Source organism: Actinoplanes sp. NPDC023936 (genome assembly GCF_040639325.1).
Classification (GTDB): domain Bacteria; phylum Actinomycetota; class Actinomycetes; order Mycobacteriales; family Micromonosporaceae; genus Actinoplanes.
Window position 1 is genome coordinate 1 of sequence record NZ_JBEZZR010000036.1, and the last position, 51,111, is coordinate 51,111.

Annotated in this window: 38 protein-coding genes; 21 read left to right on the forward strand and 17 right to left on the reverse strand. The window is 72.2% G+C overall.

Annotation, left to right across the window (positions count from 1 at the left end):
• Window positions 1-462 precede the first annotated feature (462 nt).
• On the reverse strand, window positions 463-1,086 hold the full coding sequence (locus AB0F72_RS33125) for a maleylpyruvate isomerase N-terminal domain-containing protein (protein ID WP_360439751.1): 624 nt from the start codon (window positions 1,084-1,086) through the stop codon (window positions 463-465).
• Between the two features lie 58 nt (window positions 1,087-1,144).
• Between AB0F72_RS33125 and AB0F72_RS33130 the strand changes: the two genes are divergently transcribed.
• On the forward strand, window positions 1,145-1,735 hold the full coding sequence (locus tag AB0F72_RS33130; RefSeq protein ID WP_360439754.1) for an HAD family phosphatase: 591 nt from the start codon (window positions 1,145-1,147) through the stop codon (window positions 1,733-1,735).
• Between the two features lie 29 nt (window positions 1,736-1,764).
• Window positions 1,765-2,217 carry a hypothetical protein gene (locus AB0F72_RS33135; protein WP_360439757.1) on the forward strand — a complete coding sequence of 151 codons (453 nt, stop codon included), beginning with the start codon at window positions 1,765-1,767 and terminating at the stop codon, window positions 2,215-2,217.
• 90 nt (window positions 2,218-2,307) lie between these two features.
• Here AB0F72_RS33135 and AB0F72_RS33140 read toward each other — a convergent pair whose 3' ends face one another.
• Window positions 2,308-3,774, reverse strand: coding sequence for an aldehyde dehydrogenase family protein (locus AB0F72_RS33140; protein ID WP_360439760.1), 1,467 nt, complete (start codon window positions 3,772-3,774; stop codon window positions 2,308-2,310).
• Between the two features lie 66 nt (window positions 3,775-3,840).
• Here AB0F72_RS33140 and AB0F72_RS33145 point away from each other — a divergent pair, with 66 nt between their 5' ends.
• The 4 genes from AB0F72_RS33145 (at window position 3,841) to AB0F72_RS33160 (ending at window position 8,277) form a co-directional block, all read left to right on the forward strand.
• Window positions 3,841-4,638 carry an IclR family transcriptional regulator gene (locus tag AB0F72_RS33145; protein WP_360439763.1) on the forward strand — a complete coding sequence of 266 codons (798 nt, stop codon included), beginning with the start codon at window positions 3,841-3,843 and terminating at the stop codon, window positions 4,636-4,638.
• A 93-nt stretch (window positions 4,639-4,731) separates the two neighbouring features.
• Window positions 4,732-6,192: a benzaldehyde dehydrogenase gene (locus AB0F72_RS33150; RefSeq protein WP_360439766.1), complete on the forward strand. Its 1,461-nt coding sequence runs from the start codon at window positions 4,732-4,734 to the stop codon at window positions 6,190-6,192.
• Between the two features lie 901 nt (window positions 6,193-7,093).
• A complete protein-coding gene (locus tag AB0F72_RS33155; RefSeq protein ID WP_360439769.1) occupies window positions 7,094-7,918 on the forward strand; it encodes an aldo/keto reductase in 825 nt (274 codons plus the stop codon).
• A gap of 89 nt (window positions 7,919-8,007) precedes the next feature.
• Complete coding sequence (locus tag AB0F72_RS33160; RefSeq protein ID WP_360439772.1) at window positions 8,008-8,277, forward strand: YggT family protein; 270 nt, start codon at window positions 8,008-8,010, stop codon at window positions 8,275-8,277.
• Between the two features lie 104 nt (window positions 8,278-8,381).
• Here AB0F72_RS33160 and AB0F72_RS33165 read toward each other — a convergent pair whose 3' ends face one another.
• Window positions 8,382-9,356: an alpha/beta fold hydrolase gene (locus AB0F72_RS33165; RefSeq protein ID WP_360439775.1), complete on the reverse strand. Its 975-nt coding sequence runs from the start codon at window positions 9,354-9,356 to the stop codon at window positions 8,382-8,384.
• 59 nt (window positions 9,357-9,415) lie between these two features.
• Between AB0F72_RS33165 and AB0F72_RS33170 the strand changes: the two genes are divergently transcribed.
• Window positions 9,416-11,599 (forward strand): ATP-dependent RecD-like DNA helicase, encoded by a 2,184-nt coding sequence (locus AB0F72_RS33170; protein ID WP_360439778.1) that lies wholly within the window; start codon window positions 9,416-9,418, stop codon window positions 11,597-11,599.
• A 204-nt stretch (window positions 11,600-11,803) separates the two neighbouring features.
• Complete coding sequence (locus AB0F72_RS33175; protein ID WP_360439781.1) at window positions 11,804-12,436, forward strand: DUF4360 domain-containing protein; 633 nt, start codon at window positions 11,804-11,806, stop codon at window positions 12,434-12,436.
• A gap of 18 nt (window positions 12,437-12,454) precedes the next feature.
• Here the strand turns inward: AB0F72_RS33175 and AB0F72_RS33180 are convergent, their stop codons facing one another.
• The 5 genes from AB0F72_RS33180 to dhaK form a co-directional block, all read right to left on the reverse strand.
• On the reverse strand, window positions 12,455-13,738 hold the full coding sequence (locus AB0F72_RS33180; RefSeq protein WP_360439784.1) for a YibE/F family protein: 1,284 nt from the start codon (window positions 13,736-13,738) through the stop codon (window positions 12,455-12,457).
• A 63-nt stretch (window positions 13,739-13,801) separates the two neighbouring features.
• Window positions 13,802-14,506: an acetoacetate decarboxylase family protein gene (locus AB0F72_RS33185; RefSeq protein WP_360439787.1), complete on the reverse strand. Its 705-nt coding sequence runs from the start codon at window positions 14,504-14,506 to the stop codon at window positions 13,802-13,804.
• Window positions 14,507-14,529: 23 nt separating this feature from the next.
• Window positions 14,530-16,098: a methyl-accepting chemotaxis protein gene (locus AB0F72_RS33190; protein WP_360439790.1), complete on the reverse strand. Its 1,569-nt coding sequence runs from the start codon at window positions 16,096-16,098 to the stop codon at window positions 14,530-14,532.
• A 130-nt stretch (window positions 16,099-16,228) separates the two neighbouring features.
• A complete protein-coding gene (dhaL, locus tag AB0F72_RS33195) occupies window positions 16,229-16,861 on the reverse strand; it encodes a dihydroxyacetone kinase subunit DhaL (RefSeq protein WP_360439793.1) in 633 nt (210 codons plus the stop codon).
• 1 nt (window position 16,862) lies between these two features.
• On the reverse strand, window positions 16,863-17,861 hold the full coding sequence (gene dhaK / locus AB0F72_RS33200; RefSeq protein WP_360439796.1) for a dihydroxyacetone kinase subunit DhaK: 999 nt from the start codon (window positions 17,859-17,861) through the stop codon (window positions 16,863-16,865).
• A 97-nt stretch (window positions 17,862-17,958) separates the two neighbouring features.
• On the opposite strand from dhaK, the gene dhaM reads away from it, so the two are divergent.
• From dhaM to AB0F72_RS33215, 3 genes are all read left to right on the forward strand, one after another.
• Window positions 17,959-18,345 (forward strand): dihydroxyacetone kinase phosphoryl donor subunit DhaM, encoded by a 387-nt coding sequence (gene dhaM, locus AB0F72_RS33205; RefSeq protein ID WP_360439799.1) that lies wholly within the window; start codon window positions 17,959-17,961, stop codon window positions 18,343-18,345.
• Entirely contained in the window at window positions 18,329-18,589 is a 261-nt protein-coding gene (locus tag AB0F72_RS33210; protein ID WP_360439802.1) for an HPr family phosphocarrier protein, read from the forward strand. The genes dhaM and AB0F72_RS33210 overlap by 17 nt, the downstream gene beginning before the upstream one ends.
• Window positions 18,590-18,706: 117 nt before the next feature.
• Window positions 18,707-20,062, forward strand: a complete 1,356-nt coding sequence (locus tag AB0F72_RS33215; RefSeq protein WP_360439805.1) for an endo-1,4-beta-xylanase — start codon at window positions 18,707-18,709, stop codon at window positions 20,060-20,062.
• A gap of 602 nt (window positions 20,063-20,664) precedes the next feature.
• Here the strand turns inward: AB0F72_RS33215 and AB0F72_RS33220 are convergent.
• Window positions 20,665-21,942, reverse strand: a complete 1,278-nt coding sequence (locus AB0F72_RS33220; RefSeq protein ID WP_360439808.1) for an acetyl-CoA C-acetyltransferase — start codon at window positions 21,940-21,942, stop codon at window positions 20,665-20,667.
• 83 nt (window positions 21,943-22,025) lie between these two features.
• Between AB0F72_RS33220 and AB0F72_RS33225 the strand changes: the two genes are divergently transcribed.
• The 6 genes from AB0F72_RS33225 to AB0F72_RS33250 all read left to right on the forward strand — a co-directional run bounded on the left by AB0F72_RS33225 (window position 22,026) and on the right by AB0F72_RS33250 (window position 28,601).
• On the forward strand, window positions 22,026-23,366 hold the full coding sequence (locus AB0F72_RS33225; protein ID WP_360439811.1) for a 3-oxoacyl-ACP reductase: 1,341 nt from the start codon (window positions 22,026-22,028) through the stop codon (window positions 23,364-23,366).
• Window position 23,367: 1 nt separating this feature from the next.
• Window positions 23,368-24,228, forward strand: a complete 861-nt coding sequence (locus AB0F72_RS33230; protein WP_360439814.1) for a MaoC/PaaZ C-terminal domain-containing protein — start codon at window positions 23,368-23,370, stop codon at window positions 24,226-24,228.
• An 82-nt stretch (window positions 24,229-24,310) separates the two neighbouring features.
• On the forward strand, window positions 24,311-25,549 hold the full coding sequence (locus AB0F72_RS33235; RefSeq protein ID WP_360439817.1) for an acyl-CoA dehydrogenase family protein: 1,239 nt from the start codon (window positions 24,311-24,313) through the stop codon (window positions 25,547-25,549).
• Between the two features lie 11 nt (window positions 25,550-25,560).
• Complete coding sequence (locus AB0F72_RS33240) at window positions 25,561-27,189, forward strand: AMP-binding protein (protein WP_360439820.1); 1,629 nt, start codon at window positions 25,561-25,563, stop codon at window positions 27,187-27,189.
• A 10-nt stretch (window positions 27,190-27,199) separates the two neighbouring features.
• Window positions 27,200-28,006, forward strand: a complete 807-nt coding sequence (locus AB0F72_RS33245; RefSeq protein ID WP_360439823.1) for an SDR family oxidoreductase — start codon at window positions 27,200-27,202, stop codon at window positions 28,004-28,006.
• A 76-nt stretch (window positions 28,007-28,082) separates the two neighbouring features.
• Window positions 28,083-28,601 carry a DUF6879 family protein gene (locus tag AB0F72_RS33250; protein WP_360439826.1) on the forward strand — a complete coding sequence of 173 codons (519 nt, stop codon included), beginning with the start codon at window positions 28,083-28,085 and terminating at the stop codon, window positions 28,599-28,601.
• On the opposite strand, the gene AB0F72_RS33255 is transcribed toward AB0F72_RS33250, so the two are convergent.
• Entirely contained in the window at window positions 28,591-33,864 is a 5,274-nt protein-coding gene (locus tag AB0F72_RS33255) for a DUF3320 domain-containing protein (protein WP_360439829.1), read from the reverse strand. The two genes, AB0F72_RS33250 and AB0F72_RS33255, sit on opposite strands and share 11 nt — an antisense overlap.
• A gap of 696 nt (window positions 33,865-34,560) precedes the next feature.
• Window positions 34,561-36,138, reverse strand: coding sequence for a bifunctional NAD(P)/FAD-dependent oxidoreductase/class I SAM-dependent methyltransferase (locus AB0F72_RS33260; protein WP_360439832.1), 1,578 nt, complete (start codon window positions 36,136-36,138; stop codon window positions 34,561-34,563).
• A 79-nt stretch (window positions 36,139-36,217) separates the two neighbouring features.
• Between AB0F72_RS33260 and AB0F72_RS33265 the strand changes: the two genes are divergently transcribed.
• Window positions 36,218-36,784: a helix-turn-helix domain-containing protein gene (locus AB0F72_RS33265; RefSeq protein ID WP_360439835.1), complete on the forward strand. Its 567-nt coding sequence runs from the start codon at window positions 36,218-36,220 to the stop codon at window positions 36,782-36,784.
• Here the strand turns inward: AB0F72_RS33265 and AB0F72_RS33270 are convergent.
• From AB0F72_RS33270 to AB0F72_RS33285, 4 genes are all read right to left on the reverse strand, one after another.
• A complete protein-coding gene (locus AB0F72_RS33270; RefSeq protein ID WP_360439838.1) occupies window positions 36,776-37,705 on the reverse strand; it encodes a phosphoglycerate dehydrogenase in 930 nt (309 codons plus the stop codon). The genes AB0F72_RS33265 and AB0F72_RS33270 overlap by 9 nt on opposite strands.
• A 15-nt stretch (window positions 37,706-37,720) precedes the next feature.
• Window positions 37,721-39,211: a glycosyltransferase family 39 protein gene (locus tag AB0F72_RS33275; RefSeq protein ID WP_360439841.1), complete on the reverse strand. Its 1,491-nt coding sequence runs from the start codon at window positions 39,209-39,211 to the stop codon at window positions 37,721-37,723.
• A gap of 163 nt (window positions 39,212-39,374) precedes the next feature.
• Window positions 39,375-41,486: a PhoX family phosphatase gene (locus AB0F72_RS33280; RefSeq protein ID WP_360439843.1), complete on the reverse strand. Its 2,112-nt coding sequence runs from the start codon at window positions 41,484-41,486 to the stop codon at window positions 39,375-39,377.
• 196 nt (window positions 41,487-41,682) lie between these two features.
• Window positions 41,683-42,672, reverse strand: a complete 990-nt coding sequence (locus AB0F72_RS33285) for an EamA family transporter (RefSeq protein ID WP_360439846.1) — start codon at window positions 42,670-42,672, stop codon at window positions 41,683-41,685.
• A gap of 307 nt (window positions 42,673-42,979) precedes the next feature.
• Here AB0F72_RS33285 and AB0F72_RS33290 point away from each other — a divergent pair, with 307 nt between their 5' ends.
• Together AB0F72_RS33290 and AB0F72_RS33295 are read left to right on the forward strand one after the other, a co-directional pair.
• Window positions 42,980-45,481, forward strand: coding sequence for an alpha-L-arabinofuranosidase C-terminal domain-containing protein (locus tag AB0F72_RS33290; protein WP_360439849.1), 2,502 nt, complete (start codon window positions 42,980-42,982; stop codon window positions 45,479-45,481).
• A gap of 11 nt (window positions 45,482-45,492) precedes the next feature.
• Window positions 45,493-46,914 carry a glycoside hydrolase family 43 protein gene (locus AB0F72_RS33295; RefSeq protein WP_360439852.1) on the forward strand — a complete coding sequence of 474 codons (1,422 nt, stop codon included), beginning with the start codon at window positions 45,493-45,495 and terminating at the stop codon, window positions 46,912-46,914.
• Window positions 46,915-46,976: 62 nt separating this feature from the next.
• On the opposite strand, the gene AB0F72_RS33300 is transcribed toward AB0F72_RS33295, so the two are convergent.
• A complete protein-coding gene (locus AB0F72_RS33300; RefSeq protein WP_360439855.1) occupies window positions 46,977-48,404 on the reverse strand; it encodes an NAD(P)/FAD-dependent oxidoreductase in 1,428 nt (475 codons plus the stop codon).
• Window positions 48,401-50,071: a GMC family oxidoreductase gene (locus AB0F72_RS33305; RefSeq protein WP_360439858.1), complete on the reverse strand. Its 1,671-nt coding sequence runs from the start codon at window positions 50,069-50,071 to the stop codon at window positions 48,401-48,403. The genes AB0F72_RS33300 and AB0F72_RS33305 overlap by 4 nt, the downstream gene beginning before the upstream one ends.
• A gap of 120 nt (window positions 50,072-50,191) precedes the next feature.
• Between AB0F72_RS33305 and AB0F72_RS33310 the strand changes: the two genes are divergently transcribed.
• Complete coding sequence (locus tag AB0F72_RS33310; RefSeq protein WP_360439861.1) at window positions 50,192-51,052, forward strand: alpha/beta fold hydrolase; 861 nt, start codon at window positions 50,192-50,194, stop codon at window positions 51,050-51,052.
• Window positions 51,053-51,111: the final 59 nt, after the last annotated feature.

Genomic DNA, 51,111 nt, shown 5'->3' on the forward strand with positions numbered 1-51,111 from the left:
CGGCATGAGAACTCCCGCTCAAGCCCTCAACGCGCTACTCTCAGCACCGCTACCAGCACAAACAGACTGTGTTGCAACCACCGATTGAATCCGCCAGCTTGATCACATGCCTGAGCTACGGCCGGGCGACGCCAGCCGTAGGCCGGAGCGGCTACCCGAGCTTGATCACATGCCTGAGCTACGGCCCGGCAACGCCAGCCGTAGACCAGAGCGGCTACCCAAGCTTGATCACATGCCTGAGCTACGGCCCGGCAACGCCAGCCGTAGGCGAGAGCGGCTACCCGAGCTTGATCACATGTGTGGGCTACGGCCGGGACGGCGCGTTCCAAGATCGGCGAGGCGGGAGGTGGCTGGTGCGAGATGCCAGCCGCAGGACGCCGGCGCGGGGTCGGCGGGCCTGCGGGGTGAGCCGGGCGTGCGGGGCCGGCGGGGCGCACGGGGCCGAGGCGGCGTACCGGGAAGTCAGAGGACGGTGAAACGGGGCGGGAGCTCGCCTCGCCCGGTCAGCGCCCGCAGCAGCGCCGGGCCGTCGCCCACCGCGACCGCCACCCGCGCCGCCAGGGCCGCCGCCTCGGCGAGCGCCTCCTGCTCCAGGGAGATCGGGACGCCGGCGGCGACCGCCGCGTCCGTCCCGTGCACGACCAGCTCGAACGTGCGGGTCGGCAGCCAGTCCGCCACCCGCATGCCGCCCGCCGGCGTCGCCACGAGATCGTCGTCGCTCGCCGACGCCAGCGCGCCGGTCGCCTGCCCGACGAACCCGCTCACCGCGTCCGCCGGCCGCTCGCCCAGCGCCTTGCCGGTGTCCCGGGCGTCGGCGGACGACGCGGTCCGGGCCGCCGCCACCTCCGCGGCCGGCGCCCGGCGGATCGCCGCGAAGTAGTACTCCGGTCCGGGGACCGCCAGCATCGGCGCCTGCCGGCCGAGCACCTCCGGAACCTGGCGCAGCGCCGAGCTCACGGTGTGCCCGAGCAGATCCCGCAGCGTCCACTCGCCCAGGCCCGGCCCGTCGAGGCGGTCCGGCGGGATCCGGGAGACCAGATCGGCGAAGGCGATGGCGGCGGAACGGTACGTGCGGCGGTAGTCCATGTCACCAACCTGCCATGCGGCGACCGGCCGGGCGAGCCCGCGCCGATACCCTGCGCGGGTGCTGCTACCGGTGCCCGACGGCGAATACCAGGCCTACCTCTTCGACTGCGATGGAACGATCACCGACTCCATGCCGGCGCACTACCTCGCCTGGCAGGCGGCGCTCGCCGAGTGGGGCTGCGATTTCCCGGAGGAGCTGTTCTACGCCTGGGGCGGCCGGCCGATCGCGGACATCGTGGCCGATCTGAACGCGCGGCAGGGCCTCGCCATGCCGGTGCACCAGGTCGCCGAACGCCAGGAGGAGCTGTTCCGGGCCGGACTCCCCGATATCAAGGGCGTTCCGGGGGTGCTGGAGCACATCGAGGACGCGTACCGGAGGCTCCCGATCGGCGTGGTCTCCGGCAGCACCCGGCTCGCCGTCACCGCGTCGCTGGAGGCGCTCGGCCTGCTGGACCGGTTCGAGGTCCTGGTCTGCGCCGGTGAGTACCCGCGGCCGAAGCCGTTCCCCGACGCCTACCTGCGCGGGGCCGAGCTGCTCGGCGTCGACCCGGCGAAATGCCTGGCCTTCGAGGACACCGAGCTCGGCGTCCAGGCCGCCACGGCGGCGGGGATGACAGCGGTACGGGTTCCGCCGCCCTGGGAACGCTGAGGTTTGTGCCGGCGGCTTATCCTGACAGCATGCTGACAGCCGGACGCAAAAGCATGTGGAGGTCGCAGTACCAGCTCGCCCTGGACGGCGCCCAGGTCGCCGAGTGGGACCCGAAGGTGTGGAAGACGGGTGGCCGGTTCACGTTGGACGGTCAGGACTTCGAGGTGCGCGCCCACGGCTGGGGCTCGACGTTCTCGATGACCGACGGTCAGGGCACGGTTCTCGCCGAGGCCCAGCGGGTCGGCCGGAAGAACTGGACGGTCCAGGCCGGCGACGTGGCCTACGAGTTCCAGCGGGTCTCGATCTGGCGCAACGACCAGGACCTGATGCGCGACGGTGTCCCGGTCGGCACGATCCGCCAGACCAGCTCCTGGAGCGGCAGCCTGGAGGCGGACCTGCCCGGCCTGGCCCTCCCGGTGCAGATCTTCATCGTCGGCATCATGATCACGTGGTGGAACTCGCAGGCCGCCGCGGCCGCCTGACGGGGTTCCAGGCGAGCCGGGTGGCAGCGGCGGTGCGACCCGCGCACCTCCTCAGCCATGATCACGTCGCTCTGGCTGCGCACGGAGGGCTCAGAACGGGTACGGCCGGGGTCCGCGCCGCGCCGTCACCCACTGCGTCTCGGTGAACTCCTCGGCCGCGAACCCCATCCCGAACCGGCCCGCCCCGCTGTCCTTCACCCCGCCGAACGGCATCTGCGGCTCGTCGTTGACCGGCTGGTCGTTGACGTGCACGATGCCGGCCTGCAGCCGCCGGGCGAGATCGAGCCCGCGGTACGGGTCCCCCGTGATCACTCCGGCGGTGAGCCCGAAGCTCGACGCGTTCGCCCGGTCCACCGCGTCGTCCGCGGACCCGGCCTCCTCGATCATGACGACCGGGCCGAACGTCTCGTCGAAGGCCAGCTCGGCGGCGGCCGGCACGCCGGTGAGCACGGTCGGCGGGAAGCACCGCCCGACCGGCGCGCCACCGGTGAGCAGCGTGGCGCCGAGCTCGACGGCCTCGCGGACCCGGCGTTCGAGCAGCGACAGCGCCCACTCGTTGATCACCGGCCCGATCACGGTGCCGGGGTGGGACGGGTCGCCGAGCGGCAGGCCGGCGGCCCGTTCGACGAAGCGGGCGGTGAAGTCCGGGGCGATCGCGCGGTCCACGATGATCCGGCGCGCGCACATGCAGGTCTGCCCGGCGTGCACGAAGGCGCCGTAGACGGCCGCGTCGACGGCGTGGTCCAGGTCGGCGTCGGCGAGCACGAGCAGCGGGTTGTGGCCGCCGAGCTGCAGGACGACCCGTTTCAGGTGGCGGCCGGCGAGTTCGGCGAGGCGGCGGCCGGTCACGGTGGAGCCGGTGAAGCTGACCCGGCGCACCCGGCTGTCGGCGATCAGCGTCTCGGCGATCGCGCCGGCCTCGCCGGGCGCGTGGGTGACCACGTTGAGCACGCCGTCCGGGAGCCCGGCCTCGGCGAGTAGTTCCGCCCAGAGGGCGCCACCGGTGTACGGCGCCTCCTCGGACGGCTTGAGCACCACCGTGTTGCCGACCGCGATCGGGGCGACGACGGCCCGGCCGGACAGGACCAGCGACGCGTTCCACGGGGCGATCGCGGCGACCACCCCGGCCGGGCGGCGCATCGCGAGGGCCCGCGTGCCGTCCAGGTCGGACGGGATGATCTGGCCGGTCGGCGCGTACGGGAGACCGGCGGCCTGCCGCAGCATCGTCACGCAGAAGTCGATCTGGATCTCGGCGAACACCGCGGCGCACCCGGTCTCGGCGGCGAGCCGGTGGCGCACCTCCGGGCGGCGGCCGTCGAGCAGCGTGGCGGCCCGCAGGAGGATCTCCTGACGCCGGCCGGGCGGGCTGAGCGCCCACGGGCCGAACGCCTCGGACGCCGCGGTCACCGCCGCCGACGCGTCCTCGGTGTCGCCGGCCGCGACGACCGCGAACACCTCGCCGGTCCAGGGGTCACGTTTCTCGTACACCCGGCCGTTGACGCTGCCGGTCCAGGCACCGCCGATGTGGTGCCGCACGGCACTGAGCTCCCGGTCCATCGCGCTGCCGATGGTAACCGACCGGGACGGCGTTCCACTGGCTCGGACCCGACGTTACGATGCGGCATGGCCGTCGATGACGACAGCACCACGAGCAGGTCTCTCGAGCGCGGGCTGGCGATCCTCTCGGCGTTCAGCGCGTCCCGCCCGGTGCTCGGCGTCGCCGACCTGTCCCGGGCGGTGACCCTGACCAAGAGCACCACCCACCGGTACGTGGCGGCCCTGGCCCGCCTCGGCTATCTGGAGCAGGACCCGGAGACCAGGAAGTACTCGCTCGGGCCGCGCGTCGTCGACCTGGGGTTCGCCGCGATCAACTCGCTGGAGATCAACCGGGTGGCCGCGCCCTACCTGCAGGCGCTCGCCGACGAGACCGGGTACACGGTGAGCATGGCCGTGCTGGACGGCACCGAGATCATCTATGTGGAGCGCCGGCGCAGCCACCGGTCCGCCGCCGGGTTCGCGATGACGCTCGATCTGCACGTCGGGTCGCGGCTGCCGGCGTACTGCACGTCGATGGGGAAGGTGCTGCTCGCCCACCAGGAGCCGGCCGTGCTGCGGGGGCTGCTGGACCGGACCGACTTCGCCCGGCGCGGCCCGCGGACCCTGACCAACCGGGAGCAGCTGACCGCGGCCCTGGCCCGGATCCGGCAGAGCGGGGTGGCGGTCAACGACGAGGAGCTGGCGGCCGGCCTGCGCTCGGTGGCGGCGCCGGTGCGCGACCGGACCGGGCAGGTGGTCGCCGCGATCAACATCGCGGTGCACCTGACCGTCTGGTCGACGACGGCGGACGCGGTGGTGAGCCGCCTGGAACGGCCGCTGCGGCAGGCAGCGACCGAGGTGTCGAACCGTCTCGGGTACCGGTAGCCGGGATCGCGTTCCGATCAGCCGAACACTCCGTTGATCTGCCGGAAACATGGACCTACCGTCAGCGCACCCAGCACGCAGGGAGGCGAGCCCATGCTCCTCGACGAGAAGACCTGGACCGGCAACATCTTCATCGGCGGCTCGTGGCGGCCCGGCCGCGGCGCCGGCTACGACGTCGTGGAGCCGGCGACCGGCGACGTCCTGGGCCGGATCGGTCAGGCCACCCCGGCCGACGTCGACGAGGCGGCTCGCGCGGCCGCCGACGCGCAGAAGGTGTGGGCCGCGATGCCGCACCCGGAACGCGCCGCGGTGCTGCGCCGGGCCGGGCGGCTCTGGGCGGAGCACGCCGACGAGATCGGCGGCTGGAACATCCGGGAGGTCGGCGCGATCCCGCCGATGGCCGGGTTCGCGCTGCACACCGCCGAGCAGGAGTGCTACGAGGCGGCCTCGCTGCCCGGCCGCCCCTACGGTGAGCTGCTGCCCAGCGAGGAGCAGCGGCTGTCGATGGCCCGGCGCTACCCGGCCGGCGTGGTCGCGGTGATCGCCCCCTTCAACGTGCCGATCATCCTGGCGATCCGCTCGGTCGCGCCCGCCCTCGCGCTCGGCAACGCGGTGATCCTCAAGCCGGACCCGCGCACCGCGGTGACCGGCGGCGCCACGCTCGCCCGGATCTTCGAGGAGGCCGGCCTGCCGCCGGGTGTGTTCCAGGTGCTGCCGGGCGGCGCCGACGTCGGCGAGGCCCTGGTCGTCCACCACCTGGTCCGGGTCATCTCGTTCACCGGATCCACAGCGGCCGGCCGCCGGGTCGGCGCGCTCGCCGGCGAGCACCTGAAGCGGGCCCATCTGGAGCTCGGCGGCAACTCCGCACTGATCGTGCTGGACGACGCGGACGTCGAGGCGGCGGTGAACGCGGCCTCCTTCGGCTCCTGGTTCCACCAGGGCCAGATCTGCATGACGACCGGCCGGCACCTGGTCCACGAGCGGCTCTACGACGACTTCGTGGAGCGTCTCGCCGCGAAGGCCGCCGCGCTGCCGGTCGGCGACCCGCACCGGGAGAGCGTGGTGCTCGGCCCGATCATCGACGCCGGGCAGCGCGACAAGATCCATAACGTGGTGACCCGGTCGGCCGGTTACGGCGCCCGGGTGGCGGCCGGCGGCACCTATCGCGATCTCTTCTACGCGGCCACAGTGCTCGCCGACGTCGCCGACGACACCCCGGCGTTCGTCGAGGAGATCTTCGGTCCGGTGGCCCCGGTGCTGCGATTCTCGGACGAATCCGAGGCGGTTCGCCTCGCCACCGCGAGCGAATACGGACTGTCACTGGGCATCATCACCCGGGATGTGATGAAAGGTCTCGCGCTGGCCGACCGGATTCCCACCGGCATCGTGCACATCAACGACCAGACCGTCAGTGACGAGGCGAACAGCCCGTTCGGCGGCGTGGCGGCATCCGGGACGGGGTCGCGGTTCGGCGGTCCGGCCGCCAACATCGAGGCGTTCACCGAGACCCGCTGGGTCACGATGCGTGACAAGCCGCCGGCGTACCCGTTCTAGCCGAACTTGTTTCCGCGCCGTTAAAGGGCGGCCGGGAGGCTTGCATCAGATGCACGTTCATCAATAATGAGCGCCATGAATCGAGCCGAGGCGATACGGGTTGCCGGATCCCGGAGCACGACCCCGTCGCCACCACCAGGACCCCCCTCCGACGGTACGGAGGAAGCAGCGCCCCTGCCGCTTCCGCGTGTCCGGCCGCCGACGCCCGTCATGGCGCCGCAGGGCGCACGACCGATGGCCGCGAGCCCACCGGCCCGCCGCGCGGCGGGCGCCACCCGACGACTGGTCGGGTTGTGAGCCCACCCGCGCGGCGGCCGGACCCCCATCCAGCCGGCCGCGCGCCCACCGCCCTGCTCCCCCGCCCTGCCCTCGCACGTCCCCGCCGAGCCCTCGCTGCCACACACCCCCGCCCAGTTCCCGGCGCCACACACCCCCGCCGCACCCGCCCCGGCAGCACCGCACCCTGCCGGACCAGCCGCGGGTCCCTCTCCCGGACCAGCCCGCACGGGCTCGCCGAACGCCGGGCCGCCCCGCGCAGGCCCGCCGAACGCCGGATCGCGCGCCTCGCCCACGGCAGCGGCCGTCATCCCGGCCCGCAGCCACCGCCCGCACCGCCGCCCGCGTCGCGCGTCGATCGTCCGGCCCCACGCCGCTCCGGGCTCCCGAGTGTCGGCTTTGCCCAGGATGCCTCAGGCGACGCCCCCGGAATCGGACGGGCGCCCGCTATATCCCGTACCGGAAGGGGAATCGGCGGCGCTGCGGCGCCGCATCCACCTCGCCCACCACCCGGGTCGCGGAATCGCTTGTTGATCATCTGCTTTTCGGGGTATGCGTAGAGCGCGCCCCCACCGGCCACCGCCGGTGCGGCCGGCGCGCCCGCACGCAACCCGGAGGCAAACGCATGGCCGGCATCCCCGCCATCACCTTGAACAACGGCGTCACCATGCCGCAGATCGGCTACGGCGTCTTCCAGATCCCCGAGGCGGAGACCGCCGCCGCGGTCACCACCGCGCTGGAGGCCGGTTACCGCAGCATCGACACCGCCGCCGTCTACGGCAACGAGGCCGGGGTCGGCGCCGCGCTGCGCGACGCGGGCATTCCGCGCGACGAGCTGTTCGTGACGACCAAGGTCTGGAACACCGATCAGGGGTACGACGAGACGCTGCGCGCGTTCGACGCCAGCCTCGCCCGGCTCGGGCTGGACCAGCTCGATCTGTACCTGATCCACTGGCCGACGCCGAAGCACGGCAAGTACCTGGACACCTGGCGGGCCCTGGAGTCGCTCTACGAGCAGAAGCGGATCCGGGCGATCGGCGTCTCCAACTTCCTGCCGGAGCACCTGCGGGCGGTGGCGGACCTCGGCGGCACGGTCCCGGCGGTGAACCAGATCGAGGTGCACCCCGCCCTGCAGCAGCGCGACGTGCAGGCGGCCGGCACCGAGCTGGGTGTGGTGACCGAGGCGTGGAGCCCGCTCGCGCAGGCCGGTGTGCTGGACAACCCGGCGATCACCTCGATCGCCACCACGCACGACCGGACGCCGGCGCAGGTGGTGCTGCGGTGGCACGTGCAGCAGGGACGCGTGGTGATCCCGAAGTCGGTGACGCCGTCGCGGATCCGGGAGAACCTGGCCATCTTCGACTTCGAGCTGACCGCGGACGAGCTGGCCGCGATCGACGCCCTCGAATCGGACGGGCGGACCGGGCCGCACCCGGCGCACTTCAACTGAGCTCCGGACCGAGGGCTCAGGAAACGTAAAGGAAGCGCACAGGAAGCCGACTCATAGTTGAAGCACATCCCCCGGAGTTGGAGGTTTCGATGCTCCTCGGTCTCGTCAGTCTGGCACTGTTGCTCTTCCAGTTCCTGCTCATCGCCCGTGCCATCCTCGACTGGAGCGTGACCCTGGCCGGACCTGCCATGCCGGGCTCCTTCCGCTCGCGGGCGCTGGGCGGCGTCTACGCGGTCACCGAGCCGGTCCTCGCGCCGGTGCGCCGCGTCATCCCGCCGCTGCGCGTGGGCGGCGTCGCGATCGACCTGTCGTTCATCCTGGTCTTCCTGGCGATCGGCCTGCTGCGCGCGCTGATCTGACGCGTTACGCGTGACGCGAGACCCGGTCCTTCCGTGGGGAAGGACCGGGCCTGGTCGCGTCAGTTCGGGTCGCGTCGGTTCGGGTCGCGTCGGTTCCGGTCGCGTCAGTTCAGGATGTCGTCGACGAACTCGCAGGCCAGGGTGTCGAAGTGGGTCCGGCCGCCCTCGTGGCCGTCCCACTCGTAGACCTCGATCTGCTTCGAGCCGGGCAGCGTGTTGTACGCCCCGAACACTCCGGACGGCGGGCATACGTCGTCCATCATCCCGACCGAGAGCAGCGCCGGAGCTGTCACCCGCCGGGCGAAGTTCACCACGTCGACGTGGTCGAGCGTCGCCAGCGTCCGCTCCGCGAGGTGCGGGTTGGCCCGCAGGAAACGGACCACCTCGGCGTACGGGTTGACGTCGGTCACCGTGACCGCCCGGCGGATGTCGCAGAGGAACGGCACGGCCGACACCACCGCCGAGACCAGGTCCGGCACCAGTCCCGCCGCGGCGAGGGAGAGCGCGCCACCCTGGCTCTTGCCGGTGACGACGATCCGGGAGGCGTCCACGCCGGGCAGCTCCGCGGCGGTCTCCACGGCCCGCGCCGCATCGGTGATCAGCCGGCGGTAGTAGAACGTCTCCGGCGACTGCACCCCGCGGGTGAGGAAGCCGGGCGCCGACGGCCCGGCGCCGGACTCGTCCGGATCAGGGGTGTCCCCGCCGCGCCAGCTGCCGCCCTGCCCGCGGGTGTCCATGATCAGGTGCGCGTAGCCGGCGCTGGCCCAGATCAGCCAGTCGATCGGCAGGCCCCGGCCGCCGCCGTAACCGATGAACTCGACGACCACCGGCAGCGGCCCGGTCGCGCCGGCCGGACGGTTCAGCCACGCCCGGACCGGCTGGCCGGCGTACCCGCTGAACGTCACGTCGTGAGTGGTGACGCCGCGCAGCGGGGTGCCGTGCTCGGCCACCTTCGGCGGGAGGGCGGCCTGGCGGGCGGCGGCGAGGGTGCCGGACCAGAAGGCGTCGAAGCCGGCCGGTTCCGGGTGAGAGGGACGGTACGTGCGCAATTCGTGGAGTGGAAAGTCAAACAGCGCCATGGTCGATCACGCTATGCCCTGCCGCTGATCGGTTCCAGACCACGAGGCACGATGTCGGGGTGTCTGCGCAGCCCCCGAAGACCCCCCATGTGCTGGAAGCGGTGCTCGAACGGCTCACCTACGTGAACGAGGAGACCGGGTACACGGTGGCCCGGGTCGCGACCGCGAAGAGCGGCGCCGATCTGCTCACCGTGGTCGGATCGCTGCTCGGCGCGCAACCCGGGGAGAGCCTGCGGCTGAGCGGCTGGTGGTCGTCGCACCCGCAGTACGGGCGGCAGTTCGAGGTGATCTCGTACACCACGGTGCTGCCGGCGACGATTCAGGGCATCCGGCGTTATCTGGGGTCGGGGCTGGTCAAGGGCATTGGGCCGGTCTTCGCCGAGCGGATCGTGGACCATTTCGGACTGGACACACTGGAGATCATCGAGGAGTCGCCGGAGCGGCTGGTCGAGGTGCCCGGCCTCGGCCCGAAACGCACCGCGAAGATCACCGCGGCCTGGGCCGAGCAGAAGGCGATCAAGGAGGTGATGGTCTTCCTCCAGGGCGTCGGGGTGTCCACGTCGATCGCCGTGCGGATCTTCAAGAAGTACGGTGACTCGTCCATCGCGGTGGTGAAGAACTCGCCGTACAAGCTCGCCTCGGACGTCTGGGGCATCGGGTTCAAGACGGCGGACACGATCGCGCAGGCCGTCGGGATCCCGCACGACAGTCCCGAGCGGGTGAAAGCCGGCCTCCAGTACACGCTGTCGCAGGCCACCGACAACGGGCACTGCTTCCTGCCGGTCGATCAGCTGACCGAGGAAGCCGCCAAGATCCTCGATGTTCCGGCCGGCCTGATCCCGTCCTGCCTCGCCGAGTTGATCGAGGAGGAGGGTGTGGTCCGGGAGGACGACGAGATCTACCTGGTGCCGTTCCATCGGGCCGAGCAGTCACTGGCTTCGTCACTTCTCAAGCTCTTGTCGGATAAATCAGACAGGCTGCCGGGTTTTGCCGGCGTCGACTGGAGCAAGGCCCTCTCCTGGCTGCACCGGCGCACCGGCACCGACCTCGCCCCCGAGCAGGAACAGGCCGTCCGGCTCGCGCTCACGTCCAAGGTCGCGGTGCTCACCGGCGGACCCGGATGCGGCAAGAGCTTCACCGTACGATCGATCGTCGAGCTCGCCGCCGCGAAACGCGCCAAGATCCTGCTCGTCGCGCCGACCGGCCGGGCCGCGAAACGGCTCGCCGAGCTCACCGGCCACCCGGCCGCCACCGTCCACCGCCTGCTCAAGCTCCAGCCCGGCGGGGACGCCAGTTACGACCGGGACAACCCCCTCGACGCCGACCTGCTCGTCGTCGACGAGGCGAGCATGCTCGACCTGATCCTGGCGAACAAGCTGGTCAAGGCCGTCCCGCCGGGCGCCCACCTGCTACTGGTGGGCGATGTCGACCAGCTTCCCTCGGTCGGGGCCGGCGAGGTGCTGCGCGACCTGCTCGCCGCCGACGCGATCCCACGCGTCCGGCTCACCCAGATCTTCCGGCAGGCCGCGCAGAGTGGCGTCGTCACCAACGCGCACCGGATCAACCAGGGCCGCCCGCCGCTGCTCGACGGCATGCGCGACTTCTTCCTCTTCCCGTGCGACGACACCGAGGCCACCGCGGCGCTCACCGTCGACGTGGTCTGCACCCGGATCGGCCGCAAGTTCGGCCTCGATCCGCGCCGCGACGTGCAGGTCCTCACCCCGATGCACCGCGGGCCGGCCGGCGCGGGCGCGCTCAACGGCCTGCTCCAGCAGCAGCTCACGCCGGGCCGCGAGGGCCTGCCGGAGAAGCGGCTCGGCGGCCGGGTGTTCCGGGTCGGCGACAAGGTCACCCAGATCCGGAACAACTACGACAAGGGCGCGGCCGGCGTCTTCAACGGCACCGTCGGCGTCGTGACCGGGCTGTCGCCCGAGGAGCAGACCCTCACGGTTCGCACGGACGAGGACGAGCTCATCGAGTACGACTTCGACGAGCTGGACGAGCTCGCCCACGCCTACGCCATCACGATCCACCGGTCACAGGGCTCGGAGTACCCGGCCGTGGTGATCCCGCTGACCACCAGCGCCTGGATGATGCTGCAGCGCAACCTGCTCTACACCGCGATCACCCGGGCCAAGCAGCTGGTCGTGCTGGTCGGCTCCCGCCGGGCCCTGGCCGCCGCGGTCCGCACCGTGAGCGCGGGACGCCGGCACACCGCGCTGACCCGCCGCCTGGGCTCGTAGCACACCCCGGGCGCGGACGTGCGGTGATTGGCCAGATCGGGCCGAATGGCCGCCTTTACCGGACTTCCGTTCGACTGTTTCGCGGGGCGGGGATGCTGTTCCGGTAAATCACTATGGTGAGCGTTGGAAACCATTGCTGAATCGTGTTCGGCGAACAATTCTCCGCTTCGCCGAATGGATTCACCAAAGAACGGAGCAATACTCATGTTGCGTACGCTCACCGCCGGGGCGGCAATGCTCGGCGCGCTGGCCGTGGCCGCTCCGGCCGAGGCCGCGCCCACCCCTGACGAAATGATGATCATTGACGTGGTCAACGCCAACGGCTCCGGCTGCCCGGACGAGTCGAAGGCCATCACGGTGGCAAAGGACAACAAGGCCTTCACCGTCACGTACGCGCAATACACCGCCCAGGTCGGCCCGGACGCGACACCGCTGGATTTCCGGAAGAACTGTCAGCTCGCGCTCGACATCAGGGTGCCGTCCGGATTCACGTTCGCGATCGCGACCGCTGACTACCGCGGTTACGCGAACCTGCAGAAGGGCGCCCGGGCCGAGCAACTCGCCAGTTACTACTTCCAGGGATATACCCAGACGACGCGCAGCTCGCACCCGTTGAAGGGCCCGATGGACGGCAACTGGCAGCGCACCGACCACGTGGGAATCGCCTCGATGAACTGGCTGAAGTGCGGCGACCGGCGGTTCCTCAACATCAACACGGAATTGCGCGTCAACCGGGGATGGTCGGACTCGAAGAAGCACACCAGCTTCATCTCGATGGACTCCACCGACGCGTCCATCAACACCGTCTACCGCGTGCAGTGGAAGAAGTGCCAGTGATCGCTGCCCGCTGATCGGTCAGCGGCGCTCGACGAACGCGGCCCAGGGATCCTCCTCCGGCGGACGCCGTCCCCCGCTCCCGGGGGCGGCTTCGCCGGGCCGCTCGCCGGGGCCCGCGTCACCGGCCGGCGCGGGGCGGGCCGTGCGGGCGGCCAGCAGCGCCGCCAGCGCCGTGGTGATCGGGACGGCGGCGACCAGGCCGATCGTGCCGACCGCGCTGCGCACCAGCTCCTGCGAGATGAGCTGGGAGGTGAGCAGCTCGCTCACCGGGGTGTTGCCGGCCGCGAAGAGCAGCATCAGCGGCAGCGAGGCGCCGGCGTACGCCAGCACGATCGTGTTGATCACCGAGGCGATGTGGGCCCGGCCGATCCGGGTCGCGGCGCGGTAGAGCTGCCGGAACCCGTACCGGGGGTTGGCCAGGGCCAGCTCGGAGACGGTGGCGGACTGGGTGACGGTGACGTCGTCGAGAACGCCGAGCGAGCCGATCACGATGCCGGCCAGCAGCAGGCCCTGCATGTTCACGTCGCCCTGGGTGATCGTCAGGTAGTTGGACGTCTCGTCGGCCACACCGGTGAGGTGCACCGCGGCGGTCGCGGCCGCGGCGAGCACCGCCGTGATCGCCAGGCTGGCCAGGGTGCCGGCCACCGCGATCGTGGTGGTCAGCGTGAACCCGTGTGTCAGGTACAGCACGATCAGCATGATCGCGGCTGCGCCGACCACGGCCACCGCGACGGGCGAGCGGCCGTCCAGGATCGCCGGGACGATGAAGAAGAGCAAGATCGCGAACGTGACGGCGAGCCCGCCGAGCGCGGTCAGCCCGCGCCACCTGCCGAACGCGACAACGGCGAGCGCGAACGCCGCCCCGAGGAGCCACAGCTCCCGCGACCGCTGATGGTCGGAGATCGAGTAACTGGCGCTGCCGTCCTCGCCCGCCAGGACCAGCAGCACCACGTCGTCGCCGGCCTCCACCTCGGGCGCGCCCGGACCGGACGGGATGTCCGTGGTGATCACCGTGCCGTCGCCGAGCCGCACCGTGACCGTCCCGCAGCCGGTCAGCGGGGTCTCCCCCTCCGGCACCTCCGGGCAGGCCTCCGGGGCGACCGACACGATCTCGCCGGACGCCCGCTCCGGTCCCTCCCCCTCGGCCGCCACCGGCGCGTCGCGCGGCCAGAGCAGCAGCATCCCCACCACGGTGAGCAGAACCGCGGGCAGCAGCAGCCAGAGGGTGATCCGGCGGGCCCGGGGCGACATCGGCTGTGCCGTGCCGGTGGCGTGGTGGTGCTGGTGGTCGGCCGGGCTCATCTCGCTCCTCGTCACGGTCGGCGGTGGTGATGCCGCAGGAAACCGTACCCGTGGAGCGTCGGCTCACGGGCGGGCGTTCCCCTTCGTGCCGGGACGGCCGGTCCGGGCCCGGTCCGCCGGGGTGCGGCCGAAAACCAGCCAGAAGTCGGTGATCGCGAGGCTCAGCACGGGACGCCGGCCGGCCAGGTAGGCGAGCGGCCCGGCCGGGTCGGCACGCCACGCAGCGTCGGCCGTACGCAATCCGCCGCGGCCTCGCACCGGTGTGCGCCGGACCGCGTCGCCGAGAGCCTGTGCCACCGTGAAGCCCAGCGGGAAACGGCCCGGCAGCCGCCCTTTCAGCCGGACCAGCGCCGAGCCGATCGGGCCGCCCGCGGCCGAGCCGATCGGGCCGCCCGCGGCCGTGGCGGCCGCGTCGACGAGCGGCTCGGTGCCGGCGTCGAGCTGGAACTCGGCCATCTCCTTGGGGATGCCCCAGAGCCGCCGGCCGCCCTCCCGGGAGGCCACGCTGTCCACCCAGATGTCGGTGATGCTGACCCGGGGGCGGCCACGCTCGTGCACGAGCACCGCGCTGAGCAGTTCCCGGTAATGCAGGACGCCGCCCGGCTCGTAGGAGACCCAGGCGGCGCCGACCACGACCCGGCCGCCGACCGTGATCGGCCGGACCGTGTCGCGCAGGACCGGGGGAAGCTGCGAGAGCTTCCCCCGGGGGACGAGGAAGAGCGAGAGGTACATCTGACCGCGCAGGTGCCAGGGCTCGGGCGGGTACATGCCTTCAGATTGGCACCTGTCGGTCAGTACCGGAAGCGGGAGACCACCGACTGCAGCTGCGCGGCCGTGACGTTGAGGTCCTCGGCGGCGGTCCGGGTGTCGCCGACCGTCTCGGTGGTCCGGCGGGTCGCGTCGGAGACCGTCGTGATCGTGACGGCGATGTCGCCGGCGCTGCTGGCCGCCTCGGTGAGGGTCCGGTTCATCTCCTGGGTGGTGGCGGTCTGCTCCTCGACCGCCGAGGCGATCGTCAGCTGCAGGCCGTTGATCCGCTCGATGATCGCCGAGATCTCGCCGATCGCGGTGACCGCGCCGCTGGTGTCGGCCTGGATGGCCGAGACCCGCTGGGAGATGTCCTCGGTCGCCTTCGCGGTCTCCTGGGCCAGGTCCTTGACCTCGCCGGCGACGACCGCGAAGCCCTTGCCGACCTCGCCGGCGCGGGCCGCCTCGATCGTCGCGTTCAGGGCGAGCAGGTTGGTCTGCTCGGCGATGCTGGTGATCACCTTGACCACGGTGGCGATCTCCTCGGAGCTCGCGCCGAGGCGGGCCACGATCGCGTTGGTCTGCGAGGCGACCTGCACGGCCTGGGCCGCGACCTGGGTGGCCTCCGAGGTGGAGACGCTGATGTCGCGGATCGCCGAGCCCATCTCCTGCGAGCCGGCCGAGACGAACTGGAGGTTGTTGGAGACCACGTCGGCGGCCGAGGCGACGGTGCCGGCCTGGGAGGAGGCCTGCTGGGCGGCGGCGTCCACGGCGACCGAGACCGAGCTGAGCTGACCGGCGGCCGTCTGGATCGTGCTGGCGCTGCCGGCGAGCTGGACGACGTCCTCGCGCAGCCGGGCGATGCCCTTGTCCAGGGCGGCGGCCATCCGGCCGATCTCGTCCTGGGTGGTCACCCCGGAGGTACGGGTCAGGTCGCCCTCGGCGAGCCCTTCGGCGATGTTCGAGACGCCGCGGACGGTCTCGCCGACCCGCGCCGCCACCCGGAAGCCGATCAGCAGGCTGAGCAGCACACCGGCCGCGAGCAGGCCGGCGATCAGGTACGCGGCCTTGCGGCCGGAGTCCTCCGCGGTGGCGATCTGCGACTCGGCGAGTGCCACCGCCTGGTTCTGCAGGGCGACCTGGTCCTCGCCCAGCGCCTGGTGCAGCGCGGTGTACTCGGTCAGGGCCTGGGTCAGCTCGGCGGCCGTGGCGCCGCTGCGGTCGGTGCCGACGAACTCGATGAAGTCGGCCCAGTCCTGCTGCGCCTTGGCGACGGTGGCGTCGCCGGGCAGCGCGGTCTCCAGGTCACCGAGCGCGTCGTCGACGGCCTCCTTGTTCGCCTCCATGGCCGCGGTGAGCTGCTCCGCGATGTTCGGGTACAACTGCACGGCGGAGTTGCCGCCCACGTACGCCTCGATGTTCTTGCTGAACGTGCCGACCGCTGTCGAGATCTGGATCGACTGCCGCTGCGCTGCCGCTGCGTCCTCGTTCAGGTCGAACACCGTCTTGATGGCGACGCCACCGACGATCAGACCGCTCAGCGTCGCGACCATCGCGGCCGCGCCGATCTTCGTACGCAGGGAGCGGTTGTCGAACGCACCACTCAAGCCCATCCCAAGCCTCCTCATCTCCGCCCGCTCTGGGCTCTGCCCCGCGCAATCGGCACGCCGGGGCGCGGCTTGAGGAGGTGCGGGTCACTCTTTCCCCCATATTGTGGATTTCGAGTGACCCCGAATGAGGGAACTATCCAGAATTGCCCGCCTGCTCGCTCAGTGCCCGGAACAGCAGCGCCGTCGAGGTGGCGCCCGGATCCTGATGTCCGGCACTGCGCTCACCGAGGTACGACGCCCGTCCCTTGCGCGCCCGCAGATCGGTGGTGGCGCGGGCGCCCTCCCGCGCCGCACGGGCCGCCTCCCCGGCCGCCTCGGGCAGGCCGGCGCCGGCCGCCACCGCCGCCTCGAAGGCGTCCGCCGCAGGCTTCCACGCGTCCACGATCGTCTTGTCCCCGGGTTCCGCGCCGCCCAGCTTCCGCACCGCCTCCAGCCCCGCGTGCAGGCCGGCGGCCAGGTCCGACGCTGTGACCGGCGCCCCGGGCGGCAGCGCCTTGCCGAGCGACCGCAGCGCGCTGCCGTAGAGCGGGCCGGACGCCCCGCCGACCTTGGAGATGAGCGTGCTGCCGGCCGTCACGAACACCTCGCCCACTCCGGCGAAGCTCCCGGCGTCCAGGGCCGCGGCCACGGCCGCGAAGCCACGGGTCAGGTTCACCCCGTGGTCGCCGTCCCCGATCGCGGCGTCCAGCCGGGTCAGCTCCTCGGACGACGCCGCGACCGCGTCCGCCGTGGCGCGCATCCACCCGATGGCGAGATCCACCTCCACGTCAGGCGCCCCACCGCAGGCCCGGCGTGACGACCGGGGCGTCCCAGAGCCGGAGCATCTCGTCGTCCACCCGGGTCACCGTGATCGACAGCCCCGCCATGTCCAGACTTGTCACGTAATTTCCTATCAGCCGGCGTTCGATCGTGAGGTTCTTCGCCGCCAGGATCTTCGCCAGTTCGCCGTAGACCAGGTACAGCTCGATCAGCGGCGTCCCGCCCAGCCCGTTGACCAGCACGATCACCCGGTCACCGCGGCCGCGCGGCTTGGCATCCAGGATCGCGTCCAGAGCGGACTCGACGAGTTGCTTCGCCGGGCGCAGTTTCTCCCGGCGGCGGCCCGGCTCCCCGTGGATGCCGACGCCGACCTCGATCTCGTCCTCCGGCAGGTCGAACCCGGGACGACCGGCGGACGGCGTGGTCCCGGCCGTCAACGCGTACGCGAACGACGCCGAACTCTCGTTGACCTGCCGCCCGATCGCCGCGACCTCGGCCAGCTTGCCGCCCTCCTCGGCTCGCGCCCCGGCGATCTTCTCGACCAGCAGGGTGGCGCCGGTGCCGCGCCGGCCGGCCGTCCACGTCGAGTTCTCCACCGCCACGTCGTCGTCGACCAGCACCGTCTCCACGGTGACCCCCTCGTCGGCGGCCATCTCCGCGGCGAGCTGGAAGTTCATCACGTCGCCGGTGTAGTTCTTGACGACGTGCACGACACCGGCGCCGCCGTCGACCGCCTTGCTGGCGGCGAGGATCTGGTCCGGCACCGGCGAGGTGAAGATCTCGCCGGGACAGGCCGCGTCGAGCATCCCCGGCCCGACGAAACCGCCGTGCAGCGGCTCGTGGCCGGAGCCGCCGCCGGACACCAGCGCGACCTTCCCGGCACGGGGCGCATCGGCGCGCGCCACGTACTGTCCGGCCGCGTCGACGCGCAGCTCGGGATGGGCGGCGGCGAGTCCGGCGAGCGCCTCGGCCACCACGTCGGCGGGATCGTTGATGAACTTCTTCACGGCCGGCTCCTCCCTGTCGGGCGACGGTGCCCTTGGGGATCAGCATCGTCGCGTTGAGCGATTCCGCCAACCCTTTCGGTGACTAACATCCATTCCCATGGCGCTTGTCGGGATCGTGCTCGTGTCGCACAGCGGCACACTGGCGGAAGGGGTTCGCGACCTGCTGCGGCAGGTGGCGACCGAGGAGGTACGGGTGGAGCCGGCCGGCGGCCTGCCCGGGGGCGGGCTGGGCACCGACGCGGAACTGATCGCGGCGGCGATCGGGCGGGCGGAGGCCGGGGCGGGGGTGCTGGTCCTCGCCGATCTGGGCAGCGCGGTGCTGACCACCCGTACCGTCATCGAAGATCTTGATCCTGGCCCCGTGCTGGTCGACGCGCCGTTCGTGGAGGGGGCGGTCGCCGCGGCCGTGCTCGCGTCCACCGGCGCCGACCTGGAGACCGTCGCCGAGGCCGCCCGGGAGGCTCGTGATGTCCCCAAGTTCTGAGATCGAGGTCGTTCTGCCGGCGGCGTTGCACGCCCGGCCGGCGGGTGCGGTGGTCCGGGCCGTCACCCGCTTCCAGGCCTCCGTTCAGGTACGCCGTGACGACCGCGCCGCCGACGCCCGGAGCGCACTGCGCCTGATGTCGCTCGGCGCCGAGGCCGGCAGCTCGGTGATCGTCACCGCGTCCGGCGACGACGCCCCCGAGGCGGCGGCCGCCGTGGCCGAGGTGCTGCGCACGGCCTCGTAAGTTTCGGAGTCGGTTACCAGCAGGATCATGAGCTGAACCGGTTGAGGTTTCCGATACATGTCGGTAGCGTTTCGATGAGTTTCGATCCCCACTTCCTCCGAAGCCATTGGAGTCCCCATGAGACGCACCCTGATCCTGCTGTCGGCCGGCGCCGTGACCGCGGCCGCCGCCGTCGTCGCCCTCTCCCCCAGCGCGAACGCGGCCACCACCCTCGGCGCGGCCGCTGCCGAGAAGGGCCGCTACTTCGGCACCGCCGTGGCCGCCTACAAGCTCTCCGACGCGGTCTACTCCGGAATCCTGGACCGGGAGTTCACCTCGGTCACCCCGGAGAACGAGATGAAGTGGGACGCCACCGAGCCGTCCCAGGGCACGTTCAGCTACGCCGCCGCCGACACCATCGTGAACCGGGCCCTCGCCAACGGGCAGAAGGTCCGCGGGCACGCCCTGGCCTGGCACTCGCAGCAGCCGTCCTGGGCGCAGAACCTGAGCGGCGCCGCCCTGCGCACCGCCATGGTCAACCACGTCACCCAGGTCGCCACCCACTACCGCGGCAAGATCGACTCCTGGGACGTGGTGAACGAGGCGTTCGCCGACGGCTCGACCGGCGCCCGCCGCGACTCCAACCTGCAGCGCACCGGCAACGACTGGATCGAGGTGGCGTTCCGCGCCGCGCGGGCCGCCGACCCCGGCGCCAAGCTCTGCTACAACGACTACAACACCGACGGGCAGAACGCGAAGAGCAACGCGGTCTACGCCATGGTGCAGGACTTCAAGGCGCGCGGCGTGCCGATCGACTGCGTCGGCTTCCAGTCCCACTTCAACGCGCAGTCCCCGCTGCCCGCCGACTACCAGGCCAACCTGCAGCGGTTCGCGAACCTCGGGGTGGACGTGCAGATCACCGAACTGGACATCGAGGGATCCGGCAGCGCGCAGGCCGCCTCGTATGCCGCGGTCGTCCGGGCGTGCCTCGCGGTGACCCGGTGCAACGGGATCACCGTGTGGGGCATCCGGGACAGCGACTCGTGGCGGGCCGGCGGCACCCCGCTGCTGTTCGACGGCAACGGCAACCCGAAGGCGGCGTACACCGCGGTCCTGACCGAGCTGGGCGGCGCGACGCCGTCGCCGTCGGTCTCCGCGTCCGTCTCCGCGTCGGTGTCGCCGTCGGTGTCTCCCAGCGATCCGCAGGCCGGCTCCGGCTGTGCCGCGACCACGTCGGTCAACGCGTGGACCGGCGGTTTCGTGGTGACGGTGAAGGTGACCGCCGGAGCAGCCCGGATCAACGGCTGGACCGTGGCCGTGACGCTGCCGTCCGGTTCCACGATCACCAACACGTGGAACGCCACCGCGAGCGGCTCCGGCGCCTTCACGAACGTCGGCTACAACGGCGGCGTGGCGGCCGGCGGGAGCACGGAGTTCGGCTTCCAGGGCACCGGAACCGCCCTGACCGGCACACCCACCTGTACCGCCCGCTGACCACCGTGTAGTCCGGCGGCACCCGGCCGCCCGTCCGTCCGGCGTGGGACCGGCAATCAGCGCACGCAAAACCCCGATCGCGTGCGCTGATTGCGAGTCCCCAGCCGTAGCCGACGCATCCAAAACGCAGGCAAAACGCCCCGGGAACCTGCGTACGCTACGGCTCACACCCCCGAGCCGTAGCCCACACAGGCAAAACGCCCCGGGAACCTGCCCCCGCTACGGCTCACACCCCCGAGCCGTAGCCCACGCAGGCAAAACGCCCCGGGAACGTGCGTAGGCTACGGCTCGCGTTCCAGACGCGTCCCGGAGCCGTAGCCCACGCGGGCAAAACGCCGGCGAAACCTGCCTCAGCTACGGCTCACGCCCCCGAGCCGTAGCGGACGCAGGGCATACCGCCGCCCGTTGACCTGCACTGGCTACGGCTCGGCGGTGAGGCGCGCCTCGGTCAGCCGGCCGCGGCCCCGTGCGGTGACCGGCGGAGTGACCGGCGGCTGCGGCCGCGGCCCGGCCAGCGTTCAGCGTTCAGCGTTCAGCGTTCAGCGTTCAGCGTTCAGCGTTCAGCGTTCAGCGTTCAGCGTTCAGCGTTCAGCGTTCAGCGTTCAGCGTTCCAGGATCGCCACCACGCCCTGGCCGCCTGCCGCGCAGATGGAGATCAGGCCCCGGCCGGCGCCCTTCTGCGCGAGCAGCTTCGCCAGCGTGGCCACGATCCGCCCGCCTGTCGCCGCGAACGGGTGCCCGGCGGCCAGCGACGAGCCGTTGACGTTCAGCTTCGCGCGGTCGATCGAGCCGAGCGGCGCGTCCAGCCCGAGCCGCTCCTTGCAGAACTCCGGGGACTCCCAGGCTGCCAGCGTGCTGAGCACCTGCGACGCGAACGCCTCGTGGATCTCGTAGAAGTCGAAGTCCTGCAGGGTGAGGCCGTTGCGGGCCAGCATCCGGGGCACCGCGTACGCCGGGGCCATCAGCAGACCCTCGTCGCCGTGCACGTAGTCGACGGCCGCGGTCTCCGAGTCCACGACGTAGGCGAGGGCCGGCAGTGAGTGCGCGGCCGCCCACTGCTCGGAGGCGAGCAGCACGGTCGAGGCGCCGTCGGTGAGCGGCGTCGAGTTGCCCGCCGTCATGGTCGGGTTCTCCCGGCCGTACACCGTCTTCAGCCCGGCGAGCTTCTCCAGCGTGGTGTCGGGGCGCAGGTTCTGATCCCGGGTGAGTCCCAGGTAGGGGGTCAGAAGATCATCGAAGAACCCGCGTTCGTACGCGGCGGCGAGGCGCTGATGCGACGTGAGGGCCAGCTCGTCCTGGGCTTCCCGGCTGATCTGCCAGCGCAGGGCCGTGATCGCCGCGTGCTCGCCCATCGACAGCCCGGTGCGCGGCTCGGAGTTGCGCGGCAGCTCGGGCTGGAACGCCTGCTGCGGACGCAGCCGCCCGACGGCCTTGAGGCGGTCGCCCAGCGTGCGGGCCCGGTTGAGCGACAGCAGCGTGCGGCGCATGTCCTCGTTGAGCTGCAGCGGAGCGTCCGACGTGGTGTCCACGCCACCGGCGACGCCGGCGTCGATCTGACCGAGGGCGATCTTGTTGGCGACCAGGATGGCGGCTTCCAGGCCGGTGCCGCAGGCCTGCTGGATGTCGTAGGCCGGGGTGCGCGGATCGAGGCGGGAGCCGAGCACCACCTCGCGGGTCAGATTGAAGTCACGGGAGTGCTTGAGCACGGCGCCGGCGACCACTTCGCCGAGCTGCTCGCCGGCCAGGCCGAACCGGGCGATCAGCCCGTCCAGCGCCGCGGTCAGCATGTCCTGGTTCGACGCCTCGGCGTACCGGCTGTTGGACCGCGCGAACGGGATCCGGTTGCCGCCGAGCACCGCCACCCGATTGATGTCCGGCACGACTATCCTCCACATCGATTGCCCACACATCGATTGCCCATGCATCGACCACCCAGCAAGCTACCCACGAGTAGGCTACTCGCATGGCTGACAGGTACGCGAACTTCGCCAACTCCGGCCTCGGCCGGACCGTGGTCAAGCGCCTCGGGCTGCCTGATCCGCCGCGTCTGCGCCGGCACCGTCCCGGCGACCCGCTCACCGACGGGCCGGTCCTGCTGGGCGCGGCGCCGGGCGGGCGGCTCTCCGAGCCGATCCGCAAGCTGCTGGGAGACGCGGGCGTCGAGGTCGCGGCCAACCACATCGAGGGTACGGGGCACAGCGCGCTGATCTTCGACGCGACGGGCATCACCGACTCCGGTCAACTCCGCGCTCTCTTCGACTTCTTCCACCCGTACGCACGCAGTGTGAAGGTCTCCGGCCGCGTGATCGTGCTGGGCACCCCGCCGGAAGCGACGCCCGGCCCGAAAGAGGCGACCGCGCAGCGGAGCCTGGAAGGTCTCACCCGGAGCATCGGCAAGGAGTTCGGGCGCGGGGTGACCAGTCAGCTCGTCTACGTGACGCCCGGCGGCGAGGCGGCGCTCGACTCCACCATGCGGTTCCTGCTGAGCGGCAGGTCGGCCTACGTCTCCGGGCAGGTCGTCCGGATCGGCGCCGGCACGCCCCCGTCGCCGGTCGACGCGGAGCGGCCACTCGACGGCAAACTCGCCCTGGTCACCGGCGCGGCCCGGGGCATCGGCGCGGCGATCGCGAAGACGCTGGCCCGGGACGGCGCCGACGTGATCGCGCTGGACGTGCCGGCCGCCGGTGACGCCCTCGCCGACGTGGCGAACTCCTGCTCCGGCCGCGCGCTGCAGCTCGACCTCACCGCGCCGGACGCGCCGGCGCGGCTGGCCGGATACCTTGCGGCCGGGCCGCACGCGGGGGTCGACATCGTGGTGCACAACGCCGGCATCACCCGGGACAAGACGATCGCCCGGATGTCCGAGGACCGCTGGGACGCGGTGATCGGGGTCAACCTGACCGCGCCGGAGCGGGTGAACGACGAGCTGCTCGCTCGCGACCTGCTCACCGAAGGCGGCCGGATCATCGGGGTCGCGTCGATCGCCGGCATCGCCGGGAACCGGGGACAGACCAACTACGCGACGAGCAAGGCCGGCGTGATCGGCATGGTCCAGTCCTACGCGCCGATCCTCCAGGCGCGCGGCATCACGATCAACGCGGTGGCGCCCGGCTTCATCGAGACCGCGATGACAGCGAAGATGCCGGTCGGGCTCCGCGAGGCGGGACGGCGGCTGAACAGCATGTCGCAGGGCGGCCTGCCGATCGACGTGGCCGAGACGATCGCCTGGTTCGCCGCGCCCGGCTCGCAGACGATCACCGGCAACGTGGTCCGGGTCTGCGGCCAGAGCCTGCTGGGCGCCTGACGTGGTGGCCGTCGTCGAGCTCAGCTCGGGTCCGGGCACCGGGGCGGCGTACGCGCGGGCGGCGCTCGGGATGCTCCCCGGCGCCCGGCGCGGCGGCGCCCTGCCGGAGGTCGAGATGGTGCACCGGGGCGTGGTGGTGGACCGGGGGCATCTCGCCGCGTACGACCGGGTGTGCGGGTTCCGCCTCTCCGACACGCTCCCGGCGACGTTTACGCACGTGCTCGCGTTCCCGCTGGCCATGCGGCTGATGACGATGCCGGACTTCCCGCTCCCGCTGATCGGCCTGGTGCACGTCGCGAACCGGGTCACGGTGGCCCGGCCGATCTCCGCCGACTCCCGTCTCGACCTGTCGGTCCGGGCGGCCGACCTGCGGGACCATCCGCGCGGCCGCCGGTTCGACATGATCACCACGGCTTCGGCCGGCGGTGCCGAGGTGTGGCGGGAGGTGTCGACGTACCTGCGCGTCACCAAGCCGGCCGAGCAGCGCCCGAGGAGCGACGTCCCGGAGAGCGACGCCCCGGAGACGCCGGGCGGCGCGGTGTGGCGGGTGCCGGCCCGCGTCGGCGGCGACTACGCGGCCGTCTCCGGCGATCGCAACCCGATCCACACGTCCCGGCTCGGCGCCCGGCTGTTCGGCTTCCCGCGCCCGATCGCCCACGGCATGTGGACCGCGGCGCATGCCCTGGCCGCCCTGGAGGGCCGCCTGCCCGCGTCGTACACCGTGGACATCGCCTTCAAGCAGCCCGTCCTGCTCCCCGCGAAGCCGACCTTCACGGCCACGCCCACCGCCACCGGCTGGGAGTTCGGCCTGTCGTCGAACCGGCCGCACCTGACCGGCTCGGTCACCGCCGGCACGGCCTGATCCATCGATGACGGTTGTCAGGAATCGAGTGCGCTCCTAAAGTTACCGGCGAGTTAACCAGCGCGCGGGAAGGCTGACCGACGTGGAGTTCTGGCTCGACCTCAACGAGGAGCAACAAGACCTGCGGGAATGGGTCCACGGCTTCGCCGAGTCGGTGATCCGGCCGGCCGCCGCCGAGTGGGACGAGCGCGAGGAGACGCCGTGGCCGGTGCTCCAGGAGGCCGCGAAGATCGGTCTCTACGGGTTCGAGTTCCTGGCGAACACGTGGTCGGACACCTCCGGCTTGAGCCTGCCGGTCGCCAACGAGGAGCTCTTCTGGGGTGACGGCGGGATCGGCATGGCGATCTCCGGGACCTCTCTGGCGGTCGCCGCGATCTACGGGTCGGGCACGCCGGAGCAGCTCGTCGAGTGGGTGCCGCAGTGCTTCGGCGACGCCGGCGATCCGAAGGTGGCGGCGTTCTGCAGCACCGAGCCGGAAGCCGGGTCGGACGTCGCCGCGATGCGCAGCCGGGCGGTCTACCACGAGGCGTCCGACGAGTGGGTGCTCAGCGGGCAGAAGGCGTACGCCACGAACGGCGGGATCGCCAACGTGCACGTGGTGACGGCCAGTGTCGATCCGTCGCTGGGCGCCCGCGGGCAGGCCGCCTTCGTGGTGCCGCCGGGCACCAAGGGGCTGGCCGGCACCCGCAAGCTGAAGAAGCTGGGCCTGCGCGCCTCACACACGGCCGACGTCTTCCTGGACGACGTCCGGGTGCCCGGCAGCTGCCTGCTCGGCGGCAAGGAGGTGCTGGACCGCAGGCTCGCCAAGGCCCGGGAGGCGGCGGCGAACACCGGCGCGAAGGCGGGGCCGCGGCGCTCGGGGCAGGCCGCGATGCGGACGTTCGAGCTCTCCCGCCCGGCCGTCGGCGCGCAGGCGCTCGGCATCGCCCGGGCCGCCTACGAGTACGCGCTGGACTACGCCAAGAGCAGGGTGCAGTTCGGCCGCCCGATCATCGAGAACCAGGCCGTGGCGTTCGCCCTCGCCGACATGCGCACCGAGATCGACGCGGCTCGCCTGCTGGTGTGGCGGGCGGCCTGGATGGGGCGCGCCGAGCGCCCGTTCGACGCGGGCGAGGGCTCGATGTCGAAGCTGAAGGCCGGCGAGGTGGCGGTCGCGGTCACCGAGAAGGCGGTGCAGATCCTCGGCGGCGCCGGGTACCTGCGGGACCACCCGGTGGAGCGGATGTACCGCGACGCCAAGATCTACACGATCTTCGAGGGGACCTCGGAGATCCAGCGACTGGTGATCGCCCGAGCCATCTCCGGAGTACAGATCCGCTGACAGGGGGCCGCATGGACCTGCCGTTCATCGCGACGACCCCGTTCATCGTCGCGACCATGGCCCGGCGCGGGCTGCTCACGCCGGGGCATCCGGTCCGGATCGTCCGCCAGTTCGGCGCGCTCGGCCGCTGGGGCTTCGGCCTCGCCGGCGAGCTGCGCCAGGCCGCCGCCCGCAGCCCGCACCGGGTCGCGGTGATCGACGACGAGCGCCGGGTGACCTACGCCGAGCTGCTGGCCGGGGCGGAGCACATCGCCCGGGCCCTGCGCGACGAGGGGGTCGGGAGCCGGGACCGGATCGGGCTGCTCATGCGCAACTCGGCCCGGATGATCGAGACGCTGATCGGGATCACCACGCTCGGCGCCGACCCCGTCCTGATCAATACCGGTCTCTCGGCGAGCCAGCTGACGGCCGTCGCCGGCGACCAGGACCTGCGTGCGGTGATCCACGACGACGAGTTCGCGCCGCAGCTGGCCCGGCTCACGATCCCGAGGCGGGACCAGCGGTGGCCGGCGTCCGTCACCGGCGCGGGTGAGCTCCGGCCGGCCTCCCCGACCGGCGCGGGCGGGCTGCGGCCGGCGCCCGTCACCGGCACGGACCCGCTCCGGCCGCCGGAGCGGCCCGGCCGGACCATCGTGCTCACCTCCGGCACGACCGGGACGCCCAAGGGCGCACGCCGGCCGACTCCCGGCGGCTTCCGCCCGCTCTGCTCGGTGATCGACCGGATCCCGCTGCGCGCCGGCGACCACGTGCTGATCTCCGCGCCGCTCTTCCACACCTGGGGGTTCGCCGGACTGCAGATCGCCCTGGCGCTGCGCGCGACGATCCACCTGCACCGGAGATTCCAGCCGGAGCGGGTCCGGGACACGATCACCGGCGGGGGCGTCGACGCGCTCATCGCCGTACCCGTGATGCTCCAGCAGCTGATGGACCTCCCCGCCCAAGCGGCATCGCCCGGCCTGCGGGTGGCCGCGGTCAGCGGCTCGGCTCTGCCGGGTGGCCTCGCCACCCGGTTCATGGACCGGTACGGCGACGTCCTCTACAACCTGTACGGCTCGACCGAGGCCTCCTGGGTGTCGATCGCCACCCCGGCCGACCTGCGGGCCGCCCCGGACACCGCCGGCCGGCCGCCTGCGGGGACCACCGTGAAGATCCTCGACGAGCAGGACAGTGAGGTGCCGCCCGGAACGGTGGGCCGGATCTTCGTGGCCAACGAGATGATCTTCGAGGGGTACACGAACTCCGCGGCGACCCGGAAACGGGACGGGCTGCTCGGCACCGGCGACCTGGGGCACGTCGACGCGGCCGGCCGGGTCTTCGTCGACGGCCGCGAGGACGACATGATCGTCTCCGGTGGGGAGAACGTCTATCCGGCCGAGGTCGAGGACCTGCTCGCCGGGCTGCCGCAGGTGCGCGAGGTGGCGGTGATCGGGGTGCCGGACGACGAGTACGGCCAGCGCCTCGCCGCCTACCTGGTGCTGCGCGACGACGAGAAGCTCGACCCGGACGTGGTGCGGGAGCACGTGCGCCGGAACCGGGCCCGGTTCTGCGTCCCGCGTGACGTGATCTTCCTGGACGCCCTGCCGCGCAACGCGACCGGCAAGATCCTGGCTCGCGAGTTACCTCGTCCGGCGGCGGGGTAACCGGCAGAGCATGCCGCAGCGTGAGAGCTATGACCGGGTCGCGATCGTCACCGGCTCGGATTCCGGGATCGGTGAGGCCACCGCCGTCGCCCTCGCGAAGGCGGGCTTCGACGTGGGCGTGACGTTCCGGTCCGACGACGAGGGCGCCGAGGAGACCGCCGCACAGGTCCGCGCCGCCGGCCGGCGCGCCGAGGTCCGGCACCTCGACCTGTCCCGGCTGCCCGGCGCGGCGGACGTGATCGACGACCTGGCGGACGCCCTGGGCGGCCTCGGCGTGCTGGTCAACTGCGCCGGCACCGGCATCTCCACGCCGGTGACCGAGACGTCCTTCGAGGACTGGCGGCAGGTGCTCGCCGTCGACCTGGACGGCCCGTTCCTCTGCGCCCAGCGCGCGGCCCGGCGGATGCTCGCCACCGGCCGGGGCGGCCGGATCATCAACATCACCAGCGTGCACGAGCACGCGCCGCGGGTCGGCTCGGGCGCGTACTGCGCGGCGAAGGGCGGTCTCGGCCTGCTCACCAAGGTGATGGCGCAGGAGCTCGCGGCCGACGGGATCACGGTGAACGCGGTGGCGCCGGGCGAGATCGCCACGCCGATGACCGGGAACGAGGACGTCGACCCGCGCACGGTGAGCCGTCCCGGCATCCCGGCGGGCCGGCCGGGTGACGCGAACGAGGTGGCCGCGGTCGTGGCGATGCTGGCCGGCCCGGACGCCGGATATGTCACCGGCGCCTCCTGGGTGGTGGACGGCGGCATGCTGCTGATGGGCCCGCAGGCCGGTTCCCATCTGGATTCCGGGTCCTGGCGCAACGGCTGAGATCACTTTTCCTGCGACCTGCGGTTTTCACGCTGCGCTGTGGACCAGTACACCGTCAGTGACCATCGTGGATCGCATGCAGTTGCTCTTGAACGGCGACTTCGAGGCGGCCTTCCGGACCTTCGAGCGTTCCGCGTTCCATCTCGAGGTCGCGGACGCCTACGACATCGCCGAGGAGTCCGAGCCGATCCGCCGGTACCTCACCGGCGAGCCCGACGACTTCGCCTGGCAGGAACCGTGGCTCGACCTGATCCGCAGCACCACGGCGACCGGGCGCAGCGTGCGGCGGCTCCGCGTGATCACGGTGCCGCACGGGGCGTACACCCGCTGGCTGCTGAGCATCTCGCACCTCAACGTGGACGCCGGCGAGCGGATCCGCTGGCTGCCCCGCGACGATCTGGACGGGCTGCCGGTCACCACCGACGACTTCTGGATCTTCGACGACCGGCGGGTGGTGTTCACCCTGGTGGCGCCGGACGGCTCGTTCACGGCCGGCGCCGCCACCGCGGACCCGGCGATCGTCGGGCACTGCGCACGGGTACGGGACGCGCTCTGGCCGCGAGCGATCCCGCACGAGGACTACGTCAGGCCTTGACGTCCTCCCGGCGGATCGCGTCGGCGCGGTGCGGCAGCGTCGCCACGTCCGGCAGGTCCAGCAGATCCTCCTCGGGCGCGGCGATCAGCCCGCTGCGGTGCGCGATCAGCCGGCCGGCCGAGACCAGGTCGTCGAGCATCGCGGCGAGGCGGGACGCGCCGGCCCGGTTGCCGCTCCAGCCGAACAGCCGGCCGGCGGCCGCCAGCAGGTCGTCCCCCTCGACCAGGCCGGCGTCGAGCACCAGGTACTCGAGGGCGAGCTGCAACTCCGGCTCGGCGACCTGATCCGGTTTGCGGTTCACCCCGTCGGCGGGAACCCGCACGGTCGGGATCGGCGCGTCCGGCGCTGTCACGAACGTGCCGTCGAATCCGGCACTGGACGCCCGGATCGCCGCCTCGATCGCGGTCTTCACGCCCTGGGTGAGCCGGCTGATCCCCCACGCCTCGCGGATCCGACGGGTCAGGATCTGCAGGTGCACCGGCCCCTCCACCTCGGCGATCCGCTCGACCGCCCGGATCAGCAGGGCCCGCGCCTCGTCGTCGTTGGCGCGGGCGCTGGCCGGCAGCGCGCCGACCGTCGCCCGCTCGTAGGGCAGCGCCCACTCCGGCCGCGGCGCGGGGCGGACCGCGAGCTGCTCCTCGTCGGGTTCGGCGAAGACGTCCGGTTCGGCCAGGGCGTGCTCGATGGCGGTCCGCAGCCGGGTCTCCTCGGCGGCCCGGTCCCGGTACCACGGGACGCTCCAGATCCGGTGCACGGTCCAGCCGAGGCTGTGCAGCACCTGGTCGGTGAGGCGGTCCCGGTCCCGGGCGATCGGTGCGGCGTGACCCGGCCCGTCGCAGAGCACGCCCAGGGCATACCCGGCCTCCGCGTCGGCGTCGGTGGCCCGTACCCCCACCGCGACGCGGCCCGGACCCGCGCCGACCTGGCCGCGCGCCGCATAGCCCCAGCCCACAATGGTTTCCAGGACCGACTCTTCGAGCGATGTGGCGGCCTGGGCGTCTTCCTCACCCCGGATGCCTCCCAGGGCCGCTTCCTCCAGGTACGCAGCCAGTTTGCGCTCGCCCTCGGCGGCCGGCTCGGCCCGTGCCGGGATCCCGCTGACCACCTCGACCCGCTGCCGGGCCCGGGTGATCGCGACATTCAGCCGCCGCGCGCCGGTCGATCCGCCCGCCGCGTCCAGGCTCGGCCCGGTGGACAGGATGATCACATCGCGTTCGTCACCCTGCGCGGTCTCGGCGTCCTTCACGAACACGTCGCCGAGGAACCGCTCCAGGTCGGGGTCCCCGGCGAGGGTCGCCTCCACGGTGTCGGCGATCGTGTCGGCCTGCGCGGCGGTCAGCGTGACCACGCCGATCGAGAGGCTGGGCCGGTGGTTGAAGTGGTGGACGACCCGTTCCGCGACGAAGTCGGCCTCGCTGCCGGCCGCGCCGATGCTGAACAGCTCCACGCCGACGTCCGGCCCGGCGGGCAACGCGCCCGGGAACGTGACGAGCCGATGCTGGTAGAAGTTCTGGTTGGCGAAACTGATCAGTCCCTCGTGGCGGCTGCGGTAGTGCCGGGTCAGCCCGATCCGGGTGAACCCGCCGCAGTCGTTCGCCACCACCAGGACCGAGGGCCCGTCGCCGGGCGGCGGGAGCTGCGCCGCGTCGCCCACGATGATCAGTGCGGCGCCGCGCCGGGCGCAGCAGACCGCGGCGGCCGGCGTCATCCGGGACGCCTCGTCGATGATCACCACGTCGAAGCGCGCCTCGTCCGGCAGCAGCCGGCCGGCCACGGCGGGCGGCGCCAGCACGCACGGCTTGAGCGCCGACGCGATCTCCCAGGTCTCGGCGAGCAGCTCGCGGACCGGCAGGTGACCGGTCTGCTTCTGCCCTTCGGAGCGGATCAGCGCGATCCTCGGTGGGATCTTCTTCGGTGTCCGCGGCCGGCGGCTGTCGGTCGTGCTGATCACCGCGCTGGCCGCGTCCTGGAGCAGCGCCGCGTCCAGGCGGCGGAACTCCTCGACGAGGTCGCCCCGCTCGGCGGCGGAGAGCGGTTCGAGCCGCTCGTCCGAGGCGATCACCTCGTCCGCCCACGCCCGGTACGCGGTCCGCTCGATCACGTCCGGCACCCGCCGCACGTCCACCGCGTGGTCGGCGCAGAAGTCCACGACCGCGTCCAGGCCGTGCTCGGCGAGCACCTCCCGGGCGGCCAGGTAGTCGAACCACTCGCGCTGCCCGGTGTCGTCCTCCCGCAGGTCCCGCAGCAGGTCACGGGCCGTCTCGTAACGGTCGAGGGTGGTGGCGAGCCGCACCTGCCGGGCCGGGCCGAACGCGTCCAGGATCCGCTGCCGGGCCTCCTGCCACGCCTCGATCAGCGGGAGCAGGTCGGCCGGTCGCGCACCGCCGGCGGCGAGCGCGTTCACCTGCTCGGTGTTGAGCGCCGCGTCCGTGCCGGTCCGCAGCGTGCGGGCCCGGGCCGCCCAGTCGATCGCCGCGCCGAGCGCGCGCAGGTCGGTCCGCCGTCCCTGGTAGGCGTCGCCGAGCACGGCCCGATACCCGGCCGACGCGGCGTTCAGGGCGTCCTCGGCGTCGAGGACCGCCTGCCGGGCCTGCAGCACCGTCGCGGCCTCGGCCACGTTCAGGTCCCGGCCGACGGCCCGGCCGAGCTGGTCGAGCAGCCGGGCGGTCTCCCGCAACGGGCCGACCTGGGCGCGCAACCAGTTGATGCCGGCCTGCACGCTGCCCTGGCCGAGTTCGGGGCGGGCCGCCGGTTCCGGCTCCGGGAGCAGCGTGGCCCGCCAGTGCCGGAACACGTCCCGGGCCTCGGTGACCGTGCTGAGCAGCTCCTCGCCGGCGGTCGGACCGGCGCCGGCCGCCGGGTCGGCGGTCACGAAGCTGATCACGGATTGCAGGGCTTCGGCCGGGGCCACCCGCAGCACCTCGGCCGCCGTCTCCAGGGCCCGGCCGATCGCCCGGAAGTCGGTGTCGAGCCGCTTCCAGTACCGGCCGAGCAGACCGGCGTGCTGCCGTTCCGCGGCGATCAGGCCCTCATGGGCGCGACGCCAGGCAACCGCGAGGTCGAGGTGGGCGACGGCCTCGTCGACGGTCACCTCGGGCTGGGCGAGCCCGGCCACCGTCTCCTTGTCCCGGCGGTGCGGGGCGAGCAGCTTGCGGGCGCCGCGGTGCACGGTGGCGAAGCGTTCGGCCAGCTCCTCGACGGGTGCGGAGAGCACCGCCTCGGTGAAGTAGGGCGCCGCCTCGGCCCGCGCGGCGGCCACCGCCTCGACGTGCCGGCGCAGCTGGGCGGCGGCGCCGTGCACCGCGCTCTGCGCGCCCGGGGAGAACCAGGCCGGCAGCGGCTTGTCCGGCCGCCCGCCCAGGTCGGCGATGAGGGTCACCAGCTCGACGTCGGTGAACATGACCACGTCCGGCAGCCGCAGCCGGGTGGTGACCCGGTCCAGCCGCTGCTGCTGGTGCTCCAGCTCGTCGGCGTCCGCCGCGAACCGGCCGGCCAGGGATTTCGCCTCGGCGGCGGTGAGCGGTTCGAGGCGTACCGCGGGCGGGTCGAGACGCGGCGGCTCGGGGATGCGGGTGGCGTCCAGCGGCGCGGCCAGGGTCTCCCAGCTCACCCCGGTACGGGCCTCGGCCTGCTCGACCGCACGAGTCACCTCGTCGAGCAGCCGTTCCAGATCCTCGGCGGCCTGCCGGATCGGGCGCAGCGCCATCGCGGTGAGCCAGGAGTCCTCGACGCCGCGCGGGCGGCGGGCGGCGTGCTCGGCGGCCTCGGCCAGCGCCGGGGCGTCCGACGGCAGCCGCAGGTGAAACGCGGTCGCGATGGCCGCGTTCGGGGTGGACGCGCCGGCCAGGTCGTCGAGAGCCATCTGGGCGAGCTCCAGGGCCTCGTCCAGCGGCGCGCGCTCGATCACCTCACGCCACCGGTAGCCGCTGCGCTCGTTCGCCGGACGCCAGGCGTGCTCCAGGCGGGCGGCGGCCCCGCGTACCCGGTCAAGGGTCTCCTCGGTGAGCGCGGCGGCGTGGATGCCGGCGGTCGGCGCGTCCGGCACGTCGCTGAGCCGCGCGAGAGTGCCGATCACGTCGTGCAGGCTGCGTCCGAGCGGTTCCCGGACCTCGTTGACGGCCGCCGCGTACGCGTCCAGCCGCTCCCGGATCCCGGCGAGCCGTTCCCGGTCCTCGCCGGTCATGCCGGGCGCCGGTGCGGCCGGCGCCGCGTCCAGGGCGGCGGCGAGAGCACCCGCCACGTGCCGGCGGGAGCCCTTGGCGCCGTGCAGGTCGAGCAGGTAGTTGCCGAGGCCGGCGGAGGAGAGCCGGTGCTGGACGGTGTCGAGCGCGGCGGCCTTCTCGGAGACGAACAGGACCCGTTTGCCGGCGTGCGCGAGAGCGCCGATCAGGTTCGCGACGGTCTGCGACTTTCCGGTGCCGGGCGGGCCGTCGATCACGAAGCTGCGCACGTCGAGGGCTGCCGCGACGCAGGACCGCTGGTCGGCGTCGGCGTCGAGGGCCAGCGTGGTCTGCTCCGGCGGGGCCACCGTGTCGATCTCGGCGGGCCCGGCCGGGGTGAACGTGAGGCTGTGCGCTGCGGCGAGGGCCCGGACCACCGGGTGCCCGGCGATCGTCTCCTCGTGCCGGATCAGGTCGCGGCGGATCTCCTCGGCGGCGACGTCGAACCGCGCCAGAACCACTGTGCCATCGGTACGCCAACCGGGCCGTCCCGTGGTCACCGCGGCGACGGCGCCCGGATCCGTGCCGGTCAGCTCGATGCCGAGCTGAGCGAGCCGGCTCACCAGGGCCGGGTTGACGATCGGGTCGCCACTGCCCGCGCGGAGGCGGGGGACGTCGTCCGGGCCCAGGGCCACCAGTTCGACCGGAGCCAGCAGGATCGGGCTCGCGTACCCGGTACCCGTGCTGTCCTGCCAATGCAGCAGGCCGATCGCGAGATGCAGGACCTCGACCCCGCGGTCGGCCTGTTCCTGCCGGCTGTGCCGGCGCAGGCGGCGCAGCAGCGGATGCAGCACCTCGTCGGGCACAGCGGCCTGCAACTCGCCCTTCCCGGTGCCGAAAGCGCAGTCCCGGCCGGCGCGCAGCGCGTCCAGGATGCCGGCCGGTTCCGGTGCGCTGATCTCGACCAGGTCGGCGCCGCCCCGCGGCAGGTTGACGAGGCGGTTGGCCGCACCGGGGCCGGCGATCCCGTCCCGCCAGGCCGCGAGCGCCGCCCGGACGTCCTCGCCCGGGCCGGTGTGTCCTTCAGCATCATCCGGCCGCATGTGCTCATTCCAGCAAGGTGACCGGGTCAATGCTGGCAATTCACCCTTTTTGTCGGACGCGACCCGGCCGAGCACGCTGCCGCAAGGCCACCCGGGATCGCGGGCCGGAGCACACGGTGACCCAGACCGGCGCCACGGGCACACGGTGACCCAGCCCGGCGGCACAGGCACAACGTGACCCCGGAGCCGGCGGCACGGGCACAACGTGACCCCGGGCCGGCGGCACGGGCACACGGTGACCCCACCCGGCGGCGGCACGGGCACACGGTGGCCCCACCCGGCGGCGGCACGGGCACACGGTGGCCTTGCCCGGCGGCGGCACGGGCACACGGTGACCCCCGCCGGCGCGGACAGGGGCACACCGTTGCTCTGCGTGTTGCCTGATCACGGCTATGGCGTAGGCCAGGGTCCACGATGACGTTGCGTGTGCCCTCATCGGGTAACCGGGTGCCGAGCTGGCGCTCAGTGCTGCCGGCGACCCCGCTTGCCGACACTGAGAGCCAGCTCGGCTTGCCCAGCTGGTCACCAGTGCTGCGGAGCGTCCGTTTGGCGAACGCTGAGCGCCAGCCGGCACCGACCTTTCCAAGATCCACAAGCGCCACGATCCACCGCCACGCCACCGCCACGCCACCGCCACGATCCACCGCCACGGAGTCAGCGCCACGGACTCAGCGCCACGGAGTCAGCGCCACGGAGTCAGCGGCGCCGCGCCACCAGCACCGCGTCGTGGACGGTGATCTCCCGGCCCTGCGGATCGGTCGCCTGCCGGGGCCGCGCCTCGGCCGCCGCCACCTCCCACACCCGCGGGTCCAGCGTCGCGGCGATCTCCTCGGCCGTGAACAGCATGTCCGGGAAGTGCATCCGCCCGGCAGTGGTGGCGAGATCGGAGGGGTGATGCCCGACGATCAGCAGCGTCCCGCCCGGCGCGACGGCGTCGGCCAGGTGGGCGTAGAGCTCCTGCCGCTCCTGCGGCGGCAGGTGCATGAACTGCGCCGAGACCAGATCGTACGATCCCGCCGCCGGCGCCTCCTGCCGCAGGTCACGGTGGCTGAACGTGATCCGGTCGGCGACACCGGCGGACGCCGCGTGCCCGGCCGCCCGGCCGAGCGCCACGGTCGAGATGTCCACCGCGTCGACCTGCCAGCCCCGCGTCGCGAGCCAGACCGCGTCGGCGCCCTCGCCGCTGCCGACGTCCAGGGCCCGGCCCGGCGTGAGGTCCGCCGCCTCGGTCACCAGCTGCGGGTTGGGCCGGCCGCTCCACACCGCGTCCCGGCCCCGGTACCGCTCCTCCCAGGCCTCCGCGGAGAACATCGTGGCGGTCCGGTGCCGGTACCCGGCCACCGCCTCGCGGGTCTCCTCCGCGATCAGGTCCATGTTGATCATCGCGCCGGTCATCTGCGCGCCGGCGGCGGCGACCGACACGGTGGCGCCCAGGTTCGTCACGTTGCCGGCCACCCAGACGCCGGGCACCGATGTCGCCCCGTTCGGGTCGGCCGGGATGTGGCTGCCCAGCACGGCGCCGGCCATCTCGAAGTCGACCGGCTTGACCCCGAGCGATTCGAGCACCGCCGACCGCGCCACGAACCTCGGACCGACGGCGAGGGCGTCCACGGCCACCACGGCGCCGGTCTCCAGCCGTACCCCGGTGATCCGGTCGTCGTCGACCTCGACCGACACGATGCGCTCGGCCACCACCGGGATGCCCCGCGCGGCGAGCTCCTCGGCCTGCTCGGCGCTCGGCCCGCTGCCGCCGTTGAGCAGGTAGAGCACGTGCGGGCTGAGCTGACGCCACATCTGCGTCGAGTGGAACGCCATCGGGCTGCTGACGATCATGCCGATCCGCTGATCGCGCAGTTCCCAGCCGTGACAGTACGGGCAGTGCGCCACGTCCCGCCCCCACCGCTCCGCCAGCCCGTCGATCTCCGGCAGCTCGTCCACCAGGCCGGTGGTCACGAGCAACCGCCGCCCCGTGACCTCGGAACCATCACCGAGAGTGACGGTGAAGCCGTTCTCGTTCCGCGTGGCGCCGACGGCGAGACCCGAGCGGAACGCGACGCCGTAGGCCGTCAGCTCGTCCCGCCCGGCGGCGATCAGCTCGGCCGGCGGCTTGCCGTCGAAGCCCAGCACGTTGTGCATGTGGGCGGCCGGCGCGTTGCGCGGCTGGCCGCTGTCCACGACGAGGACGGACCGCCGGGAGCGGGCCAGCACCATGGCCCCGCTCAGGCCGGCCGCGCCGCCTCCGATCACCACGACGTCGTACGCATCCTGCTGCATCGTTCTTGTCCCTCCGTTGCGCTGCGTGCTCGCCCACCGTGCACCAGGCTTCCGAAAGGTGGCAACTATTGTTGCTGGTATGGCAAAAGAAGCCCTTGCCGCGGTCGGACCCCGGCTGCGCGAACTCCGTCAGAAGCGCGATCTCACGCTCACCCAGGTCGCCGAGACCACCGGCATCTCGGTGAGCACGCTGTCCCGCCTCGAGTCGGGCAGCCGCAAACCCACCCTGGAGCTGCTGCTGCCGCTCGCCCAGGCCTACCGGGTGAGCCTCGACGAGCTGGTCGACGCCCCGGAGACCGGCGATCCCCGGGTGCGGGCGCGCCCGATCGTGCGCTCCGGGCGGACGATCGTGCCGCTGTCCCGCCGGCCGGGCGGCCAGCAGGCGTTCAAGATGATCATTCCGACCCGGGAGCCGGAGCACACCGAACTGAAGACCCATGAGGGGTACGAGTGGCTCTACGTGCTCTCCGGGACGGTCCGGTTGCTGCTCGGCGAGCACGATCTGCTGCTGGAGGCGGGTGAGGCGGCCGAGTTCGACACCCGGCTGCCGCACCTCGTGCTCAACGGTGGCACCGCGCCGGCCGAGGTGATCAGCATCTTCGGCCCGCAGGGTGAACGGGTGCACGTGCGCGCACGGTCAGCGTGACACCGGATTGCGCAGCGGCCGGCCCTCCCGGTACGCCGCCACGTTCTCCATGATCAGCTGCTCCGCCCCGATCGGGCGGCCACCCGCCGCGTGCGGCGTGATGATCACGTTGGGCTCGTCCCAGAGCCCGGAGGCCGCGGGCAGCGGCTCGGTCGCGAAGACGTCCAGCGCGGCGCCGGCGATCCGCCCGGACCGGACGGCGTTGAGCAGCGCCACCTCGTCCAGGGTGGCGCCCCGGCCGACGTTCACCACCCAGGCGTGCGGCTGGAGGTACGACAGGATGCGGGCGTCGACGGCCCGTACCGTCTCGGGGGTCGCCGGAAGGATCGAGATCAGCAGATCCGTTCCGGGCAGCAGCGACGGCAGGTCGTCCGGCGTGACCACCGGGAACCCGTGCCGGGTGCCGGCGCTGCGTGCCACCCCGGTCACCCGGGCGCCGAGCGCGGCCAGCAGCGGGGCCAGGGTGCCGGCGATCCCGCCGAAGCCCCAGATCACCACGTTCGCCTCGCGCAGCGTGCGGAACGAGCCCGGCTCGCGGGCCGGCTGAATCCCGCCCAGCTCCTCCGCCCACCGATGCCCGATCTGAGCCCGGACCAGCAGGTTCAGCCGCCGTGCCGCGGCCAGGACCAGGGCCAGGGTGTGCTCGGCGACGGTGTGGTCGTGCAGGCCGAGCCCGGCCGTGACGACGACGTCCGGCGCGAACCCGGCCGCCAGCACCATGTCCGGGCCGGCGGCCAGTGACTGCACCCAGCGCAGTTTCGTCAGGCGGCGGGCCGCGTCGGCGAGCGGGCCGGCCGGATTGCCCCAGGTGACCAGGACCTCGGCGTCGGTGTGTTCGTCCGGAATGGGCTCGCCGACCGCGTAGACGACGGTGTCCAGCGGGAGGTCGAGCTCGATGGTGTCGGGCAGCAGAACCTTCATCCGGTCAGCTTGCCATCAGCCACGCCGTTCATAGAGCGCCACCGTTGCGCGTTTCGGCTGCCAGAAGCCGATCCGCCGGTATCCGGCGTCCAGGGTCGGGCGCAGGGCCGGGCGGCTCGCCGCCGGGTCGGCGACGCGGTTGCCCACCACGATCCAGATCCGCTGGTACCCCTCCGCCAGATCGGGGTGCTCCTCGGCGATCAGCCAGCCGGTCTCCGGTGCGGGGACCTTGACCAGCGGATCGGCCGGCCGGCTGGGCAGCCGGTTCAGGTAGTAGTCCATGCCGGCCCGGATGGCCCGGTTCTTCGGCGGATAGACGACCACGTCGCCGGGACGCTGGAACTCGCCGATGATCCGGGCGGCCGAGCGGTAGTCCGGGCCGACCTTCGCGGCCGGCGCGCGGACGTCACGCTGCCCCGGCACCGCGACGAACGCGAGAAGCAGGAGCACCGCGACGATGCGTACCCGCGGAGCGCGGTCGGCCAGGGCGACCGCCGCGAGCATCGCCAGCGGCGCGAGCACCACCAGCAGGTACCGAGCCACCCACATCGGCGAGGCCAGGACGGACACCAGGGCCAGCGTCAGCGTCGGCCCGAGCACGAGCGCGGCCATCGGGGCGAGCCGGCGCAGCGGCCGCCACGCCGCGAGCACCACCATGCCGATCACCAGCCAGGCGACCTCCTTGGACCCGAAGACGGCGGCCGGCATCGCCCGGATCCGGCCCAGCGTGATCGGCTCCACCCAGTGCAGCTGGGTGTCCTCCTGGTGGGTGCCGAGATAGGCGATCGGCAGCACCGGCAGCAGCGCGACGAGCACCGTGCCGCCCCAGGTCAGCGCGAGCCTGCGGCGTCCGGCGCGCTCGCGCAGCAGCACCAGGCCGACGAGCACGGCGTGGGCGGTCAGGGTGGTCAGGGCGAGCAGGTGGGAGAGACCCAGGAGCGTGACGCTCAGGCCATAACCGATCCATGGGTACGGGGATCCGCGCCGCACCGCCACCACCAGGAGAAGCATCGCCAGCACCGAGAAGAAGCAGGCGAACGCGTAGGGCCGCGCCTCGGCCGCGTACCGGGAGGTGTTCGGGACCAGGCAGAGGATCAGGCCGGTGATCAGTCCGATCCGCGCCGAGAAGAGCCGCCGCCCCAGCTCCGCCGCGACCGCCACGCCACCGGCCATGGCCACTATCGACGGCAGCCGCAGCGCGACCTCGGAGGTGCCGGCGAGTCGACTCCAGAAGTGCAGGAAGACGTAGTAGCAGCCGAAGACCGCGTCGAGGTTGGTGACCAGGTCGAAAATCTGGCCGACGGTCCGCTGGGACACCTCGGCGGAGGTCACCTCGTCCCAGCTGAGCACCGGGCGGCCGGCCCGGACCAGCCCGATCACCAGCATCAGCACGCCGGGGACGGCACACATCGCGGCGGCCGATCGGCGCGCCGGCGGCATCTCGACGACCGCCGGGGCGTCGTTGCCGTGCATCGGCCCGGTCCGGGCCGGTCGTTGCCCGGTCATTGACTCGATCACCTGTCACCCCCGCCGGTGTCTACGGCTGACCCGGTAGTCCGAGTTCACCAAACGCGGCGATGTATGCGTGGCGATCGGTGCGTGAAACCACCTGACCGGTGCACGAGAAACGGCCGCGGCACGGGTGCCGCGGCCGTTTCCCGGTGATGTGTCAGCTGCCGACCGGGCCGCCGTCGGTGCGCCAGGTGACGATCACGGCGGGCTTGGCGTAGTCGCCGTCCGGCCAGACCGACGCCGGCTTCTCCACCGAGGCGCCGGTGATCTCACCGGGGTGCTGGACCGCGGTGAAGACCGACTTGTCGTCGGAGGTGATGAACGGGCCGCAGGTCTCGGCGCCCTTGGGCACGGTGAGGAACTGCTTGAGGTGGCCCTTCTCCTTACCCTCGATCGGCGTCGCGAACAGGCCGTCGTTGGTGCCGAGGGCGTTGCCGTCCGTCGAGATCCACAGGTTGCCGGCGCTGTCGAAGGCGACGTTGTCCGGGCAGGAGATCGGCGAGACGGCGGTCTTGTCGTACCCGCCGAAGTAGGTGTCCGCGGCGGCCGGGTCGCCGCAGACGATCGGCAGCGACCAGGTGAACTTCGTCGCGGTGTGGTCGCCGCAGTCCTCGACGATCTCGAAGATGTGGCCGTGCTTGTTGGCGTTGCGCGGGTTGGCCTCGTCCGCCGGGGCGTTGGTGCCGACACCGCGGTTGCTGTTGTTGGTCATCGCCGCGTAGATCTTGCCGGTGCGCAGGCTCGGCTGCACGTCCTCCGGGCGGTCCATCTTGGTCGCGCCGACCGCGTCACCGGCGAGCCGGGTGTAGGTCAGCACGTCGGCCGCGGTCATGCCCGGGACGAACGAGCGGTTCCCGGAGACCAGCTTGATCCAGACGCCCTTGCCGTCGAACCGGCCGTCCGAGGGAAGCTTGCCGGTGCCGTCGATCTCGGCGGCCGGGCTGTCGCCGGTCACCTTGGCGACGTAGAGCGTGCCGGACTCCAGGAGCGAGAGGTTGTGCTTGCGCGCCCACGGTGCGTCGCTCTTGATGTACTTCTTCTCGGAGACGAACTTGTAGAGGTAGTCGAACCGCTCGTCGTCACCCATGTACGCCACGACGTGCCCGCTGCGCGCGACGATGACGTTGGCGCCCTCGTGCTTGAACCGGCCCAGCGCGGTGTGCTTGCGCGGCGGGGCGTCCGGGTTCAGCGGGTCCACCTCGACGATCCAGCCGAACCGGTTCGCCTCGTTCGGGTGCTTCGCCAGGTCGAAACGCTCCTGCACCCGGTCCCACTTGCGCGAGCCGCTCGGGTACCGGGAGGTGGTGGGGATGCCGTACCGGTTGAACTTGGTCTTGGTGGCCGCGTCCACGGCGTCGCCGCCGACGAAGTACTGGTTGAAGTTCTCCTCGCCGGAGAGCACCGTGCCCCACGGGGTGACGCCACCCGCGCAGTTGTTCAGGGTGCCGATGACGGTGTAGCCCTTCGGGTCCGCAGCGGTCCGCAGCGCCGCCGACCCCGCCGCCGGGCCGGTGAGCTTGAACTCGGTCTCCAGGGCCGTGATGCGCTTGTTGTAGCGCAGCCGGCGACCCTTCGCGGGCTTCCACTGACCGGACTTGCCCACCCGCTCGATCTCCACGACGGAGAGGCCGTGCGCCGCGATCGCTGCCTCGATCTGGTCCTTGGTGAGCGCGTCCTGGCTGACGAAGCCGGGGAACATCAGGTCCTCGTTGGTGTACTCGTGGTTCACCACGAGCAGCGCCCGGTTCTTCTCGCCCGGAAGCGGGATCACACCGACGAAGTCGTTGTTGTAGCCGAACTGCTTCGACTGGCTGGCGCCGGTCTGCCGGGTCAGGCTGAACGCCGGGGCGCCGGGGACCACCGGGTCGCCCCAGCGCAGCACCACGGAGGTCTGGTAACCCGGCGGGATGGTGACCGCGTCGGCGGTGTTCGGCGCGACGGCCTGGAAGGTGAGCTTGCCGGCCTTCTGCGGGACCGGCTTGTGGCCGCCGCCGTGGGCGACCGGGGTGGCGGCCGCGGCCGGGCCCGCGCTCACCAGAGTGCCGCCGAGGCCGAGGACCAGGGCGCTGGCGGCACTGGCCTGGACCACGCCACGGCGGCTCATCCCGGCGCTGACGATGTCGCCGAGGTACGGGTTGGCCGAGCTGTTCGGAGCGGGGTGATCGCACGCGTTGCCACAGCGGTACAGACAGGTCATCGCGTCGCGCGCGCCGCCACTGTGGCCCGGGTTGCCCAGTAACGGAAGAAGCCGGCGACTCAGGTCGGACATCAAATCTCCTCGGTCTCACGTCACCGTGCCAGTGACGAGTTGCCCGGACGCTAAGAGCCCAGGTCTACGCGACCACCCAGGCAGGGTGAACGACGGGTGAACGTCCACTCACGTTTGTCCGGCACCGGCCACGCGACGTCTCCGTGCGGAGCGGCAGGCGCGTCACCCGATGTCTCCGTGCGGAGCGGCGGGCGCGTCACGCGGCGAGGCAGGCCACCGCCAGCAGGGCGCTGAGCACGCCGACGAGATGCACACGCGGCAGCCGCTCGCGGAGCACGGCGGTGGTGAGCAGGACCGTCACGGCGGGGTACATCGAGCCGAGGATCGCGGCGGTCCCGATCGTCCCGGTCGCCGCCGCGAACGCGAACGCGCCGTCCGCCACCGTGTCCAGCACTCCCACGACCGCCGGCAGCAGCCACACCGACCGACCGCGCCACCATCGCCCGGCCGCCACCCCCGGCCCGGCCCCCGGGCCCGGCTCGCCGGCCACCACACGCCCGGCCCCCGGCCCCGGCTCGCCGGCCACCACACGCCCGGCCTCGGGCCTCGGCCCGGACGTCCGCCGCGCGCCCGCGCCCGCGCAGAGCACGAGAAGGGCACAGACCCCGCCGGCGATGCGCGCGCAGGCGGTCGCCCCCGAGGGATCGTCCGGCGCCGCCTCGTGCAGCAGCACGAAGTACGCGCCGAATCCGAGCGCCGCACCCGCGCCGCAGGCCACCGCCACCCGCGTCTTCACCGTTCCGGGTGAGCGCCCTCCCCGGAGCGGGTCGGCCGGACGGCTCGGAGTCACCGGCCAGCTCGCCAGGGTGATACCGGCCAGGGCGGCGATCCCGCCCACCGCGGCGGCCGGGCCGAGGCGCTCGCCGTGCACCAGGCCCCAGCCGACCGGCACCAGGGCGGCCCCGGCGGCCACCGGCGCGACCAGCGCGACGCTGCCGTCGCGCATGGCGCGGTACAGCAGCCCCATGGCCGGAAGGCCGATCGTCCCGGCCACCGCGGCCAGCAGGATCAGCCGGGAGCCGGCGGCCAGCGCCTGCCCGCGCGCGGCCAGGAAGACCAGGGCGAAGAGCATCCCGGCGAGCTTGGAACCGATCAGGACGGTCCGGATCGGCATCCGCCGGGCGCAGACGCCGGCCACGAAATCGGATCCGCCCCACGCGACAGCGGCGATCCCGGCGAGCGTCATCGTCCACACCACAGCGTCATCCCCGCTTGTCCCCTGAGCCCCGCCGACCCGGTCAGCCGACGGAGTCAGCACAGCACGAGTCGCCCATTACGGGACAAGTACCTGGACAAGCGATTGACAGCGACAAAACGTCCTGATCGGCGGCGGCCAGAGTGAGCGTTAACAAACAGCCGGGCATCGCCACTGTAAACGCTCTTGCCCAGGAAATACATCGACGAGACGCTCTTGACACCACCATCGATGTTTGCGTACACATTTCAAAAGCCCGTCCACCGGAAACATCCCCGACACACCGGAGGGCCCCTCCATGCCTCGATTCACCCCGACCCGCATAGCGGGCGCTGCCGCCGTCCTGGTGGCGCTCCCGCTCGCTGTCTCCCCGCCGGTGGCCGCCTCCGCCGTCGAGCCCGACTACACGATCACGGCCGACCCGCAGTCGGCCGGCGCCGCCATTCCGAAGTCGATGTACGGCGTCTTCTTCGAGGACATCAACTATGCGGCCGACGGCGGGCTCTACGCCGAACTGGTCCGCAACCGCTCGTTCGAGTTCAGCAGCGCCGACGCCGCCGGCTGGAACGGTCTCACCGGCTGGACGGTCGCCGGATCGGCCGCCGTGTCCAACGACGACCAGCGGCTCAACGAGCGCAACCGCAACTACCTCACGGTGAGCGGCGCGGCCACCCTCACCAACGCCGGCTTCCCGAGCCCGAGCACCGGCAGCGCCATCGCCGTGAAGAAGGGCGACCGCTACGAGTTCTCGGTCTGGGCGCGCGCTGCCGCGACGCTCGAGGTCTCGCTGCACACCGCTGACGGAACGGCCCTCAGCGCGCCGCTCTCGATCACCACGACGTCCGACGCGTGGACGAAGTACACCGGCACGCTGAAGGCCACCGCGACCACCGACGGCGCCCGGCTCTCGGTCCGGACCTCCGGCTCGGTGCGGCTCGACGAGATCTCGCTGTTCCCGAAGGACACCTACAAGGGCCGCGCCAACGGCCTGCGCAAGGACCTGGCCCAGAAGGTCGCCGACCTCAAGCCGGGCTTCGTCCGGTTCCCGGGCGGCTGCCTGGTCAACACCGGGAGCATGTACTCCTACGACGCCGCGAGCAACTACCCGCGGGCCCGGTCCTACCAGTGGAAGGACACGGTCGGCCCGGTCGAGACGCGCGCGACGAACAAGAACTTCTGGGGTTACAACCAGACCTACGGCCTCGGCTACCACGAGTACTTCCAGTTCTCCGAGGACATCGGCGCCATGCCGCTGCCGGTGCTGCCGGCCCTGGTCACCGGCTGCGGCCAGAACCGGGCCACCGTGGACGAGGCGCTGCTGCAGCGGCACATCCAGGACGCCCTGGACCTGATCGAGTACGCCAACGGCCCGGTCACCAGCACCTGGGGCAAGCTGCGCGCGGAGAGCGGGCACCCGAAGCCGTTCGGGCTGACCACGATCGCGGTCGGCAACGAGGAGAACCTGCCGGACGAGTACTGGGCGAACTTCCTCAGGTTCGAGTCGGCGATCAAGGCGAAGTACCCGGACATCACCGTGGTCAGCAACTCCGGCCCGGACGACACCGGCGCCACCTTCGACAACCTGTGGGCGAAGAACCGCGCGCACGGCTCGGACATGGTCGACGAGCACTACTACAACAGCCCGGCCTGGTTCCTGCAGAACAACGCGCGCTACGACTCCTACGACCGCAACGGGCCGAAGGTGTTCCTCGGCGAGTACGCGTCGCTCGACAACAAGCTGTACAACTCACTCGCCGAGGCCGCGTACATGACCGGTCTGGAGCGCAACGCCGACGTCGTCAAGATGGCGTCCTACGCGCCGCTGCTCGCGCACGTGGACAACGTCCAGTGGAAGCCGGACATGATCTGGTTCGACAACGACGAGTCGTGGGGCTCCACCAGCTACCAGGTGCAGAAGCTGTTCATGAACAACGTCGGCGACCGGGTGGTGCCGACCAGCGTCAGCGGCGCGGTGGTCCAGCCGAAGCCGATCACCGGCGCGATCGGGCTCTCCACCTGGCGTACCGCCGCGGTCTACGACGACGTCAAGGTCACCCGCCCGGACGGGACGGTGCTCTACAGCGACGACTTCAACGACGGCGACGCGGACGGCTGGACCGCGGTGCAGCCGCGCGGCACGTGGACGGTCACCGACGGCGGCTACGCGCAGACCACCACGAACACCGAGGACACCATGGTCAAGGCGGCCACCATCGGCGAGTCCGATTACGACTACACGCTGAAGGCGACCAAGACGGCCGGCGCCGAGGGCTTCCTGGTGGCGTTCGGCATCCAGGAGACCGGCCAGTTCTACTGGTGGAACCTGGGCGGCTGGAACAACACGCAGGGCGCCGTGGAGAAGGGCGTGACCAGCGCCAAGGAGCAGATCCTGACCAAGCCCAACACGGTGACGACCGGACAGACCTACGACCTCAAGATCCAGGTACGGGGTACGAAGGTCACCCTGTTCCTCGACGGCGTCGAGTGGGGCGGGTTCGACGACAACCAGGTCACCGAGCCGTTCGCCCAGGTCGTCACGGAGGACACCAGGAACGGCGAGCTGATCGTCAAGGTCGTCAACGCGCAGGACACCCCGGCCGTCACCAAGGTCGACCTGGGTGACCGCAGAGTCGCGCGGACCGGCCGGCTCACCGTGATCACCGGTGACCCGGGCGAGCAGAACACCCGGTCCGCCGAGCCGATCCTCCCGCGCACCTCCACGGTCCACGGACTCGGATCGTCGTTCACCCGGGAGTTCCCGGCGAACTCGGTCAGCTTCCTCCGCATCAAGACTCGATAAGGAGCCCCACGATGACGTACGCGATGAGTCGCCGTACCCTGCTGCGGGGTTCGCTCGGAGTGACCACCGCCGGAGCCCTCGCCGGTCTCGGCGCCGCGAGCGCCGAGGGCAACCCGCGGCCCGGCACGCCGCCCACCGATGCCGAGATCTACGGCGTGACCACCAAGGATCCGCTGATCAGCCAGCGCGCCGACCCCTGGATCACCCGTCCGGTGAACGGCACCTACTACTTCACCGGCTCGGTGCCGGAGTACGACCGCCTGGTGATCCGGGGCGCGAGCACCATCGAGGGCCTGTCCGCCGCCGAGGAGTCGGTGATCTGGCGGCGGCCGGCCAGCGGCACGATGGGCGGGCACATCTGGGCGCCGGAGCTGCACCGGATCGGCGGCAAGTGGTACATCTACTTCGCCGCCGGTGACGCCGGTGACGTGTTCCGGATCCGGACCTACGTGATGGAGTCGGCGCTCGACGACCCGCGCGACCCGGCCGGTTGGACGCTCAAGGGCCAGCTGAGGACCGAGTGGGACGGCTTCACCCTGGACGCCACCAGCTTCAGCCACCGCGGCAAGCAGTACCTGGTGTGGGCGCAGAGCGAGCCGGAGATCGCGGTGAACTCCAGCCTCTACATCGCCCGGATGGCGAACCCGTGGACGTTCGCCACCAAGCCCACCCGGATCGCCACGCCCACGAAGAGCTGGGAGATCCAGGGCTACCGGGTGAACGAGGGCCCGGCCGTGCTGATCCGTAACGGCACGGTGTTCCTCACGTTCTCGGCGAGCGCGACCGACGCCCGGTACTGCATGGGCCTGCTCACCGCGGACGCGGACGCCGACCTGCTGAAGCGGGAGAGCTGGGTGAAGACGCCGGATCCGATCTTCGTGACGAACGAGAACACGAAGCGGTACGGCCCTGGCCACAACTCGTTCACGGTGGCCGAGGACGGGAAGACCGACGTGCTGGTCTACCACGCCCGCGACTACCGGGACATCACCGGCGACCCGCTGTACGACCCGAATCGCCACACCCGCGTGCAGAAGCTCTACTGGCACGAGGACGGGACGCCGCTGTTCGGCATCCCGGTCGGCGACGGCGGCCCGATCGTCCGCCTCTCCCCCGCGGACGCTCCGCGCTGGTTCGTCCGGCACACCGGCGACGAGGTGAAGACCGAGAAGGCGCCCCGCGACCTGGAGAAGACCCAGTTCCGGTTCGTCGCGGCGGCGGACGGCACCGAGACGATCCAGTCGGTCGACGAACCCACGAAGTTCGTCACGGTCAGCGGGACCACGGTGTCGCTGGGCACGACCGGCACCCCGGTCACCCGGGTCGCCTCCCGGCAGGGCGTGACGATCCGGGTCGCTCCGGGCCGCTACCTGCGGCACGTGAACGGCACGATCACCGTCTCCGACCGGGCGACGGCCTTCCTCCTGAGCTGACACTCCACCCGAAGATCACGGCCCATCGCCCTCCGGCGGTGGGCCGTGGTCTGACCGGGCCGTCAGCGGAAGTCGGAGCGGTCCACCCGGGCCGCCCGGCGCCGGTACTCCTGCGCCTTGCCCGGCCAGTTCGTGACCACCCGTCCGGAGGCGGTGCGGTACCAGCTCTGGCATCCCGTCCAGACACTGCCGGCGAGGCGGGACTGCATCTCGGCGTCGTAGGTGGCGGCTCGCTCCGCCCGTACCTCCAATGGTCTGTCGCCCTGGGCGACCAGACGCACGGCTTGCGCGATGTATCGGGCCTGGACCTCGTGGAAGTAGATCACCGACGTGTTGCCGGTGTTCGTGTTCGGGCCGTAGACCAGGAACATGTTCGGGAAGCCGGGCACCGTCATGCCGAGGTACGCGTGCGCGCCCTCCCGCCACGCCTCGGCCAGCTCGGCGCCGTCGCGGCCGGTGATCCGCATCGGCACCAGGAACTCGGTGGCCGCGAACCCGGTGCCGTAGACCAGCACGTCACACGGATGATCCACGCCGTCGGCGGTCCGGATCCCGTCCTCGGTCACCGCGACGATCTTCTCGGTCACCAGGTCGACGTCCGGGCGGGCCAGCGCCGGGTACCACGCGTTGGTGAACAGGATCCGCTTGCAGCCCATCGGCTCGTCCGGGGTGACCCGGGCGCGCAGCCGCGGGTCACGCACCTGGAGCCGGCGCTGGAGGTGCGAGGCGGCCCGCACCAGCGGCGCGGTGACCCGGTTGCCGGTCACCGCGGCGCCGGCCACCAGAGTGAGCAGCCAGGTGCCGGCGCGCGAGGCCTGCATGAGCGGCGGCACCCGCCGGTACGCGCCGTGGCGCAGCCGGCCGTACCGGCGGTCCGGTTTCGGCAGCGTCCACGGCGGGGTCCGCTGGAAGACGGTGACGTGCGCGGCCCGCCCGGCGATCGCCGGCACCAGCTGGATGGCGCTGGCCCCGGTGCCGATCACCGCGATCCGCCGCCCGTCGACGGGCACGTCCGGGCGCCAGTGCGCGGTGTGCAGGGCGACGCCCCGGAAGTCGGCGGCGCCCGGCAGCGACGGGATCGACGGCCGGGACAGCTGGCCGACCGCCGGGATCAGCACGTCGGCCTCGATCCGCTCGCCGCCGGCCAGGGTGACCGTCCAGCGGCGGCCGTCCCAGTCCGCGCCGGTGACCTCCGTGCCGAACCGGATCCGCCCGGTGATCCCGTGCTGGGTGGCGCAGCGCTCCAGGTAGTCGAGGATCTCCCGGTGCGGCGGGTACCGGCGGCTCCAGGCCGGGTTCTGCGCGAACGAGTACGAGTAGAGCGGCGCCGGGATGTCGCAGGCACAGCCGGGGTACGTGTTGTCCCGCCACACCCCGCCGATCCGGTCCGCCTTCTCCAGGATCGTCACGTCGTTCCGGCTGTCTTTGATCAGCTCGGCCGCGGCCGCGATGCCGCCGAACCCGGCGCCGATGACGACGATCGTGGTCATGGCCGTGGTCCGATGGTCAGCGTGAGCGCGGCCGGCGCGTGGGCCGGCACGGCCGGGTGGCGCGGCATCACCGGGCTCAACGCGACATAGCCGGATGAGGGACGCGGGTCCTCGTCGCCCTTGTTCGGCCACAACGCGACGGCCCGCTCCGCCAGCGCCGTGATCGTCAGCGACGGGTTGACCCCGAGATTGGCCGCCACCACCGAACCGTCGATCACATGCAACCCCGCATGGCCGAACAGTCGCTGATAGGGATCCACCACCCCGCCGCCCGGGTCCGCGCCGATCGCGCAGCCGCCGATGAAGTGCCCGGTCACCGGCCGCCCGGCCAGCTCGGTCATCGCGCCGGTCGGCACACCGTCCACCTTCTCCGCGACCCGCCGCGCGACATCGTGGGCGGCCGGCACCCACACCGGGTTCGGCTCGCCGATGCCGGGCCGGCTGGTCAGCCGGCCGCGCTTGGTGAAAACGGTGATCGAGTTGTCGAGTGGCTGCATCGCGAGCAGCACGATCGTCTCCCGGGACCAGTTCTTCGGCGAGACGTAGAGCCGGATGTCCCGCCCGGCTCTCGCGAGCTGCTTGGCGGCGGCCCACCAGCGCGGGGTGCGGCCGGTGTCGTCGACCAGGACCGTGGCGAGCAGCGCGAGGAGGTTGCTTCCCGGACCGTACCGGACCGGTTCGACGTGTGTCACCGGGTCCGGGTGGATCGACGAGGTGATCGCCACGCCGTGGCTGAAGTCGCTGTCCTTGCGGCGGGTGCGGGCGCCCAGGATGGACTCCGAGTTGGTGCGGCTCAGCTCACCGAGCCGCGCCGAGACTCCAGGCAGCAGGCCCCTGTCGCGCATCCGGTGCAGCAGCCGCTGGGTGCCGAGCGCGCCGGCGGCGAAGATCACCTGCCGCGCCGTGAACGTCCTCTTGCGACGCCCGCCGGTCCGCCGCGTCTCGACGGCGTAGCCGTGCGGACCCGGCCGGACCGAGCGGACCGTGGTGAGTTCGTGCACCACCGCGCCGGCCCGTTCGGCGAGGTAGAGATAGTTCTTGACCAGGGTGTTCTTCGCGTTGGCCCGGCAGCCGGTCATGCACGACCCGCAGAGCGTGCAGGTCCGCCGGGCCGGGCCGGCCCCGCCGAAGAAGGGGTCCGGGACTTCGGCGCCGGGCCGCTGGTCGCCTTCGGCGAAAAGCACCCCCACCGGGGTACGGGTGAAGGTGTCACCCACACCGAGATCCTCGGCGACCGCTCGCAGCGCGTCGTCGGACGCCGTGCCGACCGGGTTGACGGTCACCCCGAGCATGCGTTTGGCCTGCTCGTAGTAGGGGGCGAGCTCGGCCTTCCAGTCCGTGATCGCGGACCACTGCGGATCGGCGTAGAACGCGTCCGGCGGTTCGTAGAGCGTGCACGCGTACCCCAGCGAACCGCCACCCACCCCCGCCCCCGACATGATCATCACGTCCTTGAGCAGGGTGAGGCGCAGAATGCCGTAGCAGCCGAGCGCCGGCGCGTAGAGGTAGTCGCGCAGCCGCCAGGAGGTCTTGGCGAACTGCTCGTCGGCGAACCTGCGGCCCGCCTCCAGCACGCCGACGCGATAGCCCTTCTCGGTCAGGCGCAGCGCTGCCACGCTGCCGCCGAACCCGGAGCCGATCACGAGGACGTCGTAGTCGTCCGACATCGCCGTACCATCACACCGCTATTGGCAACATGTCAACAAGCGGTCTCCGGTCTTGGCTCGCTCCGCCGATTCGGTATCCGCCGGCACCCGGGTCGATCGACGATCGTGCAGGGTGGAGCGATGGCAGAGCTCTCCTACGACAGACGCGGCTCCGGGCCGCCACTCGTGCTGATCCACGGCATCGGCAGCCACTGGCAGGTGTGGTCGCCCGTCCTGGACGAGGTGTCCCGCCACCGCGACGTGATAGCCCTGGACCTGCCCGGCTTCGGCGCCTCCCCGCCCCCGCCTCCCACCTCCGCGCCTTCCGCGGCGCCTTCTCCGGCGCCTTCCGCGGGGCCTTCCGCAGGGCCTTCTCCGGTGGCGGGGTTCGGGTCGGTGGCCTGGTTCGCCGATCAGGTCGTCGCGTTCCTCCGCGGTCTCAGCATCGAGTCCTTCGAGGCCGGCGGCAGCTCGCTCGGCGGCGGCATCGCCCTGGAACTGGGCCGCCGCGGCCTGGCGAGCCGGGTCACCGCGTTCTCCCCGGTGGGTTTCTGGAGCACGCCGGGCCGGCTCTGGTGCCAGGCCGTGGTGACCGCCGCGCGCACGGGCGCGACAGGCCTCGCACCGGCCCTGCCCGGCATCATGAACTCGCGCGCCGGCCGCTCAGCGTTCTGCGCCCCGTTCTACGGCCGGCCCGGACAGCTGCCCGCCACCGACGCCCTCTCCGGCGCGCGGGCCCTGGCCGCCGCGCCCGGATTCGGCCAGGCCCGGGACGCGTTCACCCGGCTGCGCCCGTGGACCTACGCCGGCACGGGCGCGCTGTCCGGGATCCCGGTGACCATCGCCTGGGGGACCCGCGACGCCGTCCTGCCCTACCGAACGCAGGCCCGCCGCGCCCGCACGGTCCTCCCCGCGGCCCGCCACGTCCCGCTCCCGGGCTGCGGCCACCTCCCGTTCGCCGACGACCCGGCCCGCTGCGCCGCCCTGCTGCTCCCCCAGTAACCACCACCCAGCGTGTTGAATTGCGGCGCGCTCCGCACCCCAACTCCACACACAGCACG

Bases quoted from the DNA above. Each gene is read 5' to 3' on its own strand.
- AB0F72_RS33125 (WP_360439751.1), bottom strand. From the start codon at position 1,086: ATGGACTACCGCCGCACGTACCGTTCCGCCGCCATCGCCTTCGCCGAT.
- AB0F72_RS33135 (WP_360439757.1), top strand. From the start codon at position 1,765: ATGCTGACAGCCGGACGCAAAAGCATGTGGAGGTCGCAGTACCAGCTC.
- AB0F72_RS33140 (WP_360439760.1), bottom strand. From the start codon at position 3,774: ATGGACCGGGAGCTCAGTGCCGTGCGGCACCACATCGGCGGTGCCTGG.
- AB0F72_RS33145 (WP_360439763.1), top strand. From the start codon at position 3,841: ATGGCCGTCGATGACGACAGCACCACGAGCAGGTCTCTCGAGCGCGGG.
- AB0F72_RS33150 (WP_360439766.1), top strand. From the start codon at position 4,732: ATGCTCCTCGACGAGAAGACCTGGACCGGCAACATCTTCATCGGCGGC.
- AB0F72_RS33155 (WP_360439769.1), top strand. From the start codon at position 7,094: ATGGCCGGCATCCCCGCCATCACCTTGAACAACGGCGTCACCATGCCG.
- AB0F72_RS33160 (WP_360439772.1), top strand. From the start codon at position 8,008: ATGCTCCTCGGTCTCGTCAGTCTGGCACTGTTGCTCTTCCAGTTCCTG.
- AB0F72_RS33165 (WP_360439775.1), bottom strand. From the start codon at position 9,356: ATGGCGCTGTTTGACTTTCCACTCCACGAATTGCGCACGTACCGTCCC.
- AB0F72_RS33175 (WP_360439781.1), top strand. From the start codon at position 11,804: ATGTTGCGTACGCTCACCGCCGGGGCGGCAATGCTCGGCGCGCTGGCC.
- AB0F72_RS33180 (WP_360439784.1), bottom strand. From the start codon at position 13,738: ATGAGCCCGGCCGACCACCAGCACCACCACGCCACCGGCACGGCACAG.
- AB0F72_RS33185 (WP_360439787.1), bottom strand. From the start codon at position 14,506: ATGTACCCGCCCGAGCCCTGGCACCTGCGCGGTCAGATGTACCTCTCG.
- AB0F72_RS33190 (WP_360439790.1), bottom strand. From the start codon at position 16,098: ATGGGCTTGAGTGGTGCGTTCGACAACCGCTCCCTGCGTACGAAGATC.
- dhaM (WP_360439799.1), top strand. From the start codon at position 17,959: ATGGCGCTTGTCGGGATCGTGCTCGTGTCGCACAGCGGCACACTGGCG.
- AB0F72_RS33210 (WP_360439802.1), top strand. From the start codon at position 18,329: ATGTCCCCAAGTTCTGAGATCGAGGTCGTTCTGCCGGCGGCGTTGCAC.
- AB0F72_RS33215 (WP_360439805.1), top strand. From the start codon at position 18,707: ATGAGACGCACCCTGATCCTGCTGTCGGCCGGCGCCGTGACCGCGGCC.
- AB0F72_RS33225 (WP_360439811.1), top strand. From the start codon at position 22,026: ATGGCTGACAGGTACGCGAACTTCGCCAACTCCGGCCTCGGCCGGACC.
- AB0F72_RS33240 (WP_360439820.1), top strand. From the start codon at position 25,561: ATGGACCTGCCGTTCATCGCGACGACCCCGTTCATCGTCGCGACCATG.
- AB0F72_RS33245 (WP_360439823.1), top strand. From the start codon at position 27,200: ATGCCGCAGCGTGAGAGCTATGACCGGGTCGCGATCGTCACCGGCTCG.
- AB0F72_RS33250 (WP_360439826.1), top strand. From the start codon at position 28,083: ATGCAGTTGCTCTTGAACGGCGACTTCGAGGCGGCCTTCCGGACCTTC.
- AB0F72_RS33255 (WP_360439829.1), bottom strand. From the start codon at position 33,864: ATGCGGCCGGATGATGCTGAAGGACACACCGGCCCGGGCGAGGACGTC.
- AB0F72_RS33260 (WP_360439832.1), bottom strand. From the start codon at position 36,138: ATGCAGCAGGATGCGTACGACGTCGTGGTGATCGGAGGCGGCGCGGCC.
- AB0F72_RS33265 (WP_360439835.1), top strand. From the start codon at position 36,218: ATGGCAAAAGAAGCCCTTGCCGCGGTCGGACCCCGGCTGCGCGAACTC.
- AB0F72_RS33270 (WP_360439838.1), bottom strand. From the start codon at position 37,705: ATGAAGGTTCTGCTGCCCGACACCATCGAGCTCGACCTCCCGCTGGAC.
- AB0F72_RS33275 (WP_360439841.1), bottom strand. From the start codon at position 39,211: ATGACCGGGCAACGACCGGCCCGGACCGGGCCGATGCACGGCAACGAC.
- AB0F72_RS33280 (WP_360439843.1), bottom strand. From the start codon at position 41,486: ATGTCCGACCTGAGTCGCCGGCTTCTTCCGTTACTGGGCAACCCGGGC.
- AB0F72_RS33285 (WP_360439846.1), bottom strand. From the start codon at position 42,672: ATGACGCTCGCCGGGATCGCCGCTGTCGCGTGGGGCGGATCCGATTTC.
- AB0F72_RS33290 (WP_360439849.1), top strand. From the start codon at position 42,980: ATGCCTCGATTCACCCCGACCCGCATAGCGGGCGCTGCCGCCGTCCTG.
- AB0F72_RS33295 (WP_360439852.1), top strand. From the start codon at position 45,493: ATGACGTACGCGATGAGTCGCCGTACCCTGCTGCGGGGTTCGCTCGGA.
- AB0F72_RS33300 (WP_360439855.1), bottom strand. From the start codon at position 48,404: ATGACCACGATCGTCGTCATCGGCGCCGGGTTCGGCGGCATCGCGGCC.
- AB0F72_RS33305 (WP_360439858.1), bottom strand. From the start codon at position 50,071: ATGTCGGACGACTACGACGTCCTCGTGATCGGCTCCGGGTTCGGCGGC.
- AB0F72_RS33310 (WP_360439861.1), top strand. From the start codon at position 50,192: ATGGCAGAGCTCTCCTACGACAGACGCGGCTCCGGGCCGCCACTCGTG.